Below are 54,704 nucleotides of genomic sequence, written 5' to 3' on the forward strand. Positions count from 1 at the left end.
CCAGTGGAAACCATCTCGGCCCGCACCCCGGCACTGGACCTGTTCCGCCGCTTCAAGGATGGCGCGCCACACTTCGCCTTGATTGGCGAAAAAGGCAAGCGTCCAGTGGGCTTCCTCACGCTGGACAACCTGCTGGGCGCCATGGTCGGCGAGATCCACGACGAATTCCGCCTGAACGAAAACGATTGGCTCAAGCAGCCGGACGGTTCGCTGATCGGCAAGGCCAGCCTGCCGATTTTCTCGCTGGAGCGCATTTTGGGCGTCGACATCGAGAACGAAGAAATGGGCCTGGGCGAAGTGGAATCAGTCGGCGGCCTGATCATGCTGAAGATCGGCGATATCCCGAAACAGGGCCAGCGCGTAGAGTTCGACGCCTTCGACCTGGTGGTGAAAAAGATGAACGGCCCGCGCATCCTGCTGGTCAAGGTCATCCCCCGCAACCTGCCGGCGGATTCCGACGAACAGGACTGACGGTTTAAGGAATGGCGTCCGGCACGTTCACGAATCCCATGCTCACGCCATCGCGCAGGAACTGGATCGCCTTCGCTTCCGGCAGCGGCTTGCTGAAAAAATAGCCCTGCAATTCATCGCACCCCTCGCGCGCCAGCAATTCCAGCTGGCCCGCAGTCTCCACGCCCTCTGCAATCGCACGCAAGCCCAGGCTATGCGCCAGGCGGATCACCGCCGTCACGATGGAGCGGTCTTCCGGATCGCGCGTCAGGCCGCTGGTGAAGCTCTTGTCGATCTTCAGCTTGTCCACCGGGAAGCGCTTCAGGTAACTGAGGTTCGAATAACCGGTGCCAAAATCGTCGATCGACATGGCGACGCCGATATCCTTCAGGCGGTACATCAATTCGATGGTGCCCTCCGGGTTGTCCATCGACAGGCTTTCGGTCAACTCGAGCTCGATCAGGTGGGGATGGATGCGGTAGCGCTCAAGCACGTCGCGCACCTGTTTCTCCAGGTCCTGCACAGAAAACTGTGAAGCCGCCACATTGATTGCGACGGGCACCACAGGCACGCCGGTATTGAGCCACTCGCGCATGGTGGCACACACCTTTTCCATCACCCAGTTGCCGATGGCGATGATCAGGTTCGATTCTTCCGCCACCGGTATGAATTCCATCGGCGGCACCAGGCCCAGCTCCGGGGACTCCCAGCGCAGCAGCGCCTCCATGCCGATCACCTTGCCGGTGCGGATATTCACCTGCGGCTGGTAATGCAGCACGAATTCATCGCGCTGCAAGGCGCGCATCAGGCCCTGCTCCAGCGTCACGCGCGCGTCAAGCCGATGCTGCATTTCCGGCGTAAAGAACTGGAAGCGATTGCGTCCGCTTTCCTTGGCGCGGTACATGGCGATATCGGCCTGGCGCAGAAGCATCTCGGCCTGTGCGCCATCGTTCGGGTACAGGCTCAGTCCCAGGCTGCCTGTGATGACGTGGTCCTGGCCTGCCAGCTGCACCGGCTCCGCCAGCCGCGCGCCGATCCGTTCAGCGATCATGCCTGGCGTGGTGTCGCCCAGCGGGCTGTCGAGCAGCAGCACGAATTCGTCTCCGCCCAGGCGCGCCACGGTGTCGAAATCGCGCACGCACTGCTTCAGCGTGGCCGCTACCGCGCGCAGCAATTCGTCCCCGACCGCGTGGCCCAGCGTGTCGTTGATCTGCTTGAATTTATCAAGGTCGACAAACACCACGGCCAGCGTTTCCTTGCGGCGCTCGGCGCGGCGGATCGCGTGCGTCAGGCGGTCCAGGAACAGGTTGCGGTTCGGCAGGCCGGTCAACTGGTCATGCGTGGCCTGGTGCTTGATGGCTTTCTCGTGCAGCAGCCGTTCGGTAATGTCGTGCGCCACATTCATCACCGAGTCTTCGTTGTTGAAGCGTATATCCGAGGCGAAGAACTCGACGTCGACCAGGTTTCCGTCCATGCGCAACAGCTGCAGCGTGCTGCGCGGCTTTTCGTGCACTTTCAGCAGTCCCAGGCCGGTCCACTCCTCTACCGTCTTGCGAAATTTCGGCGGGATGCGCTCGATGGCAGCTGTACCGACCAGTTGTTCGGCGCTGGCCGCCCCGAACATGCGCACGGCCGCCGGATTGAGGAAGGTGATCTTGCCGCCGCTGTGAATCCAGATCGCGTCGGGCGCCAGCTCCACCAGTGTGCGGTAGCGCAGCTCACTATCCTCCAGGTGGTTGTTCAGGCGGCGCAGGTGCTGGAGGTTTTCATACAGCTCGAGGGACTTCTTTTCGAGCAGCGACTCCGCTTCCTTGCGGGCAGTACGCTCGCGCAGCAGGCTGCGTGAGGCAACCGTGCTGGGGAGTGCATCGTTCTCCATCAGGCTTGCTTGACGAGGTCAAAGCGCACGCGATGCAGCGCGCCTTCTTTCGGCAAGTCGGTCCGGGTGACGGCGATCGTCTCGCCGAAATGCCTGATGCAGCCGGCGATCAGGCCTTCAGCCAGGTCGCCAAAGCCGCGCGGAGAGCTGTAGTGCATGACCAGCGTATCGGCCGAAGGGCGTTCGCATGGCAAGGTTGGCAGTTCGGCATCCGGATACAGCTTGCGCACTTCAACGTGGATTACGTCGTCGATGCGGGCCAGGAAATCAAAGGCGTTATGGGTATCGGCGAAAAGCGGTTTGTAATTCACGCTGAAGCGCTGGAACAGGTGCTCGCCGAACATGTGGATCAATTGAGGTACGCTGTTGCCGGTGGCGTTCGAAAGAGCCTGCACCAGGCGTACCAGTTCCGCGTGGTCGTAAGTGCCGACCGAGGTATAGGCGCCGTCGTTGGGCAGCTTGGCTTCGGTGATGATCCGATCCAGCATTTCGAGGCCCATGCGGTTCTCGACCAACTCCATGAATTCTGTGAAAACGACGCCTTTCATCGCGCCCTCTTTTTGCTAGTTGGACAGGCGCCAGTATAACCTTTCTGTTACTCCTCTACGACTGGTTTAACCTTTGTCCAATTCCTGAGCAGGCCAAGCGCCACGGCCAGCAAGGTCGGACCGATGAACAGGCCGACGAAGCCGAAAGCCAGCACGCCGCCCATGACACCCAGCAGCACCAAGGCGAACGGCAGGCTGGAACCGCGCGAAATGAGGAAAGGCTTGACCACGTTATCGACACCGCTGATCACCAGCGTGCCGTAAATGAGCATGAACACGCCCCAGCCGGTCATACCTTGCGAGAACAGCCAGATCGAGGCGCCGCCCCAGATCAGCGGCGGCCCCACCGGGACGAGCGAGAAAATGAAGGTCGCCACCGACAGCAGCGCCACGCCGGGCACGCCGGCGATCATGAAGCCCACCGCGGCCACCAGCGCTTGCGCCAGCGCAGTCCCCAGCATGCCGTACATCACGCCCGTCACGGTGCGGCTGACCGTCTCCGCCACCGACACCGCATGTTCGCCCATGATCTTGTCCATGCCCACTTCCAGCGAGGCGACGATGTTATGGCCATCGCGGTACAGGAAGAAGGCGACAAAGGCGGCCAGGCTGACCTGGGCCACGCCCGTGCCGAGCACAATGCCGCTGTTCAGCAGGATGTTGCGGGCAGGTTCAACGTATTTCTTCGCCACGGCCAGCAGTTCCTCCTTGCTGCTCAGGATCTGGCGCAGGTAGGAGTCGACCGATTCGCCCACCATCGGCAACTGGCGCAGCCAGGCTGGCGGTGCAAAGCCGCCGGAATCGAGCGCCTGGCGCGCAGCGCGGTAGAAACCGGTCACGCTGTCGGCGATATTCCAGGTCACCAGTGACAGTGGCACGAGGATGATCAGGATCAGCGAAACCGTCATGACTGCCGCGGCGAGCGTGCGCCGCCCTTTCAGGCGGGCGAGCAGGCGCTGGTACAGCGGCCAGGAGGAGATGGCGATGGAGGCGGCGAACAGGATGCCGGCCAGGAAGGGACGCAGCACATACAGGCAGCCAATGACGAGGAAGACAATGGCTGCCAGTCGGCTGTAGGGCTGAAAACGTTTTTCCATGCCCTACAGCTTAGCAGGAAATCAGTTTGCGACGAGCAGCTTGAGGTCGTGCACGATCGGGGCCGGGCCGCCACCGTGGCGCAGGAACAGGCGGATCTTGCCGTTCTTGTCGAAAACATAGCTGCCGGCGGTGTGGTCGATGGTGTAGCTGTCAGGCGTCCTGCCCGGCACCTTCTGGTAGAACACCTTGAACTCCTTGGCGGTGGCGGCAATCTGCTCCGGCGTGCCGTACAGGCCGACGAAGCGCGGGTCGAAGCCCGGCACGTATTGCGCCAGCAATTCCTTGGTGTCGCGCTCCGGGTCAAGGGTGGCGAACAGTACTTGCACCTTGTCGGCGTCCGGGCCCAGCTCCTTCATCACGGCCGACATTTCAGCCATGGTGGTCGGGCAAACGTCCGGGCAGTGGGTGAAACCGAAGAACAGCACGACCACCTTGCCCTTGTAGGACGCCAGCGTCACCGGCTTGCCGGTATGGTCGTTGAGCGAGAAGCCCTTGGCGTAATCAAGGCCGGTCAGGTCGGTGTTTTCGAACTTGAGCTGCTTGTCACCGCAGGCGGCAAGGGCCAGCAGCATGAACAGCGCGGCAAACAGTTTTTTCATGGTGTTCAGAACTTGAAGTAGTGGTCAACCAGCAGCGCTGCGAACAAGAGCGACAGGTAGATGATGGACCAGGTGAAGGCCTTGCGCGCCACGATATCGCTGTAATGCTTGTAGATACGCCAGCCGTAATAGAGGAAGACTGCGTTCAGCACGATCGCGCTGCCCAGGTAGATCAGGCCGCTCATCTTTACGGCGAACGGCAGCAGCGTGGTGGCGGCCAGGATGATCGAATACAGCCAGACGTGGAAAGCGGTAAAGCCCATGCCATGCGTCACCGGCAGCATCGGCAGGCCGGAACGCTCATAGTCGGCCTTGCGGTACATGGCCAGCGCCCAGAAGTGTGGCGGGGTCCAGACGAAGATGATCAGCACCAGCAGCCAGGCCTGCATCGGCACATCGTTCGCGATGGCCGCCCAGCCCAGGGCTGGCGGCATCGCGCCCGACAGGCCGCCGATCACGATGTTCTGCGGCGTGGCAGGCTTCAGGATCATGGTGTAGATGATGGCGTAGCCGACGAAGGTGACGAAGGTCAGCCACATCGTCAGCGGATTGACCAGCTGGTGCAGGATCCACATGCCGGCGCCGCCGATCACCAGCGCAAACACCACGGTTTGCGGAACGGTGATGTCGCCCATCGCCATCGGACGGCGCGCGGTACGCGCCATGCGGGCGTCGATTTCGCGCTCGGCCAGGCAGTTGACGGCGAACGCGGCGCCGGACAGCAGCCAGATGCCGGCCGTGGCGGCGAACACCACGCGCAGGTTAGGCATGCCGTCGGAGGCCAGGAACATGCCGATGACGGCACAGAACACCGCCAGCTGCGTCACGCGCGGCTTGGTCAGGGCCCAGTATTGGCCCATGCGGGAGGTCGAGGATTTCATTGTTATTGATAGGCGGGGGCAGCCAGGTACTTAGCCCTGTAGTTTATCATGGTCAGCAACAGCACCAGGGCCGCGGCGCCCGCGTTATGGCCCACCGCAATGGCCAGCGGGTAGTTGAAATAGATGGTCGCCACGCCGGTGAACAGCTGCAGCGCCAGCACAGCGGCGACCCAGCGCGCATGCTTGCCCAGGCCATGCACAGGCCAGGCTTGCCATGCGGTCAATCCCAGCACCACCACCACCACGGCAGCGAAATTACGGTGCACCCAGTGGATCGCCGTCAGCGCCGAAAACGGCAGGTAGTGTCCGGCGGCGGTCTTGCCCAGCTCGCGCCACAGGTGAAAGCCCTGCTGGAAATCCATCTCCGGCACCAGTGAACCGGCACAGGTCGGGAATTCGGTGCAGGCCAGCGTCGCATAATTGGAGCTGGTCCAGGCGCCCAGCGCCAGCTGCACCAGCAGCACCACGCCGGACAGTGCAGCCAGGACGCGCACGCGCCCCAGTCGCGCAGCCTGCGACGGCGACACGCGCGGCATGGCCGCGTGCAGCTGGTCTTCGCGCCCGCCAAACCACGCGAGGAAGGCCAGCAGCGACATGCCCAGTACGAGATGGCCGGTGACAAAGATCGGCTGCAGCTTCTGCGTCACGGTCCAGGCGCCGAACGCGCCCTGCAGCAGGATGAAGAAGAACAGGAACGTCGGATAGCCCGGGGTGACACGGCGTGCGAAGGCCGCAGCGTTGGCTTTACCGCGGCGGCCGCCGAACCAGCGCCACCACGCTACACCCATCATGGCCACAATCAGCACACCGATGCCCATTGCCAGGTAGCGGTGGATCATTTCGATCCAGGCCTTCACCATGGTGACGGGGCCGGTCGGCATCAGCGATTCGGCGGCGCGGATCTGTTCGTGCGCGACGAAAGGATTGGCGGCGCCGTAGCAGCCCGGCCAGTCAGGGCAACCCAGGCCGGAGTCGGTCAGGCGCGTGAAGGCGCCGAACACGATCAGGTCGAAGGTCAGGAACACAGCGACCCAGACCAGCTTGCGGTATTTGTTGCTGTCTTTGGAAATCCACACGGCGGACAGCGGCAGCGACGCTACCAGCAGCGCCGTGATCGCCATATGGGCAAAGGAATTGTGGTCCATTGCGGTCGCCTTAACCGATGGCCGAAGCCTTGAGCACCTTGACCAGGTCCTTCTTGACCTTGGCCGGATCGGCGTCTTTCGGGAAGCGCATCATCAGGTGGCCCATCGGGTCGATCAGGTAGATGTGTTCTTCCACCTTGCCGCCCTGCTCCAGCGGCAGCCACTTGTTCACGACATCCGCCGGCGCGCGAATGAAGCGGGTGCCGTCATTCACGCGCAGCATGAAGGTTTCCAGCGGCTCCTTATCGGTGATCAGCCACACGCGCTCGATGCGGTCGGCGTCCTTGCCCTGCATGGTGCGCAGCTGGCGCATGGCGAACAGCATGTCCTGGCATTTCTGGTCGCAGGTGGAGCCGCCCACCTTGAGCATGATCCACTTGCCTTTGAAATCGTCCAGCGTCTGCGGCGCGCCGTCCAGAGAGGTGGTGGCCATCACCGGGATCGGGCGCTGGCGCGGGTCGAGCAGGTCGCCATAATTGGTGCGCCCTTCCGGCTTGATGAAGAAATACGTGAGGTAGGAAGCCAGGATAGGCGCAGCGCACACCAGCAATACCGCGAACATGCTCCAGCGGCCACGGCGGCGCTGGTTCTCGTCTTGATTAACGTTTTCCACTTTTTCTCAACCCAGTGAATACAAAGAAAAGTACTGCCATTGCCGCCAGTGCGTACCACTGGAAGGCGTAAGCCTTATGTTTGTCGGCGCCCATGGCCGGCGCCGGCCAATCGCGCACCAGCGCTTCCGTCGCGCCCGGCGCTGCGCCGTCCGGCGTTGTCTGTTCGACCACAACAGGCTGGAATTTCCAGCCCGTCGCCGCCGCCACCGCTGCCGCATCGGCATTTTGCACGATAGCGCCCGGCGTCAGCTTGGGCGCCTCGCCCAGCTGCATCACGTGGCCGGGATTCAGGCGCGCGATGCCCTCCACCACCACCGGGCCCGAAGGCGTGGCGTAGGTTGGCAGTTTATTGCGGTCCGCCATATCGCGCGGCAGCCAGCCGCGCGCCACCAGCACGTGCATATCGCTGCCGGCCAGGCGCAAAGGCATCAGCAGGTAGAAGCCGGAATGCCCATCATGCGGGCGGTTGTCGAGATAGACCGGCCAGCCGGCATCCCACTCGCCCTGCAGGCGCACGCGGCGGAATTCGACATCGGCCGCGGCCACCGGCGTTGCGCCCAGCGCCAGGGGCTCAGCGGCATTGCCCGCAGCCAGCCGCGCCTCCAGCGCAATCTTCTGCGCCGCGCGTCCATCCTGCCAGCGGCCGGCGCTGATGCCGATCGCAACCAGCGCCGCCGTGGCCAGGAAGGGGATTAAGCGGAAGCGGAATGCCATACAATAAGAGTTCCTCAGAAACTGCTTAAATACCATGAAATACTTCGTCGCCGTAGCCTTCGTGCTGATCATCGGCAGCCTGGCATCGGCCTTCATCAGTATGATGCGCAGCAAATCCGCCAATCCGAAAATGGTGCGGGCCTTTGCGCTGCGCGTGGGCTTTTCCATCGCGCTGTTCATCACCATCCTGGTGCTGGCAAAACTGGGCTACATCAAACCAACCGGCATACGATAAATGCAAAAAAGCCGCATCCGCACAGAGCGCGACCTAGGGCGCGTTCTGGCCGATGCGGCTTTTTTTGCGGGTAGATTATACCCGTGTCTTACATCCAGTACACGACGACGTACAGGCCGAGCCAGACCACGTCAACAAAGTGCCAGTACCAGGCCGCGCCTTCGAAGGCGAAGTGGTGTTCCGCGCTCATGTCGCCGCGGATCAGGCGGAACAGCACGACGGACAGCATGATCGCGCCCATGGTCACGTGGAAGCCGTGGAAGCCGGTCAGCATGAAGAAGGTCGAACCGTAGATGCCGGAGGTCAGCTTCAGATTCAGTTCGCTGTAAGCGTGCATGTACTCAAACGCCTGGAAGCCCATGAAGGTTGCGCCCAGCAGGATGGTAGCGGCCAGCCAGAAAATCGCCTTGGAACGGTTGGCAGCTTGCAGCGCGTGGTGCGAAATGGTCAGGGTCATGCCCGAAGCCAGCAGCAGCGCGGTGTTGATGGTCGGGATCGGGAACGGGCCCATGGAGGTGTACGAATCCACGGTGCCTGCAGGACCCACGCCGCCATTCCACACGCCGTTGTAGTCAGGCCAGATCATCTTGTGATCCAGGTCCGACAGCCAAGGCATGGTGATCGTGCGTGCATAGAACAGCGCGCCGAAGAAGGCGCCGAAGAACATCACTTCGGAGAAGATGAACCAGCCCATCGACCAGCGATAGGACACGTCGATACGCTTGGAGTACATGCCTTTTTCCGATTCGGAAATCGCATCGCCGAACCAGCAGTACAGCACGCACAGCGTCATGGCGATACCGGCCAGGTTGACGCCCATGCCCCAGGAGGCATCGTTCACCCAGGCGGAAGCGCCGATCATGGTGACCAGCAGGGAAATACCTGCCAGCATTGGCCACTTGGAAGGACCAGGCACGAAGTAGTACGGTGCCGCGGCGTTATTAGAGCTCATCTTGTTCTCCCTAAAATCCTGCAATAATTTACTTTGAAACCACGAGTTTTACGATCGTAACCAGCAAGCCGATGAACATGGCCGCGCCCAGCAAACCGGCGATGATGACGTGGACCGGCTTGATCTTCTCCTGGTCCTTGTCAAAATCGCTCTTGCGGCGCAGGCCAAAGAACGACCAGATCACTGCTTTCATCGAATACAAAAACGATCCCATCTGCCTTCCTTAGTTGGACGCCTGCTTGTCAAAGCCGGCCGCCTCGATAAAGGTGTACGACAGGGTGACGGTCTTCACGCTCTTCGGCACCGCCGGATCGATGAAGAACACCACCGGCATCTGCCGCGCTTCCTTCGGTTTCAGCACCTGCTCCTTGAAGCAGAAGCATTCCACCTTCTTGAAATGCGGCGTCACTTCCTGCGGCGTGTAGCTCGGGACGGCTTGCGCCTTCACCGTGCGGTCCACGCTGTTGACTACTTCGTACACCACGGTGGTCATTTCGCCGGGATGCACGGTCACACTATTCTGGGTGGCGCGGAAACGCAAAGTGCCCTGCACATTGCTCACCAGCTCCACCGTGATTTCACGGCTCATGTCGACCTGGCTGTTCTTGGCCACCTGTTCCGGCTTGCCATCGATCAGGTTCAGTCCCAGCACCTCGCACAAGTGCTTGTACACCGGGATCAGCGCGTAGCCAAAGCCGAACATCATGACGGCGATGACCAACAGCTTGCCGAGCAGTTTCTTGTTGCCGCCGCTTCCCTCGTTGCTCATATCAGTGGTGCCCCAGCGTCCATTGCTTGATGATCACGGATGCAAAGAACACGACGGCGACCGACAACAGGATCAGGGCCAGGCGCAAGTTGCTTTTCGGCTTCTTCGGGTCAGACATTTTCTACTTCCTACGGGGACGGCGCGAACCGTCCCCGAAAAACAGCATTACTTGACGGTCGGCGGTACTTCGAAGGTGTGGAACGGCGCCGGCGACGGCACGGTCCACTCCAGGCCTTCAGCGCCATCCCATGGCTTGGCTTCCGCTTGCTTGCCGCCACGGATGGTTGGCAGCACAACGAAGAACAGGAAGAACACCTGGCTCAGACCGAAACCGAAGGCGCCGATGGAGGCGATCGAGTTGAAGTCCGTGAACTGCGCCTGGTAGTCAGCGTAACGACGCGGCATACCGGCCAGGCCCAGGAAGTGCATTGGGAAGAAGGTCACGTTGAAGGTGATCAGCGAGGCCCAGAAGTGGACCTTGCCCATCGTCTCGTTGTACATGTGGCCAGTCCACTTCGGCGCCCAGTAGTAGAAGCCGGCGAACAGGGCGAACAGGGAACCTGCCACCAGCACGTAGTGGAAGTGCGCCACAACGTAGTAGGTATCCTGCAGCTGGATGTCGACCGGGGTCACTGCCAGCATCAGGCCGGTGAAGCCGCCCATGGTGAACACGAAGATGAAGCCGACCGAGAACAGCATCGGGGTTTCAAAGGTCATCGAGCCTTTCCACATGGTCGCGATCCAGTTGAAGACCTTCACGCCGGTCGGCACGGAGATCAGCATGGTGGCGTACATGAAGAACAGCTGCGAGGTCACCGGCATGCCGGTGGTGAACATGTGGTGGGCCCAGACGATGAACGACAGGATCGCGATGGACGCGGTTGCGTACACCATCGATGCGTAGCCGAACAGCTGCTTGCGGGCGAATGCCGGAATGATCTGCGACACGATGCCGAAGGCCGGCAGAATCATGATGTACACCTCCGGGTGACCGAAGAACCAGAAGATGTGCTGGTACATGACAGGGTCACCGCCGCCGGCGGCGTTGAAGAAGGAGGTGCCGAAGTGACGGTCGGTCAGGGTCATGGTGATGGCGCCTGCCAGAACCGGCATCACAGCGATCAGCAGGTAGGCGGTGATCAGCCAGGTCCAGCAGAACATCGGCATCTTCATCAGGGTCATGCCAGGAGCGCGCATGTTCAGGATGGTGACGATGATGTTGATGGAGCCCATGATCGACGATGCGCCCATGATGTGCATGGCGAAGATACCCATGTCCATGCCGATACCCATCTGGGTCGACAGCGGAGCGTACAGGGTCCAGCCGGCAGCGGTGGCGCCGCCAGGCACGAAGAACGAGCCGGCCAGCAGCAGCGCTGCAGGAGGCAGCAGCCAGAACGAGAAGTTGTTCATGCGCGCGAACGCCATGTCGGATGCGCCGATCTGCAGCGGGATCATCCAGTTGGCGAAGCCGACGAAGGCCGGCATGATCGCGCCGAACACCATCACCAGGCCGTGCATGGTGGTCAGCTGGTTGAAGAACTCAGGCTGGAAGAACTGCAGGCCCGGTTTGAACAGTTCGGTACGGATCATCAGTGCCAGCACGCCGCCGGACAGCAGCATGATGAACGAGAACCACATGTACAGGGTACCGATGTCCTTGTGGTTGGTCGCGAACAGCCAACGGCTCAAGCCGTGTGGGTGATCGTGTGCGTGATCGTGATCGCCGTGGGCGTGATCGTGTGCGTGATCGATAGTGCTCATGTAATGCTCCTAATTACTTGGCGCGAGCAGCCACAACTTCGGCTGGCTGGACGATGTTTTCCGCTGGCTTGTTCGACCAGTTGTTGCGGGTGTAGGTGATCACAGCCGCGATATCGGTGTCAGACAGTTGCTTCCATGCCGGCATTTCGGATGGGAACTTGCCCGATTTCTTACCGTTCAGCAGAACGTGGATCTGGTCGGCTTTAGGACCGTTGACGACTGGCGAGCCGTCCAGGGCAGCGAACGCGCCTGGCACGCCCTTGCCGGTTGCCTGGTGGCAGACCGCGCAGTTAGCGGTGTAGACTTTTTCGCCCTTGGTCTTCAGTTCGTCGATGGTCCAGGTCTTGTTAGGATCGTCTGCCAGGGCAGCCATTTCCTTCTTCTTGCCTTCGACCCAGGCGGTGTACTCTTCGGCGGTCACGACTTTGACCACGATAGGCATGAAAGCGTGCTCTTTACCGCACAGTTCGGCGCAGTTGCCGCGGTAGGTGCCAGTGTATTCCGCTTTGAACCAGGTGTCGCGCACGAAGCCGGGAATCGCATCCTGCTTGACACCGAAGGCCGGGATCATCCAGGCGTGGATCACGTCGTTGGCGGTGGTGACGATGCGGACCTTCTTGTTAACAGGCACGACAACTTCGTTGTCCACTTCCATCAGGTAGTTTTCGTTGCGCTTGCCGGTGAATTGTTCGCCCGGGTTGCCAACTTGTTCGCGCGGAGTGGCCAGGTTGGAGATGAAGGAGATGCCTTCGCCTTCGCCCTTCAGGTAGTCATAGCCCCATTTCCACTGCATGCCGGTGGCTTTGATGGTGATGTCGGCGTTGGAGGTGTCCTTCATCGCCACCACGGTCTTGGTCGCTGGCAGCGCCATGCCGATCACGATCAGGAATGGAACAACGGTCCAGGCGATTTCAACGGCGGTCGATTCGTGGAAGGTGGCGGCTTTGTGGCCGACCGACTTGCGGTGCTTAAAGATCGAATAGAACATCACGCCGAACACTGCGACGAAGATGACCATAATGATCACCATCATCATCGTGTGCAGGTTGTAGATGCTTTCAGCGATCTGCGTTGCAGGAGCCTGCAGGTTCAGCTGGTGCACCATCGGACCGCCGGTTGCGCCGGTCGCGCTGGTGTAGTCCTTAGCCGCTGTCGCCGCAGGCTCGGCCCACGCCGGCATTGCTGCGGCGGTAACGGCCAAGCCGAGCATCAACGATTGAAGTCGCTTCGCAAGTTTCATGTTTTCCCCAACCACCCAAAAATAAAGAAAATTTTTGTGCGCCAGGGCCGCCTAACTGCGTCCCCGCCGCACGCTAAACACCTAAAGGTTCCTAGCCTGCCCAGCGCGAAAAATCGCGTCCGAACTGTGCTGGAACCTTGAAAATCACTGAGGATGACCACACATCATCATCAGATTGATGCCACGTTTGCCGGCCCTGGACCGTTTGCTTGCGTTCGGCTGGGCGTTTTATTGGCAAAATTAGTCAATGATTATACCTAGTGAACATGTTCTACATCAAGGGCAGACACCCTTGTGTTGTGGTAGTAATTGGCATCTTCGCGCTTCTCTGCCTAATTTTTAGGCTTCCTGGGCAAATCAAAACGAATAATCGCCTCACCGCTGCTGGTCACCCTTGGCGCTGGGCGGAAGGCATGGCCGTAGATCACTTCGAAGGTCAGGGCCAGCTTGCCGTCCGCACGGCGCTGTTTTTCCAGGCCTTGCAGCATGCGCTGGTAGGCCTGTTTGCCGAGCAGTCCCTTGCGGCGCGTTTGCAGCGGGTTGCCGCCCAGGGCGCGCGCATCGGCCAGCAGTTTTTCCGCCGTGTCGTAGGTAACCGTTATCTTTTCCATATCCATCACCGGTTCGGCGAAGCCGGCTTCCACCAGCTGGTCGCCGAAATCGTGCATGTCGACGAAGGGCAGCGTGTGCGGCGCCAGGTCGACGTCGGCGAAGGCGGTGCGCAATTCCTGCAGCGTGTCCGGGCCGAAGCAGGAGAACATCAGCAGGCCGCCCACCTTCAGCACGCGGTGCCATTCCGCAAACACGCGGTCAGGCTGCGGGTGCCAGTGCAGCGCAAGGTTAGACCAGACCAGGTCGACATTGTTCCGTGCCAGCGGCAGGTCGGCCATATCGGCGCACAGGTAGTCAATGCCGGACTTTGCTGGTAATAATTTGCCAATCAATTGGCTCAGGCCCGATTTGGCGGCCTGGCCGCGGGCGGCGGCGATCATGGCGGGGGACGTGTCGACGCCGAGGATCTGGGCCGCGGGATAGCTCTTTTGCAAGGTTGGCAGGTCCGGGCCGGTGCCGCAGCCGGCATCCAGCACGCGCAGCGGGTTCACTTTGACCAGCTGCAGGCGCTCGTGCATGCGGCTGGCGATCTCGCGCCGCAGGAAATCGGCCTCCGCCACGCGGGCCGGGTCGGAAAATATGGCGCGGACGCGATCCAGGTCAATAGGTGCGCTTAATTTCGGCGGTTTTGCTGGGGCTTGCATATTTATTACGGCTTCTTAATGGGATAATCCGGGCAGTTTACTCGTTCGCGGGGATTTGCGATGGCTGGTGCGATTGCTCAAGGCCTGCTGGCGGCCCTGTTGCCCTGTAATTGCGTGCTGTGCGGCGGCAGCGGAGCGTCGCTGCTCTGCTCCGGCTGCCACGGCCAGTTCTTCACCGCCGCGCCCCGGCGCTGCCCCGTCTGCGCCAATCCCCTGCCGCCCGGCGCCCCCGGGCGCGTGGTGCCGTGCGGGCGCTGCCAGGCGGATCGTCCGGCTTTCGACGCGACTTTCGTGGCGGCCGACTATGCGCTCCCGGTCGACCGCCTCGTGCTTCAGTTAAAATTCGCCCGCCAGCTTGCGTTGGCGCGCCTGTTCGGCGGTTTGCTGGCCGACGCCGTGCTGCGGGCTGAAAGCGATCCCGGCGCACTGCCGCTGGCGCGTCCAGCCCTGCTCTGCCCTGTGCCGCTTGGCCTGCAACGCCTGACCGAGCGCGGATTCAACCAGGCGCTTGAAATCGCCCGCCCGCTAGGCAAGGCCCTCGGCATCGCCGTCCATGCCAGACTTGCACTTCGTGTGCGCGAGACGCCGGCCCAAAGCAGCACCCCGCACGGCGCACGCGAGTCCAACATGGCGAACGCCTTCGCCATCCCCGACCGCGCGCTGGTCGAAGGACGGCATATCGGCCTGGTGGACGACGTGATGAGCAGCGGCCAAACGCTGCAGGAACTGGCCGCAACGCTCAAGCGCCACGGCGCCGCGCGCGTGACGAACTATGTGTTCGCCCGCACGCCCCCGAATACGAATTAGGAGAAGCAATGTTTCATGTAGTGCTGGTCAACCCGGAAATCCCGCCCAATACGGGCAACGTGATCCGCCTGTGCGCCAACACCGGCGCCCAGTTGCACCTGATCGAACCGCTCGGCTTCCCGCTCGACGACGCCAAGATGCGCCGCGCCGGCCTGGATTACCACGAATATGCGCAGATGAAGGTGCACAAGGACTGGCAAGCCTTCCTGGCCGATGTACAGCCCGACGCAGCCCGCATGTTCGCCATGACCACCCACGGTTCGCGCCCCTTCGCCGAACTGGCGTTCCAGCCCGGCGACGTCTTCGTGTTCGGTAGTGAAACGCGCGGTCTGGCGCCGGAATTCCGTGAATCCTTCCCTACCGAGCAGCGCATCCGCCTGCCCATGATGCCGGGCAACCGCAGCCTTAACCTCTCCAACACCGTGGCCGTGGTGGTGTTCGAAGCATGGCGCCAGCACGGCTACGCCGGCGGCGCCTGAGCAATTAAAACGCCGCCCGAAGCGTCAGCCGCAGCTTACGCGGCTCTCCCGGATGAAAATGGATGTCGTTCACGCCTTCCGCCGGTTCGCCTGGCAGGCGCGAGGGATAGTAGTAATCGACATCACTTGCCCTGCGGTCGAACAAGTTGAAGACGTCGGCCGTCAGCTGCCAGCGGCGGTCGAAGCGATAGCTGGCGCGCAAGTAGGCGATGACCGTGCTCGATGAGCGAACGCTGTTATCTTCAATGAGCGGGCGCGGCCCGAAATAGCGCATCTGGAATGCGCCGGACCATGGACCTACGTCATTCAAGGTCGCCCCGAACGAAGCCACCTTCTCCACCGCGCCCGGCACGCGGTCGCCGGCCGGATCGAATTCCGTGTAGTGCGCACGGGAATATGCCAGGTCCAGATCGAGCAGCAGGTGGCTGCTGGCCGCGTAATGGTTGTTCCACTCGATGCCGGAACGCTTGCTGGCGCGGCTCGGCGCGGTATCGCCGGCATCGCCGGAAAATACCAGTTCGGACGCAGAACGCAGGCGCCACACTGCCACCGAGCTTTGCAGGCCTTGCACCAATTCGCTGCGAGCGCCAATTTCGGCGCCGCGCGTTTTCACCAGCGGCGTGACCGGATCAATCGGCTGCAATTCTCGCGGCGCCAGGTGCGCCGTCGTCCCGCGCGCATCGTTGCTGTGGAATCCTTCGCCGTAGTTGACGAAGAATTCCGTTTTCTCCCACGGTCCAAGAACCAGCGCCAGTTTTGGCGAAGCCACGTGATCGTTCGCCTTGCCGCTATTCGCCGCAATCGAGCTGTGGACCACGAAGCGGTAACGGTCGTAGCGCAGGCCGGCGATGGAGCGCAGCCATGCCGTCCACTGCACGGTGTTCTGGAACCAGGCCGCCAGGCTTCCCTCGGATACACGCGATTCCGCGATCGGATGCAAGAGGCGCTGCTGCGCAGTCGCGAACAGCCCGAGCGGAGCGATATGATCCAGGCGTCCCTGCAGGCCGATAGCGTTTTCCATCGGCATGCCCGCCATCTGCCCGAAGCATGTGTGCGACAGGTCGAATCCAGTCATGGTTCGGCGTTCGTGCTGCAGCACCTGGTCGCCGTTGACGGGGTCGTCAAGGAAGTAGGTGACATCGTTGTACAGCGATAGTTCGGAGCGCACCGCATAGGCGTGCGCCTCCGTCAGCGTCGCGTCGCCGCGCCTGCGCCATTCAGTGGAAAGGCTGTAGCGCGAAGTACGGCCACCATCGCTTGGATCGGCAGCGCCGAATTCGTCCAGCCGCCCATCCTGCACCGCGCGCAGAGGAATCTGGCTGGTGGCGCGCCAGCCAGCCTTGTAGCCCATCGCCGTAACGCTGAACCGCTCACCGCCGCCGCCCGCGCTGTAACGCAGCACACCGGAGACTTTGTGGAAGGCTTCGGGCATTTGCCACGGGCCATCGTTGTGCCCCAGTTCCAGCGCATACAGCAGGTTGCCGCTGCCCGCGCCTGCGGAATTCACCAGCAGGGCGCGCAGATAGCCATCCGCATCCGCCGTCAGCGATGCAGCGCCTTCATTCAATTTATCGGCCAGGCTCATATGCGCAGCCCCTGCCGATGCAAAGTCACCCTCGTCGGCGTGGTAAGGGCCCTTGCGGTAGTGGATTTTGTTCACCAGCTCCGGAATCAGGAAGTTCAGGTCCGTGTAGCCCTGGCCGTGCGCGTGGGTGCGCATATTGACCGGCATGCCATCGACGAAAGTGGCGAAGTCGGTGCCGTGGTCCAGGTTGAAGCCGCGCAGGTAATACTGGTTCGCCTTGCCGTCGCCGCTGTGCTGCGCGACGATCATGCCCGGCACGAATTCCAGGATTTCCGCAGGCCGCAAAGCTGGCCGGTTGGCGATCAGCTTCGCAGTGATGGTGCCTTCGCTGGCGGCATCGGATGTGCCGACAGCGTTTTCGTAGTGGCCTGTCACCTGGACCCTGAACGGCAGCTCCTGCTGCTGGTCTTGCGCATGTACTGGCGCGGCAACGCACAGCGCCCCCGCGACCACGGGGATCATTGTCTTGTTCATTTGGATGTTTGAGTCGGCAATCCCGCCCACCTCCCCGTGAGCGCGACCGAACAGCGCACGCACCGTCGCCGATGCACGCACCACCTGTCTGGCCGGTATCCGGGCTGGCAAGTCTGACCGGCTTGCCTTCCCATGCCTGTGGCACAGTGGCTTATCGAGTCGGCCTGTCGTCGAGCGACGACGCTTGCTTACCGTTGCGGGGGCAGCACACCCTGGCCTGCCGGCTGATATAGCGCGGCCATGTGTTTCCCGTTTAACTGCACGCTTGAACGCGCGCGGGGCACCAAACGGGGGCGATTATACGTAGGTTTGCCGCCTCATTCAATTTTGTTATCTGGCCACCGGTCAGTGGCGACCAGGTCTTCCAGTTTGCCGCGCATGGCCCATCCTTCCATCTCCAGCATCGGCTTTGGGTAGAAGGCATCGACGTGGCCGAGGCAGATGACGGCGACCGGCTTGCCGCCTTCCGGAATGCCAAGTAATGCCGCCAGCTTGTCCGGGTCGAACAGCGATACCCAGCCCATGCCCAATCCTTCGGCACGCGAGGCGAGCCACATGTTCTGGATCGCGCAGGCCACCGACGCCAGGTCCATTTCGGGAATCGTGCGGCGGCCGAAGATGTGCTTTTCGCGCCGGTCCATCAGGGCGGCCACCAGCACCTCGCCGCAATCGCGGATGCCTTCCACCTTCAGGCGCATGAATTCCGCATTGCGTTCGCCGAGCGCAGCGGCGGTGGCCTGGCGCTCTTCTTCCACCAGTGCCTGAATCTGCTGGCGCAGTTCCGCGCTCTGGATGCGGATGAAGCGCCAGGGCTGCATCAGGCCAACGCTGGGCGCCTGGTGCGCTGCGGAGAGCAGGCGCAGTAACAAATCTTCGTCGACCGGTCCCGGTACGAAATGGCGCACGTCGCGCCGTTCGGCAATCGCACAATAAACGGCGCTGATTTCGGCCGCGTCAAAACTGCTTTTCACTTTGCTCTCACTGCTGGTGGAACACGAGTTCCTCGACCTTTTCGCCATTGCAAAGGTGACGGTCGATGATGCGGTCCATATTGTCGGGGGTGACATTGTAGTACCAGGTGCCGTCCGGCTGGACGCAGACGATCGGGCCACCCTTGCAGGCGGCGAAGCAGCTGACGCGGCTGCGCTTCACCCGCAGCTCGCCCTCGTTCAGGCCCGCCGCCTTGAATTTCTCGCCCAGGCTGTCGAACAGCGCTTGCGATTGTCCGTCGGCAGTGCAGCGCGGGCCGGTGCAGACCAGCAGGTGGCGGTGGTAGCTGCCGATTTTCGGCTTCACTGGTGCGTCGCTGTCGCTCATGCTTCGCTCTCCTCGGCAGCGTTGGTGGCTTCCGCTTCCCATGGTTCATCGAGCGTGGAGCGGATGTAATCGGCCGGCAGGCGGTATTGGACTGCCAGCGCTTCGATGCTGGTGCCGCCTTCGTGCTCGGCGCGCAGCGTGTCCAGCCATCCCAGCAAGCCGGTGGACAGCGAACGGCCGGCGCGTTCGCCTTCGCGTGTGGCGCCGCCGTCCTGCATATCGTATTTGTTGGCATATCCGCGCGGCGTGACCATCAGGCCATCGCGCACGAAGGTGTTGCTGTTGCCGATCAGGACGGTGCTGAGCATGCCGATGTCGGCGTCCCCCATGCTGTCGAGCGTGGTGAAAACGATGTTCTCGCGGCGGCGGTAGGCGCTCTTGACGATGGCGACCGGCGTGTCGGGACGGCGATGGCGCAGGAACAGGCGCTGCGCCTCGACGATCTGGCGCGTACGGCGGCCGCTTTTCGGGTTGTACAGCGCGACCACGAAATCGGCCATCGCCACCGCATCCAGGCGGCGGGCGATGGTTGGCCATGGCGTCAGCAAGTCGGACAGCGAAATCGCACAGAAATCGTGCGTCAGCGGCGCACCGACCAGCGCGGCGCAGCTGTTCAGGGCCGATGCGCCAGGGATGATTTCGACCTGCACCGGATCGTCCGGCGTCCAGCCGGACTGGAACAGCACCTCGTAGGTCGGGCCGGCCATGCCGTACACACCGGCGTCCCCGGACGAGATCAGCGCCACTTTCTTGCCGGCGCGGGCCGCTTCCAGTGCGCTCACGGCGCGGTCCAATTCCTCGGTCATCGACTTGCGGATGATCTCCTTGCCTTCGATCAGGTCGGCCACCAGCTTGATGTAGGTGACGTAGCCGATCACCACCTCAGCTTCGGCGATGGCATCGCGGGCGCGCTGCGTCATGTGGTCCACACTGCCGGGGCCAATCCCCACCAGCATGATCTTGCCGGCGCTTGCTTCTGTATTCATGTGATTTTCCTTGCGATCGAGACGGTGACGTTGCGGTTGTCGGCGCCCCTGTGTTTGAATTTTTCGACCACCAGGGCGGTCATCGGAGTTTGCGGCCCGGCCGCCAGCAAAGCGGCAGCTTCGCTCACCGAGGGCGTGCCGGTATAGCGGCGCACGGTCTCGGAGGGATTCGGTACCGGCACCACCGCCAGTTCCTCGGGAGCGTAGAAGTGCAGCGGCCAGCCGTGCTCCTCGGCAAAGGCCAGCAGCGCGGCCTCATCACGCTTGAGCGTAATGCTTGCCGCAGCCACCACCTGCCCAGGCAGCGCGCCCGCTTCCGCCAGCGCGCAGCCGACCGCATCGCGCACGGTCTGCAGTGCGGCGCCGCGGTCGCAGCCAAGTCCGACGGTGAACTCGCTCATGCTGCGTTGTCCAGCGGCGGGCGGTACACCACCAGTCGCTCATGCAGCGCATTCCAGCGCTCGGCAGGCACGTCGTCATGCGTGACCCACAGCACGGCCGCGTAGCGTTCCTGCAGCACTTCGTCAAAGCGCTTGAAGCAGTGGATGTTTTCCGGCAGCGGGGTCGGACGGATCCACCAGTCAGGGCTCCCCGCCTCCTGCACGAAGGCGATCGGCTCGCCGTTCACCACGTGCGCGGAAACGCGGGTAATGTTGATTTTTGGTGCTTCGACGCGCCAGCCGAGGTGGCGCCCCAGGATGTCGACTGGGATGGTGCGGCCGACATCCGACGCGGTAGTGAGCACCGGCGCCGCGCCCAGCAGGTCGGCCACGCGCTCGCTCCACTCGTTGGCACCGCCGACGTGGCCGGACAGGACAGGGATCACGAACTGGCCAGCGTCGTCGACCACGATCACACCGGGATCCTCGTCCTTGCTGCGCAAATGCGGCGCGATCAGGCGCACCACGGCGCCCAGCGAGACGAAAAACACGATCTGGTCGTAGCCTTCGAACAGCGGGCCGATTTCGTCGCGCAGCGCGCCCTCGTAGGCACGTAGGGCGTTCGGCAGGCCTGCGAACTGCGCAGCGAACTTGGCAGAAGTGCAGATGTCTGCGCTTGGCAGGTCGGCGGCAAGGCACGCGGCCTGCGCTGCGCCATGCTTGGTAATGGCCACCAGGCAGAGGCGCGGGGCAATAGTTTCAGTGAGGATTACGCTGCTCATGCAGTCTCCAGGATGGTGGGTTGTGGGCCTTCCTTCTTCAGGCAGCCTTTGATTCGTTCGCCGCGAATGCGATGCTTGTGCTTGACGATCAGCAGTGAGAGGTAGCTGACTTTGGTGCCTCGCAGCGTCAGGATTTCGACGGCGCTGAAACGGCGTTCGTCCGGCGCGCCAACGCGTTCGATGAAATGCGCGCCGGCCAGCAGATCCTTGCGCTCCAGCCAGTCGATCAGTTCATCGAGCAGCGGCTTGACCTTCATCAGCACCAGGGTGTCGAAATCCGGCAGCAGCCGGTCGACGGCGCTTACGCCATAAGCCGCCGGCACGATGGCCACCGTATCGTCCTGCTCCGCGAACGGCACCGGCACATCGGCGCAGGCGGCAGTGAAGGAATTGACGCCGGCGATGACTTGCACCTGCACACTGTCGTCCAGGGCACGCACGGTGCGCGCCAGGTGGCCGAAAGTGGCATAAGTGCTGGCATCGCCCTCGACCAGGAACAGCACGTCGCGCCCTGCGCGCAGCCAGGGCAGCACCGTCTCGGCGGCCTTGAGCCAGGCGCGCGCCAGCTTTTCGCCGTCGTGCGTCATCGGGAACAGCAGCGTGTGATGTACTTCAGGCGGCGCGACGCCGGCGCGATGCACGATGTCGAAGGCGTAGCTCGGCGTCTTGCCGCTGCGGGCCGGGTAGACCCAGATGGCGTCGCGCCGCTGCAGCGCATCCCAGGCGGCGCGTGTAATCAGGCCGGGATCGCCGGGACCGAGCGAGATGCCCCACAGGATTCCTGTCATGCCGGGCCTCCCACGCGGCGCGCGCAGACGATCCACACCGGGTTCTCGGCCGCCATGCGGTGCATGTGCAGGATCGGCTTGCTGCGTGCAGCTTGCAGCTGCAGCACGTCCCAACTCACGCCCTCGCCTTCCAGTGCCTGCAAGGCCGCCGTGGCCGCGGCCAGGTTTTCCAGCGTGACGAAGTTCATCACCAGCGTGCCGTTCGCGCGCAGGCGGAGCAAGATGCCGGTAATCAGCCCGGCCAGTTCGCCGCCCGAACCGCCGATAAAGACCGCATCCGGGTCGGGCCAGGCATCCAGGCATTCGGGCGCTTTGGCGTGATACAGGCTGTAGTTGGCAACGCCGAACGCAGCGTGGTTGCGGCCCGCGATGGCGCAATCTTCCTCATTCTTCTCAATGGCAAAAACGTGGCCCTGAGGGCACAGGCGCGCCGCTTCCAGGCCAACCGAGCCGGAACCGGCGCCGATATCCCATACGACGCTGTCGGCCCGCAGCTGCAGGCGGGCCAGGCTGACGGCGCGCACCTCCTGCTTGGTGATCAGGCCCTTCTCTGGCTGCCGCTGCTCGAATTCGGCGTCCGCCAGGCCAAAGCGCACGGGCCGCGGCATTGGCGCCACGCGCCACAGCAGCACCACGTTGAGGGCGGCGAAGCGCATACTTGCTGCTTCCTGCGGACTGAGTTCGGCCAGCACACGCTCTTCCGGCTGCAGCAGGTTTTCCGCCACCGCCATATGGAATTCGTCGCCCAGGCCCTCGGCCAGCAGCAGGCGGGCAATCCGGTCAGGGCTGTTGTCAGGGCTGGTCAGCACCAGCAGGCGCGAATGCTGGCGCAGCGCCTGCGCCAGCGCGTACAGGCCGTGGCCGGGCGTTGCGCCGCGCGCCCATTCGCCGGCGTCACGCGCATGCACCGAGACGATGCGGGCATCCTGCCAGGCAAGGCCGATACGCGCACAGGCCAGCTGCAGCGTCGACAGGTTGGGCAGGATCTCCAGCGCTTGCACGCACAGGTGTTGCGCCAGGTAGGGCGCGATGCCGTGGCACAGCGGGTCGCCGGTTGCCAGCACCACGCAGCACAGGTTGTCCGCACGCGCGGCACGTACCCATTCCGGCACTTCCTTCAGGCTGCCGGTCAGGTCGCGGCAGATGGCGCCGGCTTTGAATTCGTTTTTGAGCAGCGCCAGCGTGCGGGCGCCGCCGATCACGACGTCGGCAATGCGCAGCCAGGCCAGCGCGGTGGCATTCAGGCTGGCGGCGCCATCGTCCAGCACGCCGATCACGCGGCAGGGATTGGGGTCAATGAGACTGGTATCCATGTTTTTATTCGGGACTTGGTTCAGGTTCGATGTCGAGGATGTGGTCGATGCCGATGCGGCGTGCTGCTGCTTCACGCTCCTGCGGCAAGGCAGGGTCCGACCAGACGTCAGCCACCTGGTTGCCGCTGAAGTCGCACACCAGCACGCGCAGCTGGAAGGCGCGGCCGTAGCGCTCCGGCGCGGTCAGGGTATCGATGGCCGCTTGCGCCAGGGCGCGGTGGAAGGCATCGCCCAAGCCACGTTCAACCATCAGTTCGGCGCCAAAGCGCGCCGTTTCCGCTGCGGCAATGGCGGCGCAGTCTTCCGGCGCGGCGCCGATGCGGCGCGCGACTTCCGCCACCAGGTCGGTATCGACTTCGCTGCGGTTGGCGTGGGTAATGGTTTCGCCCTGCGCGATCTTGGTCAGCTTGCCGACCATGACCGCCAGCACGACCAGGCCAATGCGTTGCGATGCCGCTTCGTCCAGTGCGTAGCGCAGGAAGTCGCCCATCTGCACGAAGCAGGCCGATGGCAGTTCCGGGCGCTCGGCGCGCATGGTGGCGATGGCGAAAGTCTCGGTGCGGCCGCCCGTCGTCAGCGCCACTACTTCATGGCCGGTTGTCGCCGCCACCTGCACTCCCTGCACCACACTGGCGCGCCAGGCTGCGGTGGAATACGGCTTGACGATGCCGGTGGTGCCAAGGATGCTGATGCCGCCCAGGATGCCCAGCCGCGCGTTGGTCGTCTTCTTGGCCATCACCTGACCGTCCGGCACGCTGATGGTCACTTCGACGCCATGCACCTGCAGCAGCGTGGGCGCGGCTTCGCGCAGGTTATCGGCGATATTCCGGCGCGGTACGGGGTTGATTGCGGGGCCGCCTACTTCCAGGCCGAGGCCAGGCATGGTCACAGTGCCGACGCCGTCGCCGGCGACGTAGCTCACTTCGCCGGCCTGGCCGGGCAACAGGCGCAGGTCGACCGTCAGGTGCGCGCCATCGGTGCAATCGGGGTCGTCGCCGGCAAACTTGACCACCATGGCGTGCGCGGATTGCGCGTCGCAGCGGCCGTCCTGCACGGCAAATCGCACCCGGCTGCCGTTGGGCAGCAGGCTTTCGATCTCCCCCGGCACCTGGCCGGTGGCCATGCCGATGACTGCAGCGCGCGCGGCGGCGGCGGCGCACGCCCCGGTCGTGAAACCGGTGCGGGTGCCGCGTTCGGCTGCTGCCTTTTCCTTCACGCCTGCCCTGCCTTCTGCTTTGCTTCGGCCAGCGCCAGCAGTGCATGCAAAGCCGCGACCACCAGGGTCGAGCCGCCCTTGCGGCCGCGGATCACGATCCACGGCACTTCCGCGACCTCCGCCATCAGGTCCTTCGACTCCGCCGCGGAGACAAAACCTACCGGCATGCCGACCACCAGCGCGGGACGCACGCCCTCCTCGCGGATCAGGCGCACCAGCTCGATCAGCGCGGTCGGTGCATTGCCGATGCCGACGATGGCGCCTTCCAGCATACCAAGGCGGTGGGCCTTGCGCATGGCCTGCACGGCGCGGGTGGTGTCTTCGATTTTCGCGGCCTCGATGACGTCGGCGTCGCTGATGAACTGGTGGGTCTTCATGCCGAAGTGCGCCAGGCGCGGTTGCGACAGGCCGGAACAGATCATTTCAACGTCCGCTACCACGGGCGTTGCACCGGCCAGCATGGCGGCGATGCCTTCGCGCACCGCTGCCGGGTGGAAGTCGGTCAGTCCGTTGAAGTCGAAGTCGGCGTTGGCGTGGATCATGCGGCGCACGATCGGCCACTGCGCGTCGGTATAGGTGTGCGAACCGACTTCAGCGTCGATGATGGCAAAGCTGTCATGCTCGATCGCCTGGCCGGCTCGGGTCAGCTGCTCGGTGACGGTGTTAACGGTGCTCATGCCGGCTGCGCCTCCGTGCTCGCTGGCGCCACGTGAGCGTGCTCATGTCCTTGCTCGTAATCGTGCGTATGGCCGTGGTCATGCGCCGCGCCATGATCATGTGTATGGGCGTGCGAGTGTCCGTGACCCAGGTCATGCGCAATCTCGCGGTAACTGCAGCCGTCGCATGGCAGGCGGCTGTCCGGCACTCCGGCGCGCAGGTCTTCCACGCGCTGGTCCATCAATTCGAAGATCTCGTTTTCGAAGCCGAAATGCTCAGTGCATGCGAAACGCACCTGCGGATACTGGCCGCGCAAGTGCTCGACCTGACGGTGGATGCGCTGCATCAGGGTGCCGGTGTACAGGTAGTACGGCAGAACGACAACCTGGCGCATGCCCAGCAACACCTGGCGCTGCACCACCTTCTCCAGGCGCGGCCAGGTGATGCCGGTGAAAGCCAAGTCCACCAGCTCATGGTCGCCCTCTTCCAGCAGCCAGCGCGCCATCTTGGCCATTTCGCCATTGGCGCCGCGGTCGGAGGAGCCGCGTCCGAGCAGCACCACGCCCGTGGTGGTCGGGTCGGGCATATCGAGCGCGCCCATGGCCTTGCGCAGGCGGCGCTTGAGAATAGCCAGCACCGGATCGCAAGCCGTCAGGTGCGGCGCCAGCAGGAATTCGGTCTGTGGACGGGCAATGCGCGCCTGCTCGATGGCTTCGGGGATTTCCATCTTGACGTGGCCTGCGGCGTTCAGGATCAACGGCACCACAAGCACGCGGCGCGAACCCGTAGCCACCTGCAGCAAGCTGGCATTCAGCTCCGGCGGTGCGAACTCAATGAAGCAAAGTTCGATGCGCCAATCCGGCCGGCGCGCACGCCACTGCTCGACGAAGTCGCGGATTTCCTGGTTGCCAGAGTCCTCGCGGGAGCCGTGGCCGACCACGAGGATAGTGTCGCTCGCGGCTTCGATTGCTGGCATCATGATCGCTTGGTTCATGCGCTCGCCTTTCTGAATCGGTGGGTAAAGGTTGGGTCGTAAAGTTTGGAGCGCACCAGGGTTTCCCAGTGCAACGCGCCCAGCGTCGGGCTGGCGACGATCATCGCCTGGCTGGCAACTCCGGCTTCGCGGCAGCGCTGTTTGATGTCGGCAAGCGTGCCGCGCAGGATCTTTTCCTCGCCCGGCCAGCTGGCCTTGTGCACCACCAGCATCGGCGCGTCTTCGGGCCAGCCGGCTGCGCGCAGCGCCGCCTCGACCTTGTACATCAGGGTGATCGACAGGAAGATGCACAGCGTGGTCCGATGCGCGGCCAGGCTCGCCAGGTCTTCTCCTTCCGGCATGGGCGTGCGGCCTTCGACGCGGGTAAAGATCACGCTTTGCGTCACCTCGGGCAGCGTCATCGACTCGCCCGCGGCCGCCATGGAGGCCATGGCCGACGAAACGCCGGGCACTACGGCCCATTCGATGCCTTCGGCGACCAGCGGTTGCGCCATTTCGATCAGTGCGCCGTACAAGCCTGGGTCGCCGGTCTGCAGCCGTACCACGGTCGCGTGGGCGCATGTTTGTTCAATCAGCCACGCCGTCATTTCTTCGAGCGTCATGTCTTTGGAGTCGCGGATCACGCAGCCGGGCGGCGCATACAGGGTGGCCGCGCGGTCGACCAGCGATCCTGCGAACAGCACGGCGCCCGCTTGCGCCAGCAGTTTCTGGCCTTTGACGGTGATCAGTTCGGGGTCGCCGGGACCGGCGCCGACGAACCACACCTTGCCTTTGGTGCCGGGTGTCATAGTTGAATTTCTCCTGAAAGTTCGGTAACCGGCTGCGCACGCAGCGCCGCCAGCACGGCATCCACGCTGCGCGGAGCGGCGCCGAAGGGCAGCACCCCGCGTGCCACCAACTCCGCATGCAGCGCCAGCGCCAGCGGCGGCTGCTGGCCTGCCGTGCGCAAGGCGTCCAGCTGCGCCGGCAATTGCACCGCCGAGGTCGAGGCGATGCAGCGGCCTGCTGCCATCATGTGAATCTCGTCGGCCCAGCGCCACGCGAAGTCGATGTCGTGCGTGGACAGCACGATCGTCACACCGCGCCCAGCCAGCCGGTCCAGCAAGGTCTCGAGCTCCGCCTGCATAGGCGCGTCCAGGCCAGCCATCGGCTCGTCCAGCAGCAGCACCTCAGGCTCCATGGCAAGCACGCCGGCGATGCAGACGCGCTTTTTCTGGCCAAAGCTAAGATGGTGCACCGGACGGCGGCCAAAGCCGCCCAGCCCCACTGCATCGAGCGCAGAGGCGACACGCGCACGCACTGTGGCTTCATCCAGGCCGAGATTGAGTGGGCCAAACGAGACGTCTTCCTCCACCAGCGCCGAAAACAACTGGCGGTCCGGGTTCTGGAACACCATGCCGACCCGCCGCCGCAGCTCGGATAAGCCCGCGCGGCCATAGTCATATGCTTGCCCCTGCCAGCGCAACAGTCCTTCGCTCGGGCGCAGCAAGCCGTTCAGGTGCTGCAGCAGCGTAGTCTTGCCCGCGCCATTGGCGCCCAGCAGCGCGTGGCGGCGGCCGCCGGCCAGCGCCAGCGAGCAGCCGCTCAGGCCCGGGCTGCCGTCGGCGAAGGTATGCGCCACCGCATCAAGCTCGATCAGCATGTTCATGCCCATAGCCAATCTCCCAAGGCCAGCGCCAGCAGCATTGCACCTGCCAGCAGCGCCAGCGCGACTTCACGCCGTGCATTGGGAAAGGACGCCGGCAGGAATCTCAGGCTGCCCTGCCAGGCACGCGCATCGGCCGCCGCCTGCAAAGCGGACGCGCGCTGCCAGACTTGCACCGCCATCTGCCCGGCCAGAAGCCCCATCGAACGCCAGCTCTGGCGCCAGCCGCGGTGCCCCAGGCGTGCCGCCTGCGCCGTGCTGCCTTCATCCCACGCCTGTCGCAATACGAACAGCATGCGGTAGGACAGCGCCATCATGTCCAGCAGCAGCTCTGGCGCACGCAAGCGGCGCAGCAGGAGCAGCAGGTCAGGCATTGGCGTGGTGAGCATGAGGCCAAGGACCGCAGTCATCACCGCCAAAGAGCGTAGCGCGATCACCGAGACCTTGGGCAACAGTGATGGCGTCCATTGCCAGCCACCGCCAGTAGCAGGAGTGAGCACCATCGTCAGGCAGGAAAGCGACAGGAACCCGAGCGGCGCCAGCGCCACGGCGAAGTATGTCCGCAGCGGCACCCGCGCACCGGCCAGGGTGGCCAGCGCCGACATCAGCGCCAACAGGGCCAATACGCCGGGGCTGCGGGAAATCCAGGCGGCCACGATCCCCGCCAGCGCAAATAACCCCTTGGCGGATGGCGCAACGCCCTGCCAGCGGCAGGCGTAGGCTGCGGCGTCAATCCGCACGATCTTCCTGTGCCGGGCCCTTGCGCGTGACCTCGCGCGCCACCGACGTGCCGAGCCAGAAACCGATCACACCGGCGCCCAAAGCCGCTTGCAGCGCGAACAGCAAGGATGCAATCTCTCCGCTAGGCGGTTCAAACAATGGCGCGAACCAGGGCTTGTATTGCGGCGCGATGGTGCCGATGGCTTGCTGGGCGCGCGCGTCGGCGCCGCTGAATGCCTCTGGCGCCGTGCCGCCCGGCTCCGCCGTCGGCGCCACGGCAAACCACAAGGGCAGCACGGTCAACAGGACAATGGCAAGCCAGGTCAAAGCGGTGCGCGCCTTCATGCTGCCTTCCCCTTGGCCAGCGCCATGACTGGCAGCAGGCGTAGTTCGTGCGCGTTGAAACGCGCCATGGCGTTCACTACCAGCACGGTCAGCAAACCTTCGCTGATGGCGATAGGCAGCTGGGTCAGCGCGAAGATGCCGGCGAACTTGGTAAACGAGGCGCCGATGCCTCCGACAGGATCGGGAAACGCGAAAGCCAGTTGCGCAGAAGTCGTCACATAAGTCGCCAGGTCGCCAAGGCAGGCGGCCAGGAACACGGCCACGCTACGCGACAGTCCTAATGCCGCGACCGCGCGGAACACGCCATAGGAGACAAATGGACCGACAATCGCCATCGAAAAGACATTGGCGCCAAGGGTGGTCAAGCCGCCATGCGCCAGCAGCAGCGCCTGGAACAGCAACACCACAAAGCCGACCGGCACCATCGCCGCGGGCCCGAACAGCAGCGCGCCCAGGCCCACGCCGGTGGGATGCGAGCAGCTCCCCGTCACGGACGGCAGCTTGAGTGCAGACAGGAGGAACGCGAAAGCAGCGGCAACGCCGAGCAGCATGCGCCGCTCGGGGTGTGCCTGCAAGCCGCGCCGCATGCTGCGCAGGCCCCAGGCCAGGAATGGTGCAGATACGGCGGCCCAGCCGAGCGCGTGCGCCGGCGGCAGGAAGCCTTCCATGATGTGCATTCGATACCTCCCGTCGAATGGTCAATAAGGACACCATCGCGGGGGACAAGAGGACGGTCGACAGGAACCGGGGATGCAAATGCGGAAAGCCAGTCGACAGCGGCTTCCCTTCACCCCGGAGAATAGTGCTGGTTCAATGTGGGCCGGTATTCTGGCTCGCCTTCATCCTTCTCCAGTGCCTTCCCGCGTGTTACCGCAGTGGCGTTGTTGCCGGAGTCGTCAGGCTTACAGCAGCGGGGGCTGCACCGGAATGGCTGCTTTTGGCAGCTTCACCGGTTTCCCGTTTAACGCGCATCCCGGGCGGGACGCGCGCACCCAGGCCGAATAGTACAGTAAAGCACTCGGGCGTGGCAACGCCGGGTTGACGGAAGGAAGCGTGTGGCCGGTGCAGTGAGGAATGTCGTATAACCAGAGTGAAAGGAGCTGGCGATGTTCGAACTCGACTTGCCCTGGTGGGAATACGCTGCGCGCGGCGTAACAACTTATCTTGCGCTGCTGCTCATGATGCGCCTGAGCGGGAAGCGTACCATCGGCCAGTTTACGCCGTTCGACTTGCTGGTCATCATGCTGTTGAGCGAATCCGTATCGCCAGGATTGACTGGCGGCGACCATTCCGTGGCCGGCGGCATGATCGTGGTGGTGACGCTGGTCGCGCTGAACCTGGCGATTGCCTTCATCACCGCGCGCAGCAAAAAGGCAGCCGAACTTGTCGAAGGGTCGGCAGTGCTGATCGGCCGTGATGGCAAAATCTTCCACGAAGTACTCAAACGCAATCACGTTGGAGAAAGCGACGTCGAACAATCGCTGCGCGACTCCGACTGCCCACTCGAAAAGATGAAGTACGCTTTCCTCGAAGCGGATGGCAAGATCACCATCCTCCAGCATTAAGTTGTACTGGCTCAGACTTGAATTGACTTCGTTTGTTCCGCCCCCGTTGCAGACATTAGGGACGTAATCAAGACGAGGCGGTCGCTTGCGCTCGCATCTTTATAGCGGCCGCGATCCGCAAAGCGTCCTTGGCCGGCGGCAAGCCGAATGCTCGACCATACTCCCGACTGAATTGGGTGGCGCTGTCGTAGCCCACGTCGTATGCCACCGCTGCAACGTTTTTTCCTGTTGTCATTAACAGTTTGCGCGCTTCCAGCAAGCGCAGCTGCTTTTGATACTGCAGAGGGCTCAACGACGTGACTGCTTTGAAATGACGATGAAAGGCTGACGCACTCATCGCAGCTTCTTCAGCCAGGACTTCCATGACTAGCGGCTGAGCAAACTCGCTGCGAATACGCTTTATAACCTTATTGACTCTGGCAAGCGTCGAATCCGGTACCGCTATATCGCGCAGCATCCATCCCGCGGGTCCCTGTAATACACGATACAAGATCTCACGCTCGAATACTGGCGCTAGCACTGGGATATCGGCGGGGCAATCCATAAGGCGCAGCATACGAACCCAAGCATCCAGTAACTCAGGCGTCACCGACGCGACTGAGAATCCCTGCTCGGCATTGGCCGGCTTGGTCGGGTCGGGCAATACCGCAAACAACTCAGCCAAGATTGGGGCAGTAAGCGTCAGCGCGACCGCCAAATACGGGGCCCCATCGACGGCAGACCGCACCACCCCGGCAGCCGGTAGACCTACCGACATTACGAAGTAAGTGGCGGGGTCATAGTCCAGGGCCTGATCTCCCACAGTCAGGGTCTTCCCTCCCTGCAATATGAGGTTGACCATAGGCTCATAGACTGCAGTCAGTTCGTGTTCTGGGATGCTGCCTTGAACCATGAACACGCGTGGAATACCGGTTTCTGTAGGACGGTTTTCTGCACGACTGGCTAATCGTCGGAGTTCATTCAGTTGTTCTAGCATGGCTGGATTGTAACCGACGTCGTAAGCCGGCCGACAAGAACCGGCCGACAAGAATAGGCAAGAATGGAGCAGGAACCGTTGCGACCGAAAACCATCGCGTCGATAAAGTTCGGTCATCCCAACCACTGAACTTCAGGAGCTTAATGAACCACAGCAAAGTCATCGTTATCACGGGCGGCAGCCGCGGCATTGGAGCCAAAACGGCTGTGGAGGCGGCACGACGCGGTCTCGGCGTTATCCTCACTTACAATGCCAACGCGGATGCTGCGCGTGCCGTGATGCGCCAGATTGAGGCTGATGGCGGCAGGGCGGTCGCGTTGCCACTGGACGTTTCTGTTGCTTCCAGCTTTGTCCTGTTCCGGGCCGAAGTCGAAAAGGCTTTGGAAGCGACCTGGAAAACCAAGCATCTGGCAGGTCTCGTAAACAACGCGGGATATGGCCTGTTCCAGCCAATCAGCTCCGTCACTGAGGCCCAATTCGACGGCCTCTTCAACGTTCATCTAAAGGCGCCATTTTTCTTGACCCAGGCATTGCTACCGCTGCTGACTAAGGGGTCCAGCATTGTCAATCTCACTAGCGCCACGACACGCGTGGCCACGGCCGGCGTCGCACCTTATGCTTCGTTCAAGGGCGGTCTTCAAGTGCTCACGCGGTATATGGCCAAGGAGTTCGGCGAGAAAGGTATCCGCGTGAACTCGGTCTCACCCGGCCCTATCCGTACTGAATTGGGTGGTGGCCTCAATGACGAGTTTGAGACACTGCTCTCGTCCCAGACCGCTCTGAGCCGTGTTGGAGAACCGGAAGAGGTAGCGCGCGCGATTACATCGCTGCTTACTGATGATGGCGGCTGGATCAACGCGCAGGACATCGAAGTGTCCGGCGGCTACGTGATCTGATCATCACGAGGGCGACCACCACTCGATAGGATGGCCCATCTGGCCACGGCGCTAAAGATGACCGGCGCCCTGTACGGCCTCACCATGACTCGCGCTACCAGCCCCAACAGATGCTCGACCAATAAAAGTATAGCCCGGGATTTCGCTATAAGCCTTGGCAGCACTCGCACGCCACCATAAAGGAGTACACGATGAATGAAGCTATGGAAATCACGACCTTTCAGCTAGCGAAGGGCATAACAATGAAAGGATTTATCGCCGCCAACACTGATGTTGACGAATGGCTCAAAAAGCAGCCGGGCTTCATCTTACGGTGCATTTGCAAAGGCCGAGATGGCAGGATCATCGATATGCTGCTGTGGAGGTCCGCTCGCGAAGGACAGCGAGCCGCCTCAAGCATCATGACGGAGCTTTCCGAATCACCAGTACACGCGGCCATCGACCGTTCCACCGTGGACTGGTCGATTCGAACGTTATGGCATCGAATTGACGGGTCGATGACCTAGATCCTGACAGAAGACTGTGCGGCCCCGCTTCCAAGTCATGCTCGTTGATAAATCGAAATCAAAGGATGTCGATGGCTGCTGTTGGCCCTTAGGCGAATTCGCCGTGATCCAATGTAAGTGCGAATTTCCGCCAACCACCGGGCGGGTCGCACTCACCCTCGCCTTCGATTTGGCTTTCATTCACCGCATTAAGGGTCACTCCGTCGATGCCAAGATTTGACCACACGCGAAGCAGCTTTCCCTGACGAGAGAATGCTAGCGCTTCTGAAGCGGACGTAACGATGACCGAGAGTTGTACTGGGAAATGTTCGAAATCACTCCCATCATACATATGACCGAAATAGCCATCGACCTGATGCCTGACTAGCTCCCTCGTCTTTGTATCGAAGATAAAGATGCAGTGACCAAAGCCGAAGTATGCGATCTGATCTACACATCGAGCATCTTTAAAGCATGGGAGGCCCGCGCTGGCAAGCACATCTATTTGAATTCTCTGTCCCTCATCATCAATAATCCCGAAACGTGCGGAGACTGACGGGTCAGGTCCAACTTCATCTGTGTAGACGATGTGATTGAAATCCCAATCGTCGATCTGTTCATTGAAATAGATGTCCATAATCTGCCGGGAACTCGATACGTCCGCAATTGGCTGCGGTTTCAACCGGTCGACGCAACACATTGATAAAACCGTTGAGCCGGTTGAATACGCACCCCTTACCGGTCTTTCTCACTCGACCGATTCGGTCGGTTGGATTCACGAAAAATGTGGCGCCCGTCCCGCAACCATGCGTAAGTTGTCCAAGCACCAAGCAATGCGCCAAAGGGAAGCGCGGCGTACTCCCACCAGCGAAGGCTTCGATCCAATACAAGAGCCGCAATTGAGCCAACAACGAGCATAGGGCCCACAATCCAAGCCGGCAGCCATTTTTCCCAAGGCAGAAGCCACATTTCTCCTCTCCTCACACTGTTTGACGCCAAGTTAGGTGACGGTGTCACATGCTAGCGATCCAGTTTTCGAATTCCTTTGCCAGGCCCGATGGATTTGCGCGCTGGGTCTGCATGGCAATTTCCTCATAATATTCGAGTTCATGTACGAGGATGGGGATCGGCTTGGAAAACTTTCGCTCGATCACTCCAGATGCGTGCAGCGCTTGAACGATCCGCACGCAAGCCTCAACGAAGCAGGCGGTAATTCGGTCAGCCATCTGCATGCATTGTTCAAAATCTGCTGCTTCTTCTTCATCCGAGTACCAGAGTCCGCGCGCCTTCAAATGATCTTCCAGCAGCATGCCGGCTTGAGTCCCCGGTTCGCCAATGAATTTCAATTCGTTCTGAAGCCAAAAAGCGAAATTCCATTTCGCCTCTTCCGCACTTGACGCTGATGAGGCGCAGGCGTTCGCCTGTGCCAGGGTGTTATAGCCGACCTGAAGGACGGGATACCGAGGATCGTCGTCGATTTCAAAGACGAAGAACGAAAGCGCATAGATATCGGGATCGACACGCGTGTCGACATTCCCCAACACTGTGCAAATTTCGTCGAACGCGAATTTTTCAAAATCATTCATTGAGGATGCCGAGCGGCTGATTAGTCTCTATAGGCTAAAAACATACCTGTTGTCGATGACGGTCATCTCAAAGCCACGGCCAACGTTTGACACCATGTAACCGTGAGGATAATTCTTGGCGTAGATGCGCAAGTTGTAGCGCTGCAGGCCCAGTTCAATTTCATAGTCGAGCCATGTCGGAATTCGAATCGACTTTCCGATGCACGCACGTCCACCATCACTTTGGCTGCTCCATTCAATCCAGACACGGGACCAAACGTCCAGGAACAGCGTCACATGTACAAGGTTCTGGTCAAGTGCCAAGGTCAGGCGCTGCTCCGTCATGCGGTGCCGGACAAACATGACGACCATTACGCCAAGAAAGACATACGGGTAGTCACGCCCGATCCTGGTCGCGCCGATCAACATGGCGAGAGAAAAAATGATGGCAAATACTGCGAGCCATTTGGCCCACAGTTTCCACCGTCCGCTTGGCTCGCCCGAACTGACGTTCGCGATCGCGGTATTCAAAGGAAGCCGATGTGCTTGCGTTCCAGCCCCGACATCACCAGCTTGATGTAGCGGTTGGGGATGTACAGCTCCACCTCCACCATCGCGCCGTCGGCATTGCGCGCCTCCGACACCAGGTGGAAGAAACTGCGGTCAGGACTGGCCTCCTTGCAGGGCAGGAATTTGCCCGCCGGTCCGTCGGAAAGGTAATCCTTCAGCGTGGCGCCCAGTTCGGCCACGCCCTCGTCGGTCAGCAGCACACCAAAAGCCATCACAGCCTCCTATTGTCCAAACATGCGCACCTTGGCCAGCAGCTTGGTGGTCGAGCGGTCGTGCTCGAAGTCGATGGCCACCGCCTTGCCGCCGTAAGCCAGCACCGCCTGCCCTTCCGGGATCGCAGTCATGTCGTAGTCGCCGCCCTTGGCGTAGATTTCGGGCTTCGCCTGCAGCACTGCTTCCAGCGCGGTGTCCTCGTCGAAAGGCACCACCAGGCTGACCGACTCCAGCGCTGCCAGCAGCGCCATGCGGTCCTCGCAATTATTCAGGGGACGGTCGTCGCCCTTGCCCAGGCGCTTGACCGACGCGTCGGTATTGGCCGCCACCACCAGCGAGGCGCCCAACGAGCGCGCCTGCGCCAGATAGGTCACGTGGCCACGGTGCAGGATATCGAACACGCCATTGGTCATCACCACCGGCTTCGGCAAAGCCGCCACGCGCGCGGCAAGCTCCTCGCGCGTGCACATTTTTTTCTCAAACTCGATCATTCTTCTTCGTCTTCCTCTTCTTCCTCGATCTGCATGCTCAAGCCGCCCAACGACTTGGGCGCCGCCGCCACTGCCGGCGCTGAGCCATCTGGCGGTGGGCGATTGCTGTGCAGCTTGATCTGCAGGCGCAGGCCGTTGGTCGAGTCGGCGTTGCGCAACGCCTCTTCGTAGCCGATATGGCCCTTATTATAGAGATCGAACAGGGCCTGGTCGAAGGTGCACATGCCCAGTTCGCGCGACTTGGCCATGATCTCCTTGATCGAGTGGAAGTTACCCTTGAAGATCATCTCGGCGATGGTTGGGGTGTTCAGCAGGATCTCGATGGCCGCCTTGCGGCCCTTGCCGTCTTCGGTGCGGATCAGGCGCTGCGAGACGATGGCGCGCAGGTTGGACGACAGGTCCATCAGCAGCTGGTTGCGGCGTTCTTCCGGGAAGAAGTTGATGATACGGTCCATGGTCTGGTTCGCGTTGTTCGCGTGCAGGGTGCCCAGGCACAGGTGGCCCGTCTCGGCGAATGCGATCGCGTGCTCCATGGTCTCGGTGTCGCGGATTTCGCCGATCAGGATCACGTCCGGCGCCTGGCGCAGGGTGTTTTTCAGCGCATGGTGCCAGGACAGGGTATCCACGCCCACTTCACGGTGGGTGATCAGGCAGTTCTTGTTCTTGTGCACATACTCGACCGGGTCTTCCACGGTAATGATATGGCCTGCCGAATTCTGGTTGCGGTAGTCGATCATGGCCGCCAGCGAGGTCGATTTGCCGGAACCGGTACCGCCCACCACCAGCACCAGGCCGCGCTTGGTCATCACCACTTCTTTCAGCACTTCGGGTAGGTCCAGCTTCTGGAAATTCGGGATTTCCGAGGCAATCGTCCGGCACACCATGCCGATGGCCTGCTGCTGCACGAAGACGTTGACGCGGAAACGGCACACATTGGGCAGCGAAATGGCGAAATTGCACTCCAGCTCCGTCTCGAACTCGCGGCGCTGCTTCTCGTTCATGATGGCGTAAGCCAGGGCCCGGGTCACGTCCGGGGTCAGTCGCTGCTGGCTCAGGGCCCGCATGGAGCCTTGCGACTTGATACTAGGTGGGAAATCCGCCGAAATGAACAGGTCGGAGCCGCCGACCTGGTGCATTGCTGTCAGCAGCTTATGGATATATGACTGGGCTTCTTCATGGCCTAGTGTGGAAGACATATTCGCCTCGTTATGTGGGATTGCTGGTCATTATAGCCATTGCCCTCCCCCATCCATGGCATTGCAACAAGGCATTCACCTGTGTTCAAATGGGTTTATGACACTGACCGAGCTCAAATATATCGTAGCAGTTGCCAGAGCGAAACACTTCGGCCATGCCGCCGAAGCGTGTTTTGTTGCCCAGCCGACCCTTTCTGTCGCAATTAAGAAACTGGAAGACGAACTCGGCGTCGTCCTGTTTGAGCGCGGCGGGGCGGAAATCTCCGTCACCCCGCTGGGCGCCCAGATCGTGGCCCAGGCGGAGCGGGTGCTGGAGCAGACGGCGGCAATCAAGGAGCTGGCAAAGCAGAACAAGGACCCGCTGGCCGGGCCCCTGCGGCTGGGTGTCATCTATACCATCGGTCCCTACCTGCTGCCGCCACTGGTCAAGCGCATGATTGAGACCACGCCGCAGATGCCGCTGGTGCTGCAGGAGAATTTCACCGTCAAGCTGCTGGAAATGCTGCGCCAGGGCGAGCTGGACGCGGCCATCATGGCGTTGCCGTTGCCGGAGCACGGCATGTCGGTGCAGCCGCTGTATGACGAGCCCTTTGTGGTGGCGATGCCAAAAAATCATCCCTGGGCCAGCCGCAGCGCCATTCCGGCCGAGCACCTAAAGACCGAAACCATGCTCCTGCTGGGCAATGGCCACTGCTTCCGCGACCAGGTGCTGGAAGTGTGCCCGGAAATGGCGCGCTTCTCCTCGCCCGGCAACGGCATGCAGCGCACCTTTGAAGGCTCTTCACTGGAAACCATCCGCCATATGGTGGCCAGCGGCATCGGCCTGACCGTGCTGCCGCGCGCTTCGGTGCCGGACATGGAAGGCCGCGACGGCATGTTGGCATTCCGCTATTTCGAGAGCCCGGAGCCGAACCGGCGCGTGGTTATCGTCTGGCGCAAGAGCTTCACCCGCAAGGCTGCCATCGACGCCATCGTCGCCGCCGTGGCCGACTGCCAGCTGCCCGGCGTCCACATGCTGAACGGCCACGCAGAGTAAAATGCGGGGATGCAAGCGATTACCCCACCCCTGAGCAAACTCCAACTCTATTTCCGCCTGGTCCGGCTGGACAAGCCGATCGGCACCGTTTTGCTGCTGTGGCCCACGCTGGCCGCCCTGTGGCTGGCCTCCGGCGGCGTGCCGGACTGGAAGCTGCTGCTCATTTTCTCGCTGGGCACCTTCCTCATGCGTTCGGCCGGCTGCGCCGTCAACGACTACGCCGACCAGGATTTCGACAAGCACGTCAAACGCACCGCCGAGCGCCCGATCACTAGCGGCCGCGTCAGCGGCAAGGAAGCGCTGGCCATCGCGGCCGGGCTGTCGCTGGCCGCCTTCCTGCTGATCCAGCCGCTCAATGCCCTGGTCAAGCAGCTGAGCGTGGCTGCGCTGATCATCGCCGGCACCTACCCTTATTTCAAGCGCTTCTTCGCCATCCCGCAAGCCTACCTGGGCATTGCCTTCGGCTTCGGCATGCCGATGGCCTTCGCCGCCGTGCAGGGCACGGTGCCGCCGGTGGCCTGGCTGCTGCTGCTGGGCAATGTGTTCTGGGCCGTGGCCTATGACACCGAATACGCCATGGTCGACCGCGACGACGACCTGAAGATCGGCATCAAGACCTCCGCCATCACCTTTGGCCGCTTCGACGTGGCCGCCATCATGTTCTGCTACGGCGTGCACCTGGCGATCCTGCTGGTGGTCGGCCATTATTTCGCCCTTGGCCTGCCCTTCCTGCTTGGCATGGCAGTAGCCGCCGGCTGCGCCGTCTACCACTACTTCCTGATCCGCGGGCGCGAGCGTGCGCCCTGCTTTGCCGCCTTCCGCCACAATAATTACCTCGGCGCCGCTGTCTTCGCAGGCATTGCGCTCGACTACGCGTTGCGCTGAGCTATACTGAAATTTCCCGAGTGCTGTTCACTGAGACGAGGCGATCATGGACCAGACACCACTTGCCAAACCCAATGGGGGCGGCGTTGCCAACGGTAAGAGCCATACCCAACATGAAAACATGGAAGCCCGCGAAAAACTGATGGGCGACCTGAAACAGGCAGTGCAGGAAGCTGAGACCTGGCTGCGCAATGCAGCCGCTGCCAATTCCGACGACCTGGGCATGGTCAAGGCCAAGTTCGAAGACACGCTGCGCACGGCCAAGCGCGACTTGCTCAAGCTGGAAGACAGCATGATCGCGCGCGGCAAAATGGCAGCCCAGGCCACCGACCACTATGTGCACGACAACCCGTGGAAGTCGGTTGCAACCGGCGCCGCCATCGGTGTGATCGTCGGCCTGCTGATCGCGCGCCGCTAGCGGCCATTGATGCGGCCGCTCGCTGCAAGCCTGCGGCGGACGCCAGCAATCCCGAGGTGAGCAATGGCATGGCATGCGCAGCTCAGGCTCGCCCTCGCGCTGGCATTGAGCGCCGGAGCGGCGCTTGCCGCCGAAGTCAGCATGGCTTTCGGCGAGAAGATTGCGCCCTTCTGCTTTCCCGAAACCGACTCCGGCATCGAGCTCGACGTGATGCGCGAAGCGCTGGCCTTCCGCGGCCATGTACTCCGGCCGCACTATTACTCGTTCGCCCGCATTCCCGTCGCATTCAAGGCTGGCGAGGTGGATGCCGCCATGACCGACCTCGGTGAGGACATGACGGGCTGGGGCGCATTCTATGGCAATCCGGCCGTCATTTACGACAATGTCTTCATCACGCTGAAGGAGCGCCACCTGTCGATCAACAAGCCGGAAGACCTGAAAGGACTGACCGTCATTTCCTTCGCCGGTGCGGCCAAGCGCTATCCCGACTGGCTGGACCCGGTACGCAAGGCAGGCCACTATTTCGAGCAGAACGACCAGGCGCTGCAAGTGCTGACACTGGACCGCGGCCGCTACGACGTCGTACTGAGCGACCGCAATATCTTCAAGTACTTCACGCTTCAGCTCATGCTCAACAAATCGTTCAAGCCGCGCCCCGTGGTGGAACACCAGTTCGTCAAGCTGAACCCGATGGATTATCGGCCGGTATTCCGCGACGCCGCCATCCGCGACGATTTCAACGCCGGCCTGAAGAACCTGAAAGAGAGCGGCCGTTTCCAGGCCATCTACGCTAAATACCTGGCTGGTGATTGAGCCCGTCCGCGACGTCGCGCGGCCGCCACGGCCGCGGCAGGCGGGCGTTTGCCAGATTTGCACGGTGTTAGAATCGGCTTTTCGCCGGTCACCGCCCATTGCATGTCAGACAACACTACCACCTCTTTCAGTGCGCTGCGCGCGGCCCTGTCCGAGCGGGTAGTGGCGCCTGGCGCCCATGCTGAATCGCTTGGCGCCTGGCGTCTCAGCCTGTTGAACGGCATGTGTGCGGCGTCGTGCTACCTGGGTCTCCTGCTCGGGTTTCCTAGTGTGTATCTCAGCGTGCAGAACCAGCTTTGGGCGCTGGTGGCAGCCGACGCCCTGGCGCTCGGCACGGTCACGCTGCTGCATTTTCGCCACGGTCTGGCCTACCGCTACCGGGCTGCCGCTTTTCTTGCTGTCGTCTACATCCTCGCAGTAGCGCTACTGTTTGCGGTCGGCACCCTCTCGCAGATTTATCTGCTGGCCGTGCCCGTGCTCAGCGCGCTGCTGTTGGGACGGCGTGCCGCCATGCTGGCCATCGCAACTTGCAGCGCTACGCTGTTCGCGGCGGGCTACTTCGGCAAAATCCCGCAGGGCACGCCTACCGAGACGGCGACGCCACTGCTGCACTGGACTGTCATATCCACGAACTTCATGCTGGTGGCGTCGCTGCTGGTCTTGTCCTGCGCCTACCTGCTGCAAAAACTGGAATCGCAAATCGGCGTGCTGCAGGCGCGTGAAGCGGCGCTGCGCGAGTCGATGGCGGCGCAAAAGGCGGCGGAGGAATCCAATGAGCAGAAGAGCGAATTCCTGGCGATGATCAGCCACGAAGTGCGCACCCCGCTGGGCGGCGTGATCGGCATGCTGCGCCTGGCGAAAAAGGATGCCAGCCTGTCGTCCGATACGCGCAACAAGCTGCGCATCAGCCTGGGCAACGCCGAAGTGCTGCTGCATATCATCAACGACATCCTCGATTTCTCGCGCCTGGAAGCGGGCAAGATGCCGTTCGAAACCATCGACTTCGACTTGCCCGCCCTGCTCAACGACGTGGTGGCGCTGCTGGCGGACCGCGCGGAGACCAAAGGCATTTCCCTCGTGGCCGACCTGACGCCTGACTTGCCGCAGTGGTGGCTGGGCGACCCGGTGCGCCTGCGCCAGGTGGTGATGAACCTGGTGGGCAATGGCGTCAAATTCACCGAGCATGGCGAGGTGCGCCTGTCGGCCCGCGTCACGGCGGGCGGCGGCATCGAATTGACGGTAACGGATACCGGCATCGGCATCGACAACTCGGAACTGGAGCGCCTGTTCCATCGCTTCGAGCAGGCCAGTGCCGCGACTTCGCGCAAATACGGCGGCGCCGGCCTGGGGCTGGCGATCTGCAGGAACATTGTCGATACCATGGGCGGCGCAATCGATGTGCAAAGCGCACCTGGGCAGGGCAGCGTGTTCCGCGTCTACCTGCCGCTGCAGGCGGGCCGGCCGGTGCCGGTGCATGCTGCCGGCGTGCGCGTGCGGCACTCGGCCAGCCTGGCGATCCTGTGCGCGGAAGACGGCAGCACCAACCAGATCATCCTGCGTGAGCTGCTGGGCGATATGGGACATGCCGTGACCATCGCGGAAGATGGCGTGGCCGCGCTGGAACGCCTGGCGGAACGCGATTACGACATGGTGATCATGGATAGCCGCATGCCGCGCATGGACGGCGTTGCGGCCTTGCGCCAGCTGCGTGCTGGCGCCAGCGGAGTGCGCAATCCCGCCGTGCCGGTGATCGCGCTGACCGCCAACGCTGCCGATGACGAGCGCGAACGCTTCATGGCCGCCGGCGCCAACGGTTTCCTGCCCAAGCCGATCGACGAAGCGAGCCTGCATGCTGAGATCGGCCGCCAGATTGCGTTGCTGCAGGCCGCGAAAACCCCGTCCCTGGCTGCGCTGGATGCTCTGTTTGTCCAGGAACGGGAACCGGTGCGGCGCACAGCGCCCAGCGCGGCGGTGCGCGCCGCCTTCCTGCGCGAAGCGCCACGCTTGATGGCTGCGATTCAGGAGGGCCTGGCTGGCAGCGACGCGGCAAAGGTCAGCCTGAATGCGCACACCCTGCTGGGCGGCGCCGGCCTGTTCGGCGCCGTGGAACTGCGTAGCCTGTGCGGGCAAATCGAATCGATGGCCGAGGCCAGGCAGTTGTCCAGCCTTGCGCCGCTGGTCGACGCGCTGGAAATCGAACTCGCGGCCGCACTCGCGGCACTGGCGCCAGCGCCGCAGCCGGCGCCGCAGCCGGCGCCGGCACTCGAGCCGGCGCAATAGCCAGGCCGCTGGCAGCTTAGCCTGCGGCGCCGAGCTGTTCGCCCAATTCCTTGCCGCGTGCTGCGGCGGCTTTGACGGCGGCGATGATGGCGGCCTTCACGCCGCTCGCTTCCATGCTGGTCAGCGCGGCGTACGTGGTGCCGCCTTTCGACGTCACCTTCTCGCGCAAGACCGGCACCGGATCGGCTGATTCCACGGCCAGTTGGGCCGCGCCGGTGAAAGTCGCCATGGCCAGCTGCTTGCCCTGCTCCGCCGTCAGCCCCAGTTCCTGGGCCGCCTGCTGCATCGCTTCGATGAAATAGAACACATAGGCCGGGCCGCTGCCCGAAACCGCCGTCACCGCATCGATCTTCGACTCATCGTCCAGCCACACCGTTTCACCAACGGCGCGCAGGATCTGGTCGGCCGCCTCGCGCTGCGCAGTGCTCACGCCCGACGAGGCGACCATGCCAGTCACCCCCTTGCCGATCAGGGCCGGGGTATTGGGCATGGTGCGCACGATGGCCTGGTAGCCGCCCAGCCAACGCGACAAATCCTGCGCGCGGATGCCGGCCGCAATCGACAGCACGAGCGGCGAACGGCCCGCCGCCCGCGCTGCTTGCAGCAGCGGCAGCAGCTGCTGCGTCACTTCATGCATCACCTGCGGCTTGACCGCCAGCACCAGCACCTCGGCTGCGCCAACGGCCTCGCCGGCGACGCCAGCAACGGTTACGCCATATTCCTGGCGCAGCTTTTCCAGCGAAGCCGGGTTCGGGTCCACCACGTGGATATTGCCCCCCGGGGTCAGCTTGCCGGCCAGGCCGGCGATCAGGGCGGCAGCCATATTGCCGCCGCCAATGAATGCGATCTTCATTTCCTATCCTTTGTTGTATTGGCGCGCGCCAAAAATGGCCGAGCCGACGCGCACGATGGTCGCGCCCTCGTGGATCGCCGGCCGCATATCGGCCGACATCCCCATCGACAGGGTATCGAGTGCGATGCCTTCGGCGCGCAGTTGTTCGTAGAGTTCACGCAGCACGCGGAAGGCCGCGCGCTGCCTGTCGAAATCGTCTTCCGGCTCGGGGATGGCCATCAAGCCGCGCAAGACAAGGCGCGGCAGCGCGGCCACGGTACGGGCCAGCGCTGCGGCGTCGGCGGGCAGCACGCCACTTTTGCTGGCCTCCCCGCTGGTGTTGACCTGGATGCACACCTGCAGCGGATGCAGGCCCTCGGGCCGCTGCTCGCTCAAGCGCTGCGCAATCTTCTCGCGCTCAATCGTGTGCACCCAATCGAAGTTTTCGGCTATAAGACGCGTCTTATTGCTCTGGATTGGTCCGATAAAATGCCACTCGAGCGGCGTACAGCTGCGCATCTTCGCCAGTTGCCCGATCTTCTCCACGCCTTCCTGCACATAGTTCTCGCCGAAGGCGCGCTGTCCGGCCAGCACCGCCTCGAACACGGCCTGCGCCGGGAAGGTCTTGGAGACGGCCAGCAGCTGGACTTCGTTGGGCATACGCTGCGCTTCGCGTGCGGCAACGTTAATTGCTTCAGTAACAACTTGCAAGTTGTGGGCTATTGTGGACATAATCGAATGAGACAGGGCCAAGCTTTTTTGGCTATTGAAAAAGCACAGGGATTATAAATGGACATTTCCGAACTTCTCGCATTCTCCGTCAAGAACAAGGCATCTGACTTGCACCTGTCTGCAGGCTTGCCGCCGATGATCCGCGTGCACGGCGACGTGCGCCGCATCAACCTTCCGCCGCTGGAGCACAAGGACGTGCACGGCATGATCTATGACATCATGAACGACGGCCAGCGCAAGGCTTATGAAGAGATGCTGGAATGCGACTTTTCGTTCGCAATTCCGGGCCTGGCGCGTTTCCGCGTCAACGCCTACAACCAGGAACGCGGCGCGGCCGCCGTGCTGCGTACCATTCCTTCCAAGATCCTGTCGCTGGAAGAACTGAACGCACCCAAGATCTTCGCCGATTTCGCCATGAAGCCGCGCGGCCTGGTGCTGGTGACCGGCCCGACCGGTTCCGGCAAGTCGACCACGCTGGCGGCGATGATCAACCATCTCAACGAAAACGAGTACGGCCACATCCTGACCATCGAGGACCCGATCGAATTCGTGCACGAATCGAAGAAGTGCCTGATCAACCAGCGCGAAGTGGGTCCGCATACGCTGTCCTTCAACAACGCACTGCGCTCGGCGCTGCGGGAAGACCCGGACGCCATCCTGGTGGGCGAGTTGCGCGACCTGGAAACCATCCGCCTGGCGCTGTCGGCCGCCGAAACCGGCCACCTGGTGTTCGGCACCCTGCACACCTCGTCCGCCGCGAAAACCATCGACCGTATCATCGACGTGTTCCCGGCCGAAGAAAAGGAAATGGTGCGCGCCATGCTGTCCGAATCGCTGCAGGCCGTCATTTCCCAGACGCTGCTCAAGACCAAGGACGGTTCCGGCCGCGTCGCCGCACACGAAATCATGGTCGGCACGCCGGCGATCCGTAACCTGATCCGCGAAGCGAAGATCGCGCAGATGTATTCCTCGATCCAGACCGGCAACAACGTCGGCATGCAGACGCTGGACCAGAACCTGACGGACCTGGTCCGCCGCAACATCATCTCGCCGGTCGCCGCGCGCGCCGCCGCCAAGATTCCCGACAACTTCCCAGGCTAAACCACATGGAACGCGACCAGGCTTCAAAATTCATGTTCGACCTGCTGCGCCTGATGGTCAGCAAAAAAGGTTCGGACTTGTTCATCACCGCCGGCTTCCCGCCGGCCATCAAGATCGACGGCAAGATGACGCCCGTCTCGGCCCAGGCATTGACCCCGGCCCATACGGCCGACCTGGCCCGTTCGATCATGAACGACAAACAGACTGCATCGTTCGAGCAGACCAAGGAAGCCAACTTCGCCATCAGCCCCGGCGACCTAGGGCGCTTCCGTGTCTCGGCCTTCGTGCAAATGAGCTGCGTGGGCATGGTGCTGCGTACCATCAACAGCTCGATCCCGGAATTCGACGACCTGGGCCTGCCGCCGGTGCTGAAGGACGTGATCATGTCCAAGCGCGGCCTGGTGATCATGGTCGGCGCTACCGGTTCCGGTAAATCGACTACGTTGGCGGCCATGGTCGGTCACCGCAACCAGAACAGCCACGGCCACATCATCACGATCGAAGACCCGGTCGAATTCGTGCACCCGCACCGCAACTGCATCATCACGCAGCGCGAAGTGGGCGTCGATACCGAGGACTGGGAAATCGCGCTGAAGAACACCCTGCGCCAGGCGCCGGACGTGATCCAGATCGGCGAGATCCGCGACCGCCAGACCATGGACCACGCAATCGCGTTCGCCGAAACCGGCCACCTGTGCCTGGCCACCCTGCACGCCAACAGCTCCAACCAGGCGCTGGACCGTATCATCAACTTCTTCCCTGAAGAGCGCCGCCAGCAGCTGCTGATGGACTTGTCCCTGAACCTGAAGGGCATGATCTCGCAGCGCCTGATCCCGAAAAAGGATGCCAAGGGCCGCGCCGTGGCGGTGGAGATCATGCTGAATTCCCCGCTGATCGCGGACCTGATCTTCAAGGGCCAGGTGCACGAGATCAAGGAACTGATGAAGCGCTCGCGCGAACTGGGCATGCAAACCTTCGACCAGGCTCTGTTCGACCTGTACGAAGCCGGCGCCATCACCTATGAAGATGCGCTGCGCAACGCGGACTCGGTCAACGATTTGCGCCTGGCCATCAAGCTGGAATCGAAGGAAGCGAAGAACCGTGACCTGGCGGCCGGCACCGAGCATCTGGGGATCATCTGATGACCACTGTTTTCGACTTCAGTGCCGACAGCCTGGCCGGCCAGCCGGTCGACCTGGCGCAGTACAGGGGCAAGGTGCTGCTGATCGTGAACACCGCCAGCAAATGCGGCTTCACGCCCCAGTACCAGGGGCTGGAGGAATTGCACAAGGAGTTCGCCGGCCAGCCTTTCGAGGTGCTGGGCTTCCCCTGCAACCAGTTCGGCCAGCAGGAGCCGGGCAGCGCTGAGGAAATCGGCGCCTTCTGCGAAAAGAACTATGGCGTCACCTTCCCGGTGTTCGCCAAGATCGACGTCAACGGCGACAACGCGCACCCGCTGTACCAGCACCTGAAAAAGAACGCGCCGGGCATCCTGGGCACGGAAGGCATCAAATGGAACTTCACCAAGTTCCTGGTGCGCAAGGACGGCACGATTGCCGGCCGCTATGCCCCAACCACCAAGCCCGCCGAACTGGCGGGCGACATCAGGAAGCTGTTAGCGGAATAAGGGGGCGCGCCGCCATGGGCGAGGTCAGGCTGTATTTGATCCAGCTATTTTCACCGCCTGCTGACCCGGCGCTACTCACTTACGGGATTTACGATCCCTGGCTGGTCATCCTGTCCGTGGTGGTGGCCAGCTTTTCCTCCGCCATGGGGCTGCAGATGGCCGGCCAGGCCGCACGCAGCGGCCGGCCTGCGCTGCGCCTGGCGGCACTCGTCACAGGCAGCCTGGCGCTGGGCAGCGGCGTGTGGGCCATGCACTTCATCGGCATGCTGGCGTTTAACCTGTGCACGCCGGTTTCCTACGACCCCGTGATTACCTTGCTGTCGATGTTGCCCAGCATCGCCGCCTCCACCGTCGCCCTGTCCCTGCTGAGCCGCAAGCGGATCGGCTTGCGCAGCCTGCTGGTGGGCGGGGTGCTGGTCGGCGCCGGCATCGGCGCCATGCACTACACCGGCATGGCCGCCCTGCGCTCGGCCCTGCAGCTGCGCTACGATCCCTGGATGTTCGCGCTCTCAATCGTGGTGGCGGTGGCGCTGGCGACCCTGGCGCTGTGGGTGCGCTTTGGGCTGCAAGGCTTGCGCGGGCGCCTCGGCGAGGCCGGCAGCGTGGTCGCCGCCGGCATCATCATGGGCTGCGCCATCGCGGGCATGCACTACACGGGCATGGCTGCCGCGCGCTTCGTCGGCCGGGTGCCGCTCGATCCTGCCAGCGGCATCGCCAATGCCGGCTTCCTGGCGCTGGCGGTGACCATGACCACGGCGCTGCTGACGGCACTGGTGGTGTCGGCCAACGGCATGCTGCGCTACCGCATCCTGTTCCACCACGTGAGCGAACTGGAACAGGCGCTGCGCACCAGCGAGGAGCAGCTGCGTTCCCTGATCACGAACATCCCCGGCATCACCTTCCGCTGCCGCAATGCGCCGGGCTGGCCGCTGGTATTCGTCAGCGACGCCATCGAAAGCATGACCGGCTATCCTGCCGCCGATTTCACTGGCAACCCGCCGAAACGGCTGTTCGGTGAGCTGGTGCATCCGGAAGACTGGCCTTCGGTGCAGAAAGGTGCTCGCGCCGCAGTCGAACAGCGCCGCCCCTTCACGCTGGAATACCGCATCATCCACCGCGATGGCAGCATCCACTGGTTCTGGGGCAACGGCAACGTGGTGCTGGGCCCGAGCGGCGAGGTCGAGCTGCTGGACGGCGTGGTGCTGGACATCAGCAACCGGCGCCTGATGGAGCAGGACCTGCGCCTGGCCAAGGAACGCGCCGAGCAGGCCGCCGCGGCGCGCGCCGCCTTCCTGGCCAACATGAGCCATGAGATCCGTACGCCGATGAATTCCATCCTGGGCTTCACCGACGTGCTGTTGAACGGCGAATTGACCGCGCCGCAGCGGCGTCACCTGGACACGGTGCGCAATGCCGGCCGCTCTCTGCTGCGGCTGCTGAACGCCATCCTCGACACGGCCAAGCTGGATAAGGGGGCGGTGGAACTCGAGCTGCACGATTTCAGCCTGCTCGCGCTGACGGACGAATTGTCCTCCACCATGGGCAATGCCGCCAAAGCCAAGGGATTGGAGATGTCCCTGCACTACGACCCTGCCCTGCCGAACTGGATCCACGGCGACGAGCTGCGCGTACGGCAGGTATTGACCAACCTGATGGACAACGCCATCAAGTTCACCAGCCAGGGCGGCGTATCGCTGGCGGCGAGCCTGGAGCGCGAAGGCGAGCGGCGCATGGTGCATTTCGCCGTCAGCGATACCGGCATCGGCATTGCGCCGGACCGCATGCAGGCCATTTTCGAGCCCTTCGTCCAGGCCGACGCGTCGATGAACCGGCGCTTCGGCGGCACCGGCCTTGGCACCACCATCTGCAAGCAGCTCGTCGAGCTGATGGGCGGCCGGCTGCGGGCTGAAAGCACGCTGGGCAAAGGCAGCACCTTCCACGTCACCCTGCCCTTGCTGGCGGCGCGCGACGAAGCGGTGCGCAGCGCCGCGGCGCCAACCTTGCTGCCGCCAATGCATATCCTGGCTGCCGACGACGTCCCGCAAAACCTGGAAGTGCTGTTGCTGCTGCTGGCCAAGCTTGGACACACGGTGACGGGAGCCAGCGACGGCGCGATGGCGGCGCAGCTGGCGTCGGAAGCGACGTTCGACGCCATCCTGATGGACGTGCAGATGCCCGGCATGGATGGCCTGGAAGCGACGCGCCGCATCCGCGCCGACGAAGCTTCGCAGGGACGCAGGCGCACGCCCGTCATCGCCATGACAGCCAGCGTGCTGGAACGCGACCGGGAAGCGACGCGCGAGGCGGGCATGGACGGTTTCACGACCAAACCGGTCGACGTCGCCGTGCTGACGCAGGAATTGGCGCGCGTGCTGGGCATGCCGGCCGGCGCGCCGCAACTGGCGCCGCCGGCCGCGCCGGTGCGTGGCATGGTGCTGGACATCGAACAGGGGCTGGCCCGTTGGGCCGGGCAGCATGAGGCCTATCAGCGCGCATTGCGGCGCTATGCCCACGAAAACGAGAATGCCGGGCGGGAACTCAAGGCCGCGATGGCGGCCGGCCAGCATGCCGATTGCGCCACCCTGGCGCACCGCATGCGCGGCGCGGCTGCCAACCTCGGCATGGAACAACTGGCCGATGCGCTATGGCGCCTCGAGCGCGGCCTGCAGGAACCGGATGGGCGGGCGGAACTGCCGGCACTGCTGGAACTGGCCGTGGTTCGCTTGTCCGAGACGCTGGCTGCCGTGTGGGCGCACGACGCCGCCTTGCGCCAACGGCGTGCCGCGGCCGACGTCCCGGCCGCCGCGGCGACCGCCAGCCCGGCTTCCGTCGCGCTGGACCTGCAACACGTGCATGCCCTGGGCGACGCGATGCTGCAGTCACTGGAACGCGGCAGCTTCGACCAGCACGAGATGGCGGCGCTGGCCGAAGCATTGCGCGGCTGCGTCGCCGCGGAACGCCTGCAAGCCTTGCAGCGTGCGCTGGACGACTTCGATTTCGAGGCCGCACGCAGCGCCCTGCAAGCATTGCTCGAAGAATGCATGAATACGCAAAAGGATCCACCATGACGCGACAAGCCACGGTGCTAGCGGTCGACGACGAAGCGACCAACCTGCAGCTGCTGCGCCAGGTCTTGCAAGACCAGTACCGGCTGCTCTTCGCCAAGGATGGTGCGCGCGCCATCGAGCTGGCGGTCAACGAAAAGCCCGACCTGGTCCTGCTCGACGTGATGATGCCGGAGATGACGGGATACGACGTCTGCCGCGTGCTGAAAGCCAATCCCGCCACCGCCGGCATTCCCGTGATATTCGTGACGGCGCTGACCGATGCAAACGACGAGGTGGATGGTTTTGAAGCCGGCGCCGTGGACTTCATCAGCAAGCCGCTCAGCCCTGCCGTCGTCAAGGCGCGCGTCAAACTGCACCTGTCGATGGTGCGCATGGAGGAGCTGCGCGCCAGCCGGCTGGCGATCGTGCAGCGCCTTGGCCTGGCCGCCGAGTATAAGGACAATGAAACCGGCCTGCACGTCATCCGCATGAGCCACTATGCGCGCCTGCTCGGCATCGCCGCCGGCTTCGACGAACAGGAAGCCGAAGACCTGTTCATCGCGGCGCCGATGCACGACATCGGCAAGATCGGAATCCCCGACAGCATCCTGCAAAAGCCCGGACGGCTGACGCCGGAAGAATACCTGGTCATGCAAAATCACCCCACCATCGGCGCCCACATCATCGGCCAGCACGAAGGCGGCATGCTGGCGATGGCGCACGACGTGGCGCTGTCACACCACGAGAAATGGGATGGCTGCGGCTACCCCAACCGCTTGGCCGGCGAAGACATCCCGCTGGCGGCACGGGTTGTCGCCGTGGCCGACGTGTTCGATGCGCTGACTTCCGTTCGCCCCTACAAGGCGGCATGGAAGCTGGATGACGCCTGCACCTGGATGCGCGGGCAGCGCGGCGCCCACTTCGAACCGCGGCTGGTCGACCTGTTCCTCGACCAGCTGCCGGAAGTGACGCAGATCATGGATAAATGGGCCGAACGCTAGCCGTGCAGGGCACGGTCAACCAGCTCGATCCAGTGTTCCACCGGGGTCTCCGTGCCTGATTGCAGGTGGCCGATGCAGCCAATGTTGGCGGAGACAAAGCGTCCGGCGCCGGTGTCGGCCAGGTTGGCCAGCTTCCGGTCGCGCAGTTGCTGCGACAGCTCCGGCTGCAACAGCGAATAGGTGCCCGCCGAGCCACAGCAAAGGTGCGCGTCGCGGCACATCTTCACTTCCACGCCCAGTGCACGCAGCAGGCCTTCCACCTTGCCGCGGATTTGCTGGCCATGCTGCAGCGTGCACGGCGGATGCCACGCCACCGCCGATGCGCCGCTCGCTGCCGTGCCCTCGCCAGCGTCCGCACGACGTTCGCGCACGCGCTGCGCCAGCTCGGCCTCAAACGCCGGCAGGATTTCGCTCAGGTCGCGCGTCATGTCCGAAATGCGCGCTGCCTTGGCGGCATACGCGCTGTCGTGCGCCAGCAGGTGGCCATACTCCTTGACCGTCACGCCGCAGCCGGAAGCGGTCATGACGATCGCTTCCGCCGTTTCCACGTATGGCCACCAGGCATCGATATTGCGCCGCATATCGTCCAGCGCCGCATCCTGGTCGTTCAGGTGGAAGCGCAACGCGCCGCAACAGCCCGCGCCACGTGCGGCGACCAGCTGCACGCCTAACGCATCCAGCACCCGCGCGGCAGCGGCGTTGATATTGGGCGCCAGGCCAGGCTGCACGCAGCCATCCAGTACCAGCATCTTGCGCGCATGCTGGCGCGACGGCCAGGCAGTGCGCGCAGGAAGTGGCGGCAACTTGTCCTGCAGCGGCTTGCTTAACAGAGGCTTCAACAGCTGCCCAGCAAGCAACGCCGGTTCGAACAGCCAGCGGCGCGGCAGCGCCTCCTTCAGCACATAACGCTTGATACGGTCCGGCAGTTTGCGCGGCACGCGCTGCTCCACCACTTTGCGGCCAATATCGGCCAGGCGGCCATATTTCACGCCCGAAGGGCAGGTGCTTTCGCAATTGCGGCAAGTCAGGCAACGGTCCAGGTGCAGCTGCGTGCTGGCGGTAACGGGGGCGCCCTCCAGCACCTGTTTGATCAGGTAGATGCGGCCGCGCGGACCATCCAGCTCATCGCCCAGCAACTGGTAGGTCGGGCAAGTAGCCGTGCAAAAGCCGCAATGAACGCATGCGCGCAAGATGGCTTCCGCTTCGTCGCCTTCAGGCGTGCCCTTGATGAAATCTGCCAGGTTCGTTTGCATATCAGACCATGCGGCCGCAGTTGAAAATGCCAGCCGGATCGAAGGCTGCCTTAAGGCGTTCGTGGATACGCGCAATGGCTGGCGCCAATGGATGGAAGGCCCCCGCTCCGGCGCCAAGGTCCGCGCTTTCCACCCGGTAGCGCGTGGCGTGGCCGCCTGCCGCCGCCGCAACGCGCCGGATATCGTCCGCCACGCCGCGGTCCACGCGCAGCCAGCGCTGCGCCCCGCCCCACTCGATCAGCTGCTCGCCGCGCATGACCAGTGCGCTCGCAGTGCTGGGTACCGAAAGCCGCCACATCTCCGCCGCACCGCCTTCCGCGGTGGCAAAAAAATCGGCGCGCTGGTCGCGCAATGCAGACCAGAACGTCGCACCATCATCGACCGCCTCGCCGCCCATGCGCGCCAGGGCCGCCCTGACCGCCGCCTGTGCGCCGGACAGGCGCACCGTCAGCACGCCGTTGTGCCAGCACGTCGCCGACACCGGCAAGGGCTGACCTGCCCATTCATTCATGCGCCGCAAGGCTGCGATCTCGTCCAGTTCAAAGCGGATGGTGGCTTCGCAAAACGGCAGCGGCAACACCTTCAGCGATACCTGCGTAATGAGGCCCAGCGTGCCGAGGGAACCCGCCAGCAAACGCGAAACATCGTAGCCGGCGACATTCTTCATCACCTGCCCGCCAAAAGACAGCAGCTCGCCCCGCCCATCCATCAACTGCGCGCCCAGGACGAAATCGCGCACGGCGCCAGCCGATGCACGCCGTGGGCCTGACAGCCCGCTCGCCACCACGCCGCCGATAGTCGAACCCGCGCCAAAGCGTGGCGGCTCGAACGCAAGCATCTGCCCGTTCTGCGCCAGCAGCGCTTCAATCTCGGACAGCGGCGTGCCGCAGCGAGCCGTCACCACCAGTTCGCTCGGCTCATATTCGACCACGCCCGCATAGGCGCGCGTGTCGAACACATCGCCCACGACGTTCTGGCCGTACCAGTCCTTGGTACCGCCGCCGCGCAGCAGCAAACGCATGCCTTCGGCGCCGGCAGCCTGGATGCGGGCGCGGAATTGTTCGAGAATCGCATCCATCTCAGAACCTCGGCAATCCGGCGAACGGCAAACGGCCCGCGCGCACATGCATCTTGCCGAATTCCGCGCAGCGGTTCAGCGTTGGAATGGCCTTGTTCGGGTTCAGCAGCGACAAGGGATCGAAAGCGCGCTTGACGGCGGAAAAGGCCGCCAGCTCGGCATCGGTGAACTGCGCGCACATCGAATCGATCTTCTCGATGCCCACGCCATGTTCGCCGGTGATGGTGCCGCCCACTTCAACGCACAGCGCCAGGATCTCTGCGCCGAACGCTTCCGCACGCTGCAACTCGTCCGGCTTGTTGGCGTCGAACAGGATCAGCGGGTGCAGGTTGCCATCGCCCGCATGGAACACATTGGCGCAGCGCAGGCCATACCTGGCCTCCATCTGCTCGATGCCCAGCAGCACGCGCGCCAGCTGTTTGCGCGGGATGGTGCCGTCCATGCAGTAGTAGTCGGGCGAGATTCGTCCCGCCGCCGGAAAGGCGTTCTTGCGGCCAGACCAGAATTTCAGCCGTTCCGCCTCGCTGCCCGATACCTGCACCGCGCTCGCGCCGGCGCCCTGCAGCACGGCTGTCATGCGGGCGATTTCTTCTTCCACCTCCTCGGGCGTGCCGTCAGCCTCGCACAGCAGGATCGCCGCCGCGCCGGTATCGTAGCCGGCGTGCACAAAGGGCTCCACCATGCGCGAGGAGGTACGATCCATCATCTCCATGCCTGCGGGGATGATGCCGGCTGCGATCACGGCCGCCACCGCGCCGCAGGCCGCACCGATCTCGTTGAAGGAAGCCATGATCACGCGCGCCGTCGCCGGCTTTGGCACCAGCTTGACGGTCACTTCGGTGACAATGCCCAGCATGCCTTCGGAACCGACGAAGGCCGCCAGCAGGTCCAGTCCCGGGGCATCCAGCGCTTCGCTGCCCAGTTCCACCACGTCGCCTTCCATGGTCACCATGCGTACACGCAGCACGTTGTGCACCGTCAGGCCGTATTTCAGGCAATGCACGCCGCCCGAGTTTTCGGCGACATTGCCGCCAATAGTGCAGGCGATTTGCGAGGACGGGTCGGGAGCGTAGTACAGGCCATGCTGCGCGGCCTCTTCGGAAATGGCCAGGTTGCGCACGCCCGGCTGCACGACTGCCGTGCGCGCATAGGCATCCATGCGCACCACCTGGTTCATGCGCGCAGTGGACAGCACCACGCCATTCTCGATCGGCATGGCGCCGCCGGACAGCCCGGTGCCGGCCCCGCGCGGCACGATCGGAACATTGAATTCGCGGCAAACCTTCAGCACCGCCAGCACTTGGGCCTCATCGGCTGGCAAGGCAACCGCCATGGGAAGCTGGCGGTAAGCCGACAGCCCGTCGCATTCATAGGGACGGGTATCTTCCGTTTCGGACAGCACGCTGGAGGGCGGCAGGGCCGCACGCAGGGCGGCGAGAAAGGCTTGGCTGTTATTCATTAAACCATTGTAAGTTTAAATACACCTGCGGCACTGAATTCCCCTCCCAACCAATGGTAATTTGTCGTATCCTCCCACAGTTATTGACAAAGTTAGAGGCAGCAATGGGTAATCGACTCTCAAAAATCGCCACCCGCACCGGCGACAAAGGCACCACCGGCCTGGGCGACGGCTCGCGCGTGGACAAGGACAATGTGCGCATCCAGGCCATAGGCGAGGTCGATGAGCTGAATTCCAACCTCGGCGTCCTGCTGGCCGAGCCGCTGCCGGACGACTTGCGCGAAGAGCTGGTCTCGATCCAGCACGACCTGTTCGACCTGGGCGGTGAGCTATGCATCCCCGGCTACCAGATGATCAAGGAAGAACATGTGGAGCGCCTGGACGCGCTGCTGGCCAAGTACAACGCCACCCTGCCTGCGCTGACGGAATTCATCCTGCCGGCCGGCTCGCGCGCCGCTGCCATTTCCCATGTGTGCCGCACCGTATGCCGCCGTGCGGAACGCGCCATCGTCACTCTGGGCAAAGTGGAAACCATCCACGACTTCCCGCGCCA

The 54,704-nt window shown here is 63.0% G+C and carries 61 protein-coding genes and 2 riboswitches (2 of these 63 cut by a window edge); of the genes, 18 read left to right on the top strand and 43 right to left on the bottom strand.

The window, feature by feature from the left end:
• On the top strand, positions 1-471 hold the 3' portion of the coding sequence (locus GM658_RS17940) for a hemolysin family protein (RefSeq protein WP_155455428.1). Its footprint begins 867 nt before the window's first position; the window shows 471 of its 1,338 coding nt (coding positions 868-1,338); the start codon falls outside the window, past its left edge; the stop codon is at positions 469-471.
• A gap of 4 nt (positions 472-475) precedes the next feature.
• On the opposite strand, the gene GM658_RS17945 is transcribed toward GM658_RS17940, so the two are convergent.
• Genes GM658_RS17945 through GM658_RS17980 form a run of 8 tightly spaced genes read right to left on the bottom strand, consistent with a single transcriptional unit; the run spans position 476 to position 7,928 of the window.
• Positions 476-2,329, bottom strand: coding sequence for a putative bifunctional diguanylate cyclase/phosphodiesterase (locus tag GM658_RS17945; RefSeq protein WP_155455429.1), 1,854 nt, complete (start codon positions 2,327-2,329; stop codon positions 476-478).
• Positions 2,329-2,877 carry a heme NO-binding domain-containing protein gene (locus GM658_RS17950; RefSeq protein ID WP_155455430.1) on the bottom strand — a complete coding sequence of 183 codons (549 nt, stop codon included), beginning with the start codon at positions 2,875-2,877 and terminating at the stop codon, positions 2,329-2,331. Before GM658_RS17950 ends, GM658_RS17945 begins: the two co-directional genes overlap by 1 nt.
• Positions 2,878-2,924: 47 nt before the next feature.
• Entirely contained in the window at positions 2,925-3,974 is a 1,050-nt protein-coding gene (locus tag GM658_RS17955) for an AI-2E family transporter (RefSeq protein ID WP_155455431.1), read from the bottom strand.
• A 21-nt stretch (positions 3,975-3,995) separates the two neighbouring features.
• Positions 3,996-4,574 (bottom strand): SCO family protein, encoded by a 579-nt coding sequence (locus GM658_RS17960; RefSeq protein WP_155455432.1) that lies wholly within the window; start codon positions 4,572-4,574, stop codon positions 3,996-3,998.
• A gap of 5 nt (positions 4,575-4,579) precedes the next feature.
• The gene (gene cyoE / locus GM658_RS17965) at positions 4,580-5,455 is read right to left on the bottom strand and encodes a heme o synthase (protein WP_155455433.1); all 876 of its coding nucleotides are present in this window, start codon (positions 5,453-5,455) and stop codon (positions 4,580-4,582) included.
• 2 nt (positions 5,456-5,457) lie between these two features.
• Complete coding sequence (locus GM658_RS17970; protein WP_229416965.1) at positions 5,458-6,600, bottom strand: COX15/CtaA family protein; 1,143 nt, start codon at positions 6,598-6,600, stop codon at positions 5,458-5,460.
• Between the two features lie 10 nt (positions 6,601-6,610).
• The gene (locus GM658_RS17975) at positions 6,611-7,213 is read right to left on the bottom strand and encodes a redox-active disulfide-containing membrane protein (protein WP_170298864.1); all 603 of its coding nucleotides are present in this window, start codon (positions 7,211-7,213) and stop codon (positions 6,611-6,613) included.
• A complete protein-coding gene (locus tag GM658_RS17980; protein WP_155455434.1) occupies positions 7,200-7,928 on the bottom strand; it encodes an SURF1 family protein in 729 nt (242 codons plus the stop codon). The genes GM658_RS17975 and GM658_RS17980 overlap by 14 nt, the downstream gene beginning before the upstream one ends.
• A gap of 34 nt (positions 7,929-7,962) precedes the next feature.
• On the opposite strand from GM658_RS17980, the gene GM658_RS17985 reads away from it, so the two are divergent.
• The gene (locus GM658_RS17985) at positions 7,963-8,163 is read left to right on the top strand and encodes a DUF2909 domain-containing protein (protein WP_155455435.1); all 201 of its coding nucleotides are present in this window, start codon (positions 7,963-7,965) and stop codon (positions 8,161-8,163) included.
• Between the two features lie 88 nt (positions 8,164-8,251).
• Here the strand turns inward: GM658_RS17985 and GM658_RS17990 are convergent, their stop codons facing one another.
• The 7 genes from GM658_RS17990 to GM658_RS18015 form a co-directional block, all read right to left on the bottom strand.
• Entirely contained in the window at positions 8,252-9,115 is an 864-nt protein-coding gene (locus GM658_RS17990) for a cytochrome c oxidase subunit 3 (protein ID WP_155455436.1), read from the bottom strand.
• A 28-nt stretch (positions 9,116-9,143) separates the two neighbouring features.
• The gene (locus GM658_RS17995) at positions 9,144-9,329 is read right to left on the bottom strand and encodes a DUF2970 domain-containing protein (protein WP_155455437.1); all 186 of its coding nucleotides are present in this window, start codon (positions 9,327-9,329) and stop codon (positions 9,144-9,146) included.
• A gap of 9 nt (positions 9,330-9,338) precedes the next feature.
• On the bottom strand, positions 9,339-9,884 hold the full coding sequence (locus GM658_RS18000; protein WP_155455438.1) for a cytochrome c oxidase assembly protein: 546 nt from the start codon (positions 9,882-9,884) through the stop codon (positions 9,339-9,341).
• A 1-nt stretch (position 9,885) separates the two neighbouring features.
• Positions 9,886-10,002 (bottom strand): cytochrome oxidase small assembly protein, encoded by a 117-nt coding sequence (locus GM658_RS29105; RefSeq protein WP_211841891.1) that lies wholly within the window; start codon positions 10,000-10,002, stop codon positions 9,886-9,888.
• 47 nt (positions 10,003-10,049) lie between these two features.
• On the bottom strand, positions 10,050-11,648 hold the full coding sequence (gene ctaD / locus GM658_RS18005) for a cytochrome c oxidase subunit I (protein ID WP_155455439.1): 1,599 nt from the start codon (positions 11,646-11,648) through the stop codon (positions 10,050-10,052).
• Between the two features lie 13 nt (positions 11,649-11,661).
• On the bottom strand, positions 11,662-12,888 hold the full coding sequence (gene coxB / locus GM658_RS18010) for a cytochrome c oxidase subunit II (RefSeq protein ID WP_155455440.1): 1,227 nt from the start codon (positions 12,886-12,888) through the stop codon (positions 11,662-11,664).
• 332 nt (positions 12,889-13,220) lie between these two features.
• Entirely contained in the window at positions 13,221-14,144 is a 924-nt protein-coding gene (locus GM658_RS18015; RefSeq protein WP_155455441.1) for a methyltransferase domain-containing protein, read from the bottom strand.
• A 60-nt stretch (positions 14,145-14,204) separates the two neighbouring features.
• On the opposite strand from GM658_RS18015, the gene GM658_RS18020 reads away from it, so the two are divergent.
• Together GM658_RS18020 and trmL are read left to right on the top strand one after the other, a co-directional pair.
• On the top strand, positions 14,205-14,951 hold the full coding sequence (locus GM658_RS18020; protein WP_155455442.1) for a ComF family protein: 747 nt from the start codon (positions 14,205-14,207) through the stop codon (positions 14,949-14,951).
• An 8-nt stretch (positions 14,952-14,959) separates the two neighbouring features.
• A complete protein-coding gene (gene trmL, locus GM658_RS18025; RefSeq protein WP_155455443.1) occupies positions 14,960-15,430 on the top strand; it encodes a tRNA (uridine(34)/cytosine(34)/5-carboxymethylaminomethyluridine(34)-2'-O)-methyltransferase TrmL in 471 nt (156 codons plus the stop codon).
• Positions 15,431-15,434: 4 nt separating this feature from the next.
• Here the strand turns inward: trmL and GM658_RS18030 are convergent, their stop codons facing one another.
• The 16 genes from GM658_RS18030 to GM658_RS18105 all read right to left on the bottom strand — a co-directional run bounded on the left by GM658_RS18030 (position 15,435) and on the right by GM658_RS18105 (position 29,309).
• Positions 15,435-17,489 (bottom strand): TonB-dependent receptor, encoded by a 2,055-nt coding sequence (locus tag GM658_RS18030; protein ID WP_170298865.1) that lies wholly within the window; start codon positions 17,487-17,489, stop codon positions 15,435-15,437.
• A gap of 73 nt (positions 17,490-17,562) precedes the next feature.
• A riboswitch (cobalamin riboswitch) is annotated at positions 17,563-17,792 on the bottom strand.
• Positions 17,793-17,806: 14 nt separating this feature from the next.
• Positions 17,807-18,508 (bottom strand): 5,6-dimethylbenzimidazole synthase, encoded by a 702-nt coding sequence (gene bluB, locus GM658_RS18035; protein ID WP_155455444.1) that lies wholly within the window; start codon positions 18,506-18,508, stop codon positions 17,807-17,809.
• Positions 18,468-18,806, bottom strand: a complete 339-nt coding sequence (locus GM658_RS18040; protein WP_211841892.1) for a (2Fe-2S) ferredoxin domain-containing protein — start codon at positions 18,804-18,806, stop codon at positions 18,468-18,470. The genes bluB and GM658_RS18040 overlap by 41 nt, the downstream gene beginning before the upstream one ends.
• Positions 18,803-19,792 (bottom strand): precorrin-3B C(17)-methyltransferase, encoded by a 990-nt coding sequence (gene cobJ, locus GM658_RS18045; protein ID WP_155455446.1) that lies wholly within the window; start codon positions 19,790-19,792, stop codon positions 18,803-18,805. Before cobJ ends, GM658_RS18040 begins: the two co-directional genes overlap by 4 nt.
• Entirely contained in the window at positions 19,789-20,193 is a 405-nt protein-coding gene (locus tag GM658_RS18050) for a cobalamin biosynthesis protein (protein ID WP_155455447.1), read from the bottom strand. Before GM658_RS18050 ends, cobJ begins: the two co-directional genes overlap by 4 nt.
• Positions 20,190-20,954, bottom strand: coding sequence for a cobalamin biosynthesis central domain-containing protein (locus GM658_RS18055; RefSeq protein ID WP_155455448.1), 765 nt, complete (start codon positions 20,952-20,954; stop codon positions 20,190-20,192). The genes GM658_RS18050 and GM658_RS18055 overlap by 4 nt, the downstream gene beginning before the upstream one ends.
• Positions 20,951-21,742, bottom strand: a complete 792-nt coding sequence (gene cobI, locus GM658_RS18060) for a precorrin-2 C(20)-methyltransferase (protein WP_155455449.1) — start codon at positions 21,740-21,742, stop codon at positions 20,951-20,953. Before cobI ends, GM658_RS18055 begins: the two co-directional genes overlap by 4 nt.
• Complete coding sequence (gene cbiE, locus GM658_RS18065; protein ID WP_155455450.1) at positions 21,739-23,055, bottom strand: precorrin-6y C5,15-methyltransferase (decarboxylating) subunit CbiE; 1,317 nt, start codon at positions 23,053-23,055, stop codon at positions 21,739-21,741. Before cbiE ends, cobI begins: the two co-directional genes overlap by 4 nt.
• Positions 23,056-23,059: 4 nt before the next feature.
• Positions 23,060-24,271 (bottom strand): cobalt-precorrin-5B (C(1))-methyltransferase, encoded by a 1,212-nt coding sequence (locus GM658_RS18070; RefSeq protein ID WP_170298866.1) that lies wholly within the window; start codon positions 24,269-24,271, stop codon positions 23,060-23,062.
• Positions 24,268-24,948, bottom strand: a complete 681-nt coding sequence (locus GM658_RS18075; RefSeq protein WP_155455451.1) for a precorrin-8X methylmutase — start codon at positions 24,946-24,948, stop codon at positions 24,268-24,270. The genes GM658_RS18070 and GM658_RS18075 overlap by 4 nt, the downstream gene beginning before the upstream one ends.
• Positions 24,945-25,922 (bottom strand): sirohydrochlorin chelatase, encoded by a 978-nt coding sequence (locus GM658_RS18080; protein ID WP_229416966.1) that lies wholly within the window; start codon positions 25,920-25,922, stop codon positions 24,945-24,947. The genes GM658_RS18075 and GM658_RS18080 overlap by 4 nt, the downstream gene beginning before the upstream one ends.
• On the bottom strand, positions 25,919-26,710 hold the full coding sequence (gene cobM, locus GM658_RS18085; protein WP_155455452.1) for a precorrin-4 C(11)-methyltransferase: 792 nt from the start codon (positions 26,708-26,710) through the stop codon (positions 25,919-25,921). The genes GM658_RS18080 and cobM overlap by 4 nt, the downstream gene beginning before the upstream one ends.
• Complete coding sequence (locus tag GM658_RS18090) at positions 26,707-27,570, bottom strand: energy-coupling factor ABC transporter ATP-binding protein (protein WP_155455453.1); 864 nt, start codon at positions 27,568-27,570, stop codon at positions 26,707-26,709. The genes cobM and GM658_RS18090 overlap by 4 nt, the downstream gene beginning before the upstream one ends.
• On the bottom strand, positions 27,567-28,307 hold the full coding sequence (gene cbiQ / locus GM658_RS18095; protein WP_155455454.1) for a cobalt ECF transporter T component CbiQ: 741 nt from the start codon (positions 28,305-28,307) through the stop codon (positions 27,567-27,569). Before cbiQ ends, GM658_RS18090 begins: the two co-directional genes overlap by 4 nt.
• Positions 28,297-28,632 (bottom strand): energy-coupling factor ABC transporter substrate-binding protein, encoded by a 336-nt coding sequence (locus GM658_RS18100; protein ID WP_155455455.1) that lies wholly within the window; start codon positions 28,630-28,632, stop codon positions 28,297-28,299. Before GM658_RS18100 ends, cbiQ begins: the two co-directional genes overlap by 11 nt.
• On the bottom strand, positions 28,629-29,309 hold the full coding sequence (locus GM658_RS18105; RefSeq protein ID WP_155455456.1) for an energy-coupling factor ABC transporter permease: 681 nt from the start codon (positions 29,307-29,309) through the stop codon (positions 28,629-28,631). Before GM658_RS18105 ends, GM658_RS18100 begins: the two co-directional genes overlap by 4 nt.
• Positions 29,310-29,433: 124 nt before the next feature.
• Positions 29,434-29,643, bottom strand: a riboswitch (cobalamin riboswitch).
• 95 nt (positions 29,644-29,738) lie between these two features.
• Here GM658_RS18105 and GM658_RS18110 point away from each other — a divergent pair.
• Positions 29,739-30,197, top strand: a complete 459-nt coding sequence (locus tag GM658_RS18110) for a DUF421 domain-containing protein (RefSeq protein WP_155455457.1) — start codon at positions 29,739-29,741, stop codon at positions 30,195-30,197.
• 67 nt (positions 30,198-30,264) lie between these two features.
• Here the strand turns inward: GM658_RS18110 and GM658_RS18115 are convergent, their stop codons facing one another.
• Positions 30,265-31,173 carry an AraC family transcriptional regulator gene (locus GM658_RS18115; RefSeq protein WP_155455458.1) on the bottom strand — a complete coding sequence of 303 codons (909 nt, stop codon included), beginning with the start codon at positions 31,171-31,173 and terminating at the stop codon, positions 30,265-30,267.
• A 143-nt stretch (positions 31,174-31,316) separates the two neighbouring features.
• Between GM658_RS18115 and GM658_RS18120 the strand changes: the two genes are divergently transcribed.
• The gene (locus tag GM658_RS18120; RefSeq protein WP_155455459.1) at positions 31,317-32,069 is read left to right on the top strand and encodes an SDR family NAD(P)-dependent oxidoreductase; all 753 of its coding nucleotides are present in this window, start codon (positions 31,317-31,319) and stop codon (positions 32,067-32,069) included.
• 191 nt (positions 32,070-32,260) lie between these two features.
• Positions 32,261-32,575 (top strand): hypothetical protein, encoded by a 315-nt coding sequence (locus GM658_RS18125; RefSeq protein WP_155455460.1) that lies wholly within the window; start codon positions 32,261-32,263, stop codon positions 32,573-32,575.
• An 88-nt stretch (positions 32,576-32,663) separates the two neighbouring features.
• On the opposite strand, the gene GM658_RS18130 is transcribed toward GM658_RS18125, so the two are convergent.
• From GM658_RS18130 to GM658_RS18155, 6 genes are all read right to left on the bottom strand, one after another.
• Positions 32,664-33,191: a hypothetical protein gene (locus tag GM658_RS18130; protein WP_155455461.1), complete on the bottom strand. Its 528-nt coding sequence runs from the start codon at positions 33,189-33,191 to the stop codon at positions 32,664-32,666.
• Between the two features lie 376 nt (positions 33,192-33,567).
• Positions 33,568-34,140: a hypothetical protein gene (locus GM658_RS18135; protein WP_155455462.1), complete on the bottom strand. Its 573-nt coding sequence runs from the start codon at positions 34,138-34,140 to the stop codon at positions 33,568-33,570.
• A gap of 27 nt (positions 34,141-34,167) precedes the next feature.
• Positions 34,168-34,650, bottom strand: coding sequence for a hypothetical protein (locus GM658_RS18140; protein ID WP_155455463.1), 483 nt, complete (start codon positions 34,648-34,650; stop codon positions 34,168-34,170).
• Positions 34,647-34,901: a hypothetical protein gene (locus tag GM658_RS18145; RefSeq protein WP_155455464.1), complete on the bottom strand. Its 255-nt coding sequence runs from the start codon at positions 34,899-34,901 to the stop codon at positions 34,647-34,649. The genes GM658_RS18140 and GM658_RS18145 overlap by 4 nt, the downstream gene beginning before the upstream one ends.
• Before the next feature lie 9 nt (positions 34,902-34,910).
• Positions 34,911-35,393, bottom strand: a complete 483-nt coding sequence (locus GM658_RS18150; protein WP_155455465.1) for an adenylyltransferase/cytidyltransferase family protein — start codon at positions 35,391-35,393, stop codon at positions 34,911-34,913.
• Complete coding sequence (locus GM658_RS18155) at positions 35,390-36,589, bottom strand: PilT/PilU family type 4a pilus ATPase (RefSeq protein ID WP_155455466.1); 1,200 nt, start codon at positions 36,587-36,589, stop codon at positions 35,390-35,392. The genes GM658_RS18150 and GM658_RS18155 overlap by 4 nt, the downstream gene beginning before the upstream one ends.
• 97 nt (positions 36,590-36,686) lie before the next feature.
• Between GM658_RS18155 and GM658_RS18160 the strand changes: the two genes are divergently transcribed.
• The 5 genes from GM658_RS18160 to GM658_RS18180 all read left to right on the top strand — a co-directional run bounded on the left by GM658_RS18160 (position 36,687) and on the right by GM658_RS18180 (position 42,021).
• Entirely contained in the window at positions 36,687-37,625 is a 939-nt protein-coding gene (locus GM658_RS18160; RefSeq protein ID WP_155455467.1) for a hydrogen peroxide-inducible genes activator, read from the top strand.
• A gap of 30 nt (positions 37,626-37,655) precedes the next feature.
• On the top strand, positions 37,656-38,510 hold the full coding sequence (gene ubiA, locus GM658_RS18165) for a 4-hydroxybenzoate octaprenyltransferase (RefSeq protein ID WP_155455529.1): 855 nt from the start codon (positions 37,656-37,658) through the stop codon (positions 38,508-38,510).
• A gap of 46 nt (positions 38,511-38,556) precedes the next feature.
• The gene (locus GM658_RS18170) at positions 38,557-38,928 is read left to right on the top strand and encodes an ElaB/YgaM/YqjD family protein (RefSeq protein WP_155455468.1); all 372 of its coding nucleotides are present in this window, start codon (positions 38,557-38,559) and stop codon (positions 38,926-38,928) included.
• Positions 38,929-38,991: 63 nt separating this feature from the next.
• The gene (locus GM658_RS18175; protein WP_155455469.1) at positions 38,992-39,741 is read left to right on the top strand and encodes a substrate-binding periplasmic protein; all 750 of its coding nucleotides are present in this window, start codon (positions 38,992-38,994) and stop codon (positions 39,739-39,741) included.
• 102 nt (positions 39,742-39,843) lie between these two features.
• Positions 39,844-42,021: an ATP-binding protein gene (locus tag GM658_RS18180; protein WP_155455470.1), complete on the top strand. Its 2,178-nt coding sequence runs from the start codon at positions 39,844-39,846 to the stop codon at positions 42,019-42,021.
• A gap of 16 nt (positions 42,022-42,037) precedes the next feature.
• On the opposite strand, the gene proC is transcribed toward GM658_RS18180, so the two are convergent.
• Entirely contained in the window at positions 42,038-42,874 is an 837-nt protein-coding gene (gene proC / locus GM658_RS18185; protein WP_155455471.1) for a pyrroline-5-carboxylate reductase, read from the bottom strand.
• Positions 42,875-42,877: 3 nt separating this feature from the next.
• Entirely contained in the window at positions 42,878-43,585 is a 708-nt protein-coding gene (locus GM658_RS18190; RefSeq protein ID WP_155455472.1) for a YggS family pyridoxal phosphate-dependent enzyme, read from the bottom strand.
• A gap of 57 nt (positions 43,586-43,642) precedes the next feature.
• Here GM658_RS18190 and GM658_RS18195 point away from each other — a divergent pair, with 57 nt between their 5' ends.
• The 5 genes from GM658_RS18195 to GM658_RS18215 are packed head-to-tail and all read left to right on the top strand — an operon-like array spanning position 43,643 to position 50,361.
• Positions 43,643-44,686: a type IV pilus twitching motility protein PilT gene (locus GM658_RS18195; RefSeq protein WP_155455473.1), complete on the top strand. Its 1,044-nt coding sequence runs from the start codon at positions 43,643-43,645 to the stop codon at positions 44,684-44,686.
• Positions 44,687-44,691: 5 nt separating this feature from the next.
• Positions 44,692-45,828, top strand: a complete 1,137-nt coding sequence (locus GM658_RS18200; protein WP_155455474.1) for a PilT/PilU family type 4a pilus ATPase — start codon at positions 44,692-44,694, stop codon at positions 45,826-45,828.
• The gene (locus tag GM658_RS18205; protein ID WP_155455475.1) at positions 45,828-46,313 is read left to right on the top strand and encodes a glutathione peroxidase; all 486 of its coding nucleotides are present in this window, start codon (positions 45,828-45,830) and stop codon (positions 46,311-46,313) included. The genes GM658_RS18200 and GM658_RS18205 overlap by 1 nt, the downstream gene beginning before the upstream one ends.
• 14 nt (positions 46,314-46,327) lie before the next feature.
• Complete coding sequence (locus GM658_RS18210) at positions 46,328-49,381, top strand: MHYT domain-containing protein (protein WP_155455476.1); 3,054 nt, start codon at positions 46,328-46,330, stop codon at positions 49,379-49,381.
• Positions 49,378-50,361: a response regulator gene (locus GM658_RS18215; RefSeq protein WP_155455477.1), complete on the top strand. Its 984-nt coding sequence runs from the start codon at positions 49,378-49,380 to the stop codon at positions 50,359-50,361. Before GM658_RS18210 ends, GM658_RS18215 begins: the two co-directional genes overlap by 4 nt.
• Here GM658_RS18215 and glcF read toward each other — a convergent pair.
• From glcF to GM658_RS18230, 3 genes are read right to left on the bottom strand one after another with little or no spacing between them, the layout of a single operon-like run.
• A complete protein-coding gene (gene glcF, locus GM658_RS18220; protein ID WP_155455478.1) occupies positions 50,358-51,614 on the bottom strand; it encodes a glycolate oxidase subunit GlcF in 1,257 nt (418 codons plus the stop codon). The genes GM658_RS18215 and glcF overlap by 4 nt on opposite strands.
• A gap of 1 nt (position 51,615) precedes the next feature.
• Positions 51,616-52,692, bottom strand: a complete 1,077-nt coding sequence (glcE, locus tag GM658_RS18225; protein ID WP_155455479.1) for a glycolate oxidase subunit GlcE — start codon at positions 52,690-52,692, stop codon at positions 51,616-51,618.
• Between the two features lies 1 nt (position 52,693).
• Positions 52,694-54,151, bottom strand: a complete 1,458-nt coding sequence (locus tag GM658_RS18230; RefSeq protein WP_155455480.1) for an FAD-linked oxidase C-terminal domain-containing protein — start codon at positions 54,149-54,151, stop codon at positions 52,694-52,696.
• A 104-nt stretch (positions 54,152-54,255) separates the two neighbouring features.
• Between GM658_RS18230 and GM658_RS18235 the strand changes: the two genes are divergently transcribed.
• Positions 54,256-54,704: the 5' portion of a cob(I)yrinic acid a,c-diamide adenosyltransferase gene (locus GM658_RS18235; RefSeq protein ID WP_155455481.1), read on the top strand. 106 nt of this gene lie beyond the right edge of the window; 449 of the gene's 555 nt are visible here — the first part of the coding sequence; the start codon lies at positions 54,256-54,258; its stop codon lies off the right edge, out of view.

Origin of the sequence: Massilia eburnea (genome assembly GCF_009720745.1) — a bacterium.
Lineage (GTDB): Bacteria > Pseudomonadota > Gammaproteobacteria > Burkholderiales > Burkholderiaceae_D > Rugamonas > Rugamonas eburnea.

Coding starts and splice junctions, on each gene's coding strand:
- GM658_RS17945 (WP_155455429.1), bottom strand. CDS start 2,329: ATGGAGAACGATGCACTCCCCAGCACGGTTGCCTCACGCAGCCTGCTG.
- GM658_RS17950 (WP_155455430.1), bottom strand. CDS start 2,877: ATGAAAGGCGTCGTTTTCACAGAATTCATGGAGTTGGTCGAGAACCGC.
- GM658_RS17955 (WP_155455431.1), bottom strand. CDS start 3,974: ATGGAAAAACGTTTTCAGCCCTACAGCCGACTGGCAGCCATTGTCTTC.
- GM658_RS17960 (WP_155455432.1), bottom strand. CDS start 4,574: ATGAAAAAACTGTTTGCCGCGCTGTTCATGCTGCTGGCCCTTGCCGCC.
- cyoE (WP_155455433.1), bottom strand. CDS start 5,455: ATGAAATCCTCGACCTCCCGCATGGGCCAATACTGGGCCCTGACCAAG.
- GM658_RS17970 (WP_229416965.1), bottom strand. CDS start 6,600: ATGGACCACAATTCCTTTGCCCATATGGCGATCACGGCGCTGCTGGTA.
- GM658_RS17980 (WP_155455434.1), bottom strand. CDS start 7,928: ATGGCATTCCGCTTCCGCTTAATCCCCTTCCTGGCCACGGCGGCGCTG.
- GM658_RS17985 (WP_155455435.1), top strand. CDS start 7,963: ATGAAATACTTCGTCGCCGTAGCCTTCGTGCTGATCATCGGCAGCCTG.
- GM658_RS17990 (WP_155455436.1), bottom strand. CDS start 9,115: ATGAGCTCTAATAACGCCGCGGCACCGTACTACTTCGTGCCTGGTCCT.
- GM658_RS17995 (WP_155455437.1), bottom strand. CDS start 9,329: ATGGGATCGTTTTTGTATTCGATGAAAGCAGTGATCTGGTCGTTCTTT.
- GM658_RS18000 (WP_155455438.1), bottom strand. CDS start 9,884: ATGAGCAACGAGGGAAGCGGCGGCAACAAGAAACTGCTCGGCAAGCTG.
- GM658_RS29105 (WP_211841891.1), bottom strand. CDS start 10,002: ATGTCTGACCCGAAGAAGCCGAAAAGCAACTTGCGCCTGGCCCTGATC.
- ctaD (WP_155455439.1), bottom strand. CDS start 11,648: ATGAGCACTATCGATCACGCACACGATCACGCCCACGGCGATCACGAT.
- coxB (WP_155455440.1), bottom strand. CDS start 12,888: ATGAAACTTGCGAAGCGACTTCAATCGTTGATGCTCGGCTTGGCCGTT.
- GM658_RS18015 (WP_155455441.1), bottom strand. CDS start 14,144: ATGCAAGCCCCAGCAAAACCGCCGAAATTAAGCGCACCTATTGACCTG.
- GM658_RS18020 (WP_155455442.1), top strand. CDS start 14,205: ATGGCTGGTGCGATTGCTCAAGGCCTGCTGGCGGCCCTGTTGCCCTGT.
- trmL (WP_155455443.1), top strand. CDS start 14,960: ATGTTTCATGTAGTGCTGGTCAACCCGGAAATCCCGCCCAATACGGGC.
- GM658_RS18030 (WP_170298865.1), bottom strand. CDS start 17,489: ATGAACAAGACAATGATCCCCGTGGTCGCGGGGGCGCTGTGCGTTGCC.
- bluB (WP_155455444.1), bottom strand. CDS start 18,508: ATGGCGAAAAGGTCGAGGAACTCGTGTTCCACCAGCAGTGAGAGCAAA.
- GM658_RS18040 (WP_211841892.1), bottom strand. CDS start 18,806: ATGAGCGACAGCGACGCACCAGTGAAGCCGAAAATCGGCAGCTACCAC.
- cobJ (WP_155455446.1), bottom strand. CDS start 19,792: ATGAATACAGAAGCAAGCGCCGGCAAGATCATGCTGGTGGGGATTGGC.
- GM658_RS18050 (WP_155455447.1), bottom strand. CDS start 20,193: ATGAGCGAGTTCACCGTCGGACTTGGCTGCGACCGCGGCGCCGCACTG.
- GM658_RS18055 (WP_155455448.1), bottom strand. CDS start 20,954: ATGAGCAGCGTAATCCTCACTGAAACTATTGCCCCGCGCCTCTGCCTG.
- cobI (WP_155455449.1), bottom strand. CDS start 21,742: ATGACAGGAATCCTGTGGGGCATCTCGCTCGGTCCCGGCGATCCCGGC.
- cbiE (WP_155455450.1), bottom strand. CDS start 23,055: ATGGATACCAGTCTCATTGACCCCAATCCCTGCCGCGTGATCGGCGTG.
- GM658_RS18075 (WP_155455451.1), bottom strand. CDS start 24,948: ATGAGCACCGTTAACACCGTCACCGAGCAGCTGACCCGAGCCGGCCAG.
- GM658_RS18080 (WP_229416966.1), bottom strand. CDS start 25,922: ATGAACCAAGCGATCATGATGCCAGCAATCGAAGCCGCGAGCGACACT.
- cobM (WP_155455452.1), bottom strand. CDS start 26,710: ATGACACCCGGCACCAAAGGCAAGGTGTGGTTCGTCGGCGCCGGTCCC.
- GM658_RS18090 (WP_155455453.1), bottom strand. CDS start 27,570: ATGAACATGCTGATCGAGCTTGATGCGGTGGCGCATACCTTCGCCGAC.
- GM658_RS18100 (WP_155455455.1), bottom strand. CDS start 28,632: ATGAAGGCGCGCACCGCTTTGACCTGGCTTGCCATTGTCCTGTTGACC.
- GM658_RS18105 (WP_155455456.1), bottom strand. CDS start 29,309: ATGCACATCATGGAAGGCTTCCTGCCGCCGGCGCACGCGCTCGGCTGG.
- GM658_RS18110 (WP_155455457.1), top strand. CDS start 29,739: ATGTTCGAACTCGACTTGCCCTGGTGGGAATACGCTGCGCGCGGCGTA.
- GM658_RS18115 (WP_155455458.1), bottom strand. CDS start 31,173: ATGCTAGAACAACTGAATGAACTCCGACGATTAGCCAGTCGTGCAGAA.
- GM658_RS18120 (WP_155455459.1), top strand. CDS start 31,317: ATGAACCACAGCAAAGTCATCGTTATCACGGGCGGCAGCCGCGGCATT.
- GM658_RS18125 (WP_155455460.1), top strand. CDS start 32,261: ATGAATGAAGCTATGGAAATCACGACCTTTCAGCTAGCGAAGGGCATA.
- GM658_RS18130 (WP_155455461.1), bottom strand. CDS start 33,191: ATGGACATCTATTTCAATGAACAGATCGACGATTGGGATTTCAATCAC.
- GM658_RS18135 (WP_155455462.1), bottom strand. CDS start 34,140: ATGAATGATTTTGAAAAATTCGCGTTCGACGAAATTTGCACAGTGTTG.
- GM658_RS18145 (WP_155455464.1), bottom strand. CDS start 34,901: ATGGCTTTTGGTGTGCTGCTGACCGACGAGGGCGTGGCCGAACTGGGC.
- GM658_RS18150 (WP_155455465.1), bottom strand. CDS start 35,393: ATGATCGAGTTTGAGAAAAAAATGTGCACGCGCGAGGAGCTTGCCGCG.
- GM658_RS18155 (WP_155455466.1), bottom strand. CDS start 36,589: ATGTCTTCCACACTAGGCCATGAAGAAGCCCAGTCATATATCCATAAG.
- GM658_RS18160 (WP_155455467.1), top strand. CDS start 36,687: ATGACACTGACCGAGCTCAAATATATCGTAGCAGTTGCCAGAGCGAAA.
- GM658_RS18170 (WP_155455468.1), top strand. CDS start 38,557: ATGGACCAGACACCACTTGCCAAACCCAATGGGGGCGGCGTTGCCAAC.
- GM658_RS18175 (WP_155455469.1), top strand. CDS start 38,992: ATGGCATGGCATGCGCAGCTCAGGCTCGCCCTCGCGCTGGCATTGAGC.
- GM658_RS18180 (WP_155455470.1), top strand. CDS start 39,844: ATGTCAGACAACACTACCACCTCTTTCAGTGCGCTGCGCGCGGCCCTG.
- proC (WP_155455471.1), bottom strand. CDS start 42,874: ATGAAGATCGCATTCATTGGCGGCGGCAATATGGCTGCCGCCCTGATC.
- GM658_RS18190 (WP_155455472.1), bottom strand. CDS start 43,585: ATGTCCACAATAGCCCACAACTTGCAAGTTGTTACTGAAGCAATTAAC.
- GM658_RS18195 (WP_155455473.1), top strand. CDS start 43,643: ATGGACATTTCCGAACTTCTCGCATTCTCCGTCAAGAACAAGGCATCT.
- GM658_RS18200 (WP_155455474.1), top strand. CDS start 44,692: ATGGAACGCGACCAGGCTTCAAAATTCATGTTCGACCTGCTGCGCCTG.
- GM658_RS18205 (WP_155455475.1), top strand. CDS start 45,828: ATGACCACTGTTTTCGACTTCAGTGCCGACAGCCTGGCCGGCCAGCCG.
- GM658_RS18210 (WP_155455476.1), top strand. CDS start 46,328: ATGGGCGAGGTCAGGCTGTATTTGATCCAGCTATTTTCACCGCCTGCT.
- GM658_RS18215 (WP_155455477.1), top strand. CDS start 49,378: ATGACGCGACAAGCCACGGTGCTAGCGGTCGACGACGAAGCGACCAAC.
- glcF (WP_155455478.1), bottom strand. CDS start 51,614: ATGCAAACGAACCTGGCAGATTTCATCAAGGGCACGCCTGAAGGCGAC.
- glcE (WP_155455479.1), bottom strand. CDS start 52,692: ATGGATGCGATTCTCGAACAATTCCGCGCCCGCATCCAGGCTGCCGGC.
- GM658_RS18230 (WP_155455480.1), bottom strand. CDS start 54,151: ATGAATAACAGCCAAGCCTTTCTCGCCGCCCTGCGTGCGGCCCTGCCG.